Genomic DNA, 57,671 nt, shown 5'->3' with positions numbered 1-57,671 from the left:
TCAAAAGCCAGCGTACCGTATTTATCATAGGCCGAATCACCGCGGCGGAAGGAATTGTTTCCGTTGGGTGAAGCGTAAATTTCGCTGGGCAATGAATTGTCGTAGCCGCCCAGGGTCATATCGAGCTTTTCGGTGAAGGTATGATTCAGCATGTAGTGAATACCGATATCCAATCGGTTGGACCACTCGTACAAGACCCGAATGCCCGTAGGAATGACCAGATCACGGGTATACTTCGAGCCACTGCCCGTCCAGCCGCCCGCGGTGGTCGAGCTAAAGGGTCCATTTGAGAAACGGACCAGTTCTTTCGCGGCATACGTTTTGCGTTCGCCCAGCGAGTTTTCGTATTCAAAATTCCGGATGGAATAAACCTTGGTCCGGTAGTACATATACCCGACGCCCGCAATAAAATCTACCTTCAGGCGGCGTAATTTCTTTGTACCAAAAACCAGAGACTTCAGGTTAATGTCGGCGTTCAGTCCGGCCTGCATAATGTCCGAAAAGAAGTAGCTCGGTCCGTAAGAAAGACCCGCTGAAGGATTAATCGGATCGATGTAGACAAATCGGTCCTTGCTACCACTCAGTTGTCCGAAGCCAAAATTGGCCGAAACGCCGAGTAAATGCGTCAGTTGTTTGTTAACCGAAAGCCCACCGAAAAAGGGCGTTTTTTCTCCCGGACCCGTTGAGAAAAAATTACCCGTTTGTAAGTCTCCGTAGAACTTGCTAATGCCCCCGTGAGCAGTTACTGACCAGGTGTGCATTTTGTTGAATCCCTCGTACGAGCGACGCAACCGCTTGCTTTCGGCTTCAGCGAATACTTTTTGCTGGTTTTGTTCTTCCAGCGTCATGGGAGTTTGATATTTTTTATCAGGTGTTTGGGCCCAGAGCGACCCTAAACTTATACTAACGAGAAGGATAGAGAGAAGGCTTCGTTTCATAGGTACAGTACGTAGAAAGCAATTCCGGTTGATAGAATGCTTTAGCTCAGAAGTTTTCAGCGTAGTAGTTAAACAGTTCTGGTTTTTCCGTGAAGAAAACCAAAAAAGGTATACGAAGGCGACCTTTCGCGGTAAATTAAAACTGAAAACAGCCGATAGAAATAAAAAACAAGCCGATAAGCCGGGTTCTGTCATCTTCACTGGCGAACCAGTAAAAAGTCTTATCATTTATCTAGAACGGCAGTCGCCTGCCGTCTCTAACGACCTACCCACCAGCACCGGACGAGCAGCCCTTCGGTCCTTGCGGACACCGCTGGTTTATTTGGTCTTTCAGCCCGTGAGGTTTACCCTGCCTCAGAAGTCACCCCCTGAGCGGTAGGCTCTTACCCTACCTTTTCACCCTTACTTTCCCCGAAGGAAAGCGGTATTTTTTCTGTGGTACTGGCTGTCAGCCAACCGTCGCCAGTTGACTGCCTACCCGTTAGGTAGCACGGTGCTCTACGCTGCCCGGACTTTCCTCTTCCTGCTTACACCGGAAGCGATAAGATGGCTTGCTTGCCGCAAAGGTACGGGGAGTTTTGAGTTTTCAGTTTTGAGTTTTCAGTTTTCAGCTTCCGACAGCACCCGGTTTCAACAGTAGGACGCCCTACATGAGGGCCTGCCTGCGTGGTTATTAGTTGATGGTTGTCAGTTCAGATATAGGGAATCAAATCTTTAAAAAACAAATGTTTTACCGTCCCGATCATTCCCTAAGCGTATGATATGGTAACAACTCAAAACTGAAAACTCAAAACGGAAAACTCTCTACAGTCCATCCACGTGCAAATTCACTTTCCCTTTGGCAAAGACTACGGCGTAGATTGAACCGGGCGTCAGGTACACCTGATCGGGGGTAATCGAATCAATTTTCCCGGATAAGGTTACACCCTTCGTAATTTGCCGATTGGTCAATAGAGCCTGTAACTGCTTTTTCGCTTCGTCAATGGGCTCACCAACCGGGAAGGTCAGGGCCGATTGCAGCGACTTGCGTAGCTTACTCTGCAAAACCCAGTTGGCGGTTTTCACCAGAAAACTCCGCGTGTCCAGATCGTAATCGAGGTCTTTCAAGGTAACCGACTTGGTGACGGGATCGTAATACGGTACGCCTTTGAAGTAAATATATCCGTCAAGACTGCCTTTCAGTCCGGCCCGTATTGCCAGCGTGTTCGCATCGCCGTATAGTTTGATGGACGTCACTTCCACGGCATATTTACCGTAATTGAATTTCTGTCCCACTACCGTATCCGCTACCATTCGTTCGGCTTCGGCATGCGAGAGTTCGCTCACCAAGCCAATTTTAAATTCATTCGAGGGGGCCGCACCAAGCTTTAAATCCGGTACCTGATTGACTGCGTTTACGACAGGCTTATCCCCAAAAGCTGTTTCCGTATAGGTCTGAAAACCAATGGTTGACTGAATCGTTTTTCCCACCGTACGGAACGGAGCCATCTGAATAGCTACCGGCGTTATTTTCAACCAGGTACGGTACTGTTCCGACACCTGATACGGTTGCAACGCCGCATTCCAAGCCTGAACGACGTATTTTTTGATTTCAACGTTTTTAGCCACGGCATCGTCCACCCCTTTTTCCAGCGTGGATTTCTTCGAGTCCAGAGCTTTTCCGACGATTCCCGCAACAGGAATGGAAACAGGCCCTAGTTTGAGTACCGGCTTCGTTACCCAGTCGTAGCCTTCGAGTTTGGTCGTGGTATGAGCTTCCCAGTTGGGGGCAATCGAGAATCGGGTAGAAAGCCGCACGTCCAGGGCAAAATCCAGTTCCCGTTCCGTCGAGAGTCCAAGCAGACTGTAGCGAGCCCGAATCCAGATTTTCAGGGGAACCTTCAGATTCAGCGAACTTTCATTATTAACGCTGGCTCCCGGCGTAACCACAATGGTACCACGTTTCCAGACCCGAACCATCATATCGTCCTGATCTTCATAACTCATATCTTCATAGATCAAGTCCGTGAGATTGGCGTTGATCTGACGTTCGACTTCTGAAAGAGAGATTTCAACCGGAAGGTTGATGGTTGATAGGTACCGACGACTTTCCACTTGTTTTTTCGTGTAGAGATACGATTCCTTAGGGGCTGAGGGATTGCTGGATATGGAACCTTTCGGCCGACAGCCCTCCAATGAAATCAAGAATACAAAACCAACTGCCGCCCAAAAACTACGGGAAAAGGGAATACGGCACAAATAATCAGGCATTTCAGTTTTAAGTTTACAATTTTCTGTTTTCAGTAATAGATTCCGTCGGAGTATAGGAGTCAAATGTTATAGTGAAACTTTATGCCTTGCTGGGATTGTGGTGAAAATTACCCCAGTTGAGACGTATGTAAGGGGAATCGTAACTGAAAACGGTAAACCCAAAACTTACTTAATTTTCACCCGCGTTGCTCCGTAGCCAAATTTTTCCTTCTGAGCGTCCGCGAAGAAAGCCACGTGCGGATGCCTGCCCAGTTTGCGGTGGATTTCCGTACGCAGCGTACCGTTACCAACACCGTGAATGAAAATGATTTCATCCAGTCCGTGGGCAATGGCGTTTTCCAGAGCCGTATTGAATGTCTTGAGTTGAAGTTCCAGCATCTCACTGGTATCCATCGCCAGAAAATGCCGCGTGAGCTTCTCAATGTGCAGATCCACCGTAGTTTCGGGCTTCTCTATGATCGGCTTAGGCTCCTCCACTTTTCGCTCCGTCAGGCTTTCCTTGATTTTTTCCGGTTGAATCGCTTCATCGTCTACCTGAAACAGATGCCCGACCTGATCGAGTACGGGAATGCGTTGTTTGGTTTTGAAAAACGAATTGGCCCGGAAGCGAATTTTCTTTTCCAGCGGTGGACGTACATTCCGGAAGGCCAGTCGGGAGAACAAAGCCTGAACCGTGAATACGCCCCAGTTTTCAAAGTCTTTGACTTGCCAGTCACTCGTTTTTTGACTGCTACGGGCTTTTAATAAGCCCGATCCTAAACTTTTAAAATGCGGCTCTGACCCATTAATGAGTGAAAAGGGTACGTCCCAGTCAGTATTATTAATGATGTACATCGACAGTTCCCGATCGTTAACCGGAACAAAAGCCAGATACAAACCCTGATTGGCAAACACCTCGGAAGAGGAGGGAGCTTTGGGCGTTTCGCTGGCGGGTACAGCCCGAAAACGATTTTTCTCCTCGGGTGAAATCAGCGAAACTTCCCGCCGTTGTACTGGAATACGAAACCCAGCCTCAATTTCTACTTCTACTAAATCACCGGGTAAAAATTTGGTGATAATGCCCTCTTCACGGCCGTGTACCAGCCGAACGCGGTCTCCAATATTCATACAAACTAGTTCAGATATACGAGCAAAGGTAGAGTAAAGCGGACAAGGCTGCCTCATCCATTTTAAAAAGCTCGCTCTATTAAAACCTATCATGAGGTAATAAAATTCACGGAATCGAGTAGTTTTACCCGGGAAAGCATGGATAGTAGTTCAAAAAAGGCTTATTTTGAATGTCCAATCCAGTTTATTCATGCGAACGCTTTTCCTACTGACGCTTACCGGACTGTTAGTATTGAGCCGGGAAGGGGAGGCTCAAACGCATGAATCCGCTATCACGAAAGCTCGTACTGAGTTGGCGGCTCTTCCCCAGAGTCCATCAGGTACCAATTATTCTCCCCAAGCACTCGAGCTGTACGATAAGCTGACCAATCTGTACGTCGCCTATGCCGATAGTTACGATGGCCGGGATCGCACCCTGGATTCCGCCCGCTACTTCGTTAACCAGTATCTGGAAACGGCCCAAGCTTTACGAATCGAACTAGCGGAAGCAGATGCCTTGACGCTGAAGGGAAAGGTGGCTCACCTCAGGATGCAATACCGGGAATCGTACGTAGCGAATTATCAGGCGTATCATATTTATTCCCAGTATCCCGTGGAGCGGTGCCGCTATCTGTATGAATGCCTGAAACGCATGGGACGGATTCAGTATAACACGCTGGAAGATTATGAAAAAGCGATGGGCTATTTTATGATCGGGGAAAAAATTGCTAAAACCCGGGAGGATCGGTCATTTATGCTTCGACAGATTGGCCTATGCTACCTGAAGTTAAAAAACTATCTACCCGCTCGACAATTCCTCTATAAATCACTCGCTTTAGCCCAGAAATCTACCTATGAAAGGGCAATGACCTTGAATTTTCTGGGTGAAAGCTACATCAAGTCTGGCGATACAACACGAGGTGAAGCGATGATTCAGCGGGCGATTCGACTGGATAGCAGTACCGTAACCCGTTCAGCCGGGCACTTATTGTTAGCGAAGCTGAACCTGGATCGTAAGGAGACGCAGCAAATCATTATGAATGCTCATTTGGCCCTTCGATACGCTTCTTTAGAAAACAATAATCTATCGGATCGGGCGGAAGCCTGTCAATATCTTTACGAAGCGTATAAGCAGCGAGGCGATTACGCAAAAGCGTTAACGTATTACGAACGGTACAAAGCAACGGCCGATAGTCTGCCCAAAAGCAAGGGTATGCAGGATTACTACCAGATTATGGTAGAACTGGAACGAGAAAAGCTGGCCGAAAAAGAGGAGGAGGCCAATTTTCAACGAAAGTACAAACTCTGGATTACGGTAATAGCCGGATTACTATTACTCATTGGGGCCGGATTGGTCTGGCTCAATCAGTCGGTACGACGGAAGCAGCGAAAAATTGAGGCACAGAACAGAGAAATTGAACAGTTAAACGAAACCCTGGAAATCCGGGTACAGGAGCGTACGGCCGAATTACAGAAAGCCAACCGGGAGTTAGTCCAGAAAAACCGGGAGATTTCGGAAGCCCTACTGATTGGGCAGACGATGGAACGTAAACGCGTAGCGGCGGAATTACACGATAACCTGGGTGGGTTATTGGCAGCGGCCCGCATGACCATCCAGGCCCTGAATCCAGAACATTTGAGTTCGCAGGAAAAGGTCATTTACGACGATGTATTGGCCATGATGAAGCACGCGTACGAAGAAATCCGGTTCATCTCCCATAACATGCTACCCGTCGAACTCGAAAAGTACGGCCTGGAGGCAGGGTTAAAACGACTGGTACAGATTATGACTAACAGTCGTAGTCAAACCCAGTTTACGCTGCAAGTAAGTGGCTTGGAGGAACGGCTTTCGCAGGACATTGAATTCAATGTGTATAACATCTGTCTGGAACTCTGTAATAACATTCTGAAACACGCCAAAGCTCTGTTAGCTGAGATCGTTGTGGAGAAAAAGGAGGATACTTTACAGGTTACCGTGACCGACGATGGTGCTGGTTTTGAGGTAGATCAGTTGCCGGAGGGGATGGGCCTGCGGAACATCCGCGAACGGGCCGAATCCATTGGTGGAACCCTCGAAATTCATTCCGCTCCTCAAAAAGGAACCCACGTTGTTCTGGCAGTAACCGTGTGAGCGTCACGAAAATAACTTGACTTTACCGGAGCGATCCTCGCAACTTACCACCGTATTATCGCTATTTGCGGTTATTTTTGTCGCTTGTACTCCAAACATTTTTGTTCGTATGCCTTTATTACAAGGAAAAGTCGCCCTGGTTACGGGGGCTTCCCGGGGGATTGGCCGGGCCATTGCCACCCGCTTTGCTCAGGAAGGGGCTTCGGTTGCCTTTACGTATCTGTCGAGTGTTGAAAAAGGTCAGGCTCTGGAAGCAGAATTAGCCGCTTTGGGCGTTAAAGCCAAAGGGTACCGTTCGGATGCCTCCGACTATAAAGCCGCCGAAGAGCTGATTACACAAGTCATTGCTGATTTTGGTACGCTGGACGTGCTGGTCAACAATGCTGGTATCACCCGGGACGGCCTGCTAATGCGGATGACGGAAGAAGCCTGGGACGAAGTAATTCGGGTAAACCTGAAGTCGGTATTCAACCTGACCAAAGCGGCCACTCGCCCCATGATGAAGGCGAAGAGTGGTTCGATCATTAACCTGACGTCTATTGTAGGCGTGCGGGGCAATGCGGGTCAGGCTAACTATGCTGCCTCCAAAGCGGGTATTATTGGTTTTACGAAATCCGTAGCCTTGGAATTGGCGAGCCGCAATGTACGTTCCAACGCCATTGCACCGGGTTTCATCATTACTGAAATGACGGGCGAAGTAAGCGAAAAGGCCGTAGAAGAATGGATGAATTCAATTCCCATGAAACGCGGTGGTCAGCCCGAAGAGATAGCCGATGCCTGTATATTCCTGGCTTCGGATATGTCTAAATACATCACGGGTCAGGTACTCCAGGTAAATGGGGGACTGCTGACCTAAAATGGATAGTAGTTTTCAGTTTTCAATTTGCAGTTTTCAGGAGTTCATCGGGACAATTTCAGCATAGAAACAGTCGCGTTGGTAGTACTGAAAACTGCAAACTGAAAATTGCAAACTGAAAAACTCTAAACTCAACAGCTTGAACTTCGTTTTTCAGTCTTCGCCGTGGTGGATTCTGCTTTGCCTCTTGGTGGGTGGATTCTATGCTTTTCTTCTCTACCAGCCCAAAGCGAATTGGAGCAAAGTGGCCAACGGGTCGCTGGCGGTCCTTCGGTTCATCGTAGTTTCCGGACTGTGCTTACTGCTACTCAATCTGTTACTACGCCAAACGGAAGTACGCGTCGAAAAGAAAACGGTGGTACTGGCTCTGGATAACTCGGCTTCGGTAGGGAAACAGGGGCAGGGACTGATCAGCGGGCTGAAAAGCTTTCAGGAAGCTCTGGAAAACAAAGGATACGCCGTTGAAGTACAAACGTTACGAGCTACGCCCGTATCCAGTCTGGATTCCGTCCGCTTCACTCAGAAATCAACCGATTTATCCGGTCTGCTGACGAACGTTAAAACCAGTCTGGAAGGACGGAACGTTACGGATGTTGTACTGCTGTCGGATGGCATTGTCAATCAGGGCGTATCGCCAACATTTCAATCCTTTACCTTTCCCATTCATTCGCTGGCCGTAGGCGATACCACGCCGAAACGGGATGTGAATCTGAAAACCATCACGGCCAACCAGATTGCCTACCTAGGCAATCAGTTTCCCATTCAGGCCGATATTCTGGCGGATGGCTACGCGGGCCGAACGGCTACGGTAGTGCTGCGACGGGGTGGTCAAACGCTGGCCCAGCAAACGGTACAATTTCCCAAAGAACGGGCTCTCGCTACCGTCAACTTCACTACGCAGGCTCTGGCCAAAGGTTTGCAACATCTGGTCGTCGAAGTCGTACCCTTACCCGGGGAACATACCACCCAAAACAACCGGAAAGATGTGTACGTGGAAGTGATTGATGGTCGGCAGCGGATTTTGCTCGTCGCATCGGCCCCTCACCCGGATATCAAGGCCATTCGTAGTATCATTGAAAAGAATGACAACTTCGAGTTTGACTTTCAGATCGTAAATCCCAGTACGCCGCCCCAGCCTTCCGACAAAAAATACGACCTCCTCATCTTCCACCAGCAGCCCGATGCTTTCAGTTCTTCCGGAGCGTACCTTAAACGATTAATGGATCAGGGTACCCCCGTGTTCTGGATCGTGGCGAGTCAGACGGGTACCAATCCACTGAATAATGCCCAGCAAGTGGCTCAAATTCAGGCTCAGGCGGGTCAACTGGATAAAGTTACGGCTTTCTATAACCGGAATTTCACCCGGCTGAATCTGAATGCCGAACAGATGGAATTGTTACGCAAACTGCCGCCGCTGTCCGTGCCTTTTGGGGAGGTACGGCCCCTGGCCAATTCGGAAGTCGTGCTGTTTCAGAAGAAAAATACGATTGAAACCAGTAAGCCCCTGCTCATTCTCAATTCGGGTCCTAAACGCGGGGCCATGTTGCTGGGCGAAGGCTTGTGGGAATGGCGACTGGAAGAGTACCGGCTGACGGAAAAGCAGGAGGTGGTCGATGAACTGGTGACGAAACTGATTCAGTTTCTTTCTTCCAAAGATGACAAACGCAAACTGCGGGTATACCCCACCCAGAATCAGTTCCAACTGGAAGATCGGGTGGCGTTCGAAACCGAGATCTACAATGAACTGTACGAACGGATTTACGGGCCCGAGGTTACGCTGACGATTACGGATGAAAAAGGGCAGGCTCGCAAATACACGTATACCTCATCGGCTAGTCGTTTTGAGATCAGCAATTTGCCCGTTGGCGTGTATCGCTATGCGGCTACGGCGAAAGTGTTGGGCAAGGATGAGACGGCCAGTGGTGAATTCGTTATTCGGGATGAACAACTGGAACTGGCCAATACGACCGCTGACTTCAATTTGTTACGCCAGCTGAGCCAGCAATCCAACGGGAAGTTCTATACCGCCAGCCAGCTACAGACGCTTGAACAAAACCTGCTGAGCCGTGATTTGCCCGATAAGCTAACCAGTACGGAAGATTTACGGGAGCCCATCAATCTTCGCTGGATTTTCTTTATTCTGCTAACGTTACTCGCTCTAGAGTGGGGTTTCCGCAAATACCTGGGAAGCTATTAAAGGTGTTCACCCCAACAACTTTCTTAATTCTGTTACGCGGCGTAAGCGGGCATCTGCTTTCTTTGTGCTCCTTTGGCACCTTATGCGTAAACTGATTTTTCTTCTCGTCTTTCTCCATTCAACGGTTTTCGGCCAGATTCGGCAGGACCGGCTGAATGGCTTGTTGATTGGCCAGGGAGCCGTTTTCGCTGGAACGATTTATGGTCTGAGTAAAGCCTGGTACAAAAAACCGCTCAAGAATTTTCATACTTTCAACGACAATAAAGAATGGTTGCAGCTGGATAAAGCCGGGCACGCCTACACGGCCTATCAAATCGCTCGTATGGGTATGGCCGCGTACCAGTGGGCTGGAATGAATAACCAACAGTCCGCTTTGTACGGAGCTACCAGCGGCGTAACCTTCATGTTACCCATTGAAATTCTGGACGGGTTTTCGCCCGAATACGGCTTTTCAATTGGCGACGTGGTAGCAAATCTGACTGGTCCGGCGATTCTGGTAACGCAGCAACTGGCCTGGGGCGAAGTGCGGGTTACACCCAAATGGAGTTTTCACCCCACCCGGCTCGCTCGCGAAAGACCGGAGCTGTTGGGACGTAGCTGGAGCGAAAGCTGGCTGAAGGATTATAACGGGCAAACGTACTGGTTATCGATGAATCCGGCTTCTTTTCAGGCTTCTAACGAGCGTACCGTTCGCTGGCCCAAACTACTCAATATCGCCGTTGGATATGGCATTGACAACATGATTGCTGCGGATTACGAAAAAAGTATCGCTTTAGGCAGAAGACCCGTTCGACAGTTTTTTATCTCGCCTGACCTGGATCTGACGCGTATTCCTACGCATTCCGATTTACTGAAAAGTCTGTTATTTCTGGCGAATTGCCTGAAAATTCCGGCTCCGGCGATTGAATTCCGGGTGTCGAAAGTGCCTCCTAAGTTCAAAGTCAAGGTACACCCCGTGTATTTCTAAGTCTGCCGTAACCTGGCGATTAATTAAAAAAGCGAGTCTGGTTTTCACCTGAACTCGCTTTTGTTGTATACGTGGGTGGTTGCTACTTAAACGGCCTGAAATTGTTGTTCGTAGGCGGAACGGAGCATCTTTAACGCCCGTCCCATCTGAGCTTCCACCGTTTTGATGGAAAGATTTAATTTTTCCGCGATTTCCCGGTACATCAGTCCTTCTTCCCGGCTCATCCGGAAAATCAGTCGGCAGCGTTTGGGGAGAGCTGAAATATGGCTTTCAATAAAATGACTGACAATTTGGTAATCGTATTGGTCGGCGATGCGATCTTCCGAGAGGGGAAGGGAATTCGCAACCTCGGGCGTAATCTCGTGCAGGTGTAATTCGTGGCGGTAATGTTTCAGATAATCAAAGGCCAGGTTACGTACGGAACGGAACAGGTATGACTCAAACGAAGTGTGAATCTGCAACCGGGAACGGTGTTGCCAGAAGTGCATGAACACGTCCAGTACCACTTCTTCAGCCAGTTCCGAGGAATTTAAAATCTTCGTTGCGTATACCAGTAATCGCTTGTGGTAGCGATGGTACAGATCAGAAAATGCCGTAGCGTCAGCGTTTTGGATAAAACGTTCGAACAACTGTGACGTAGAGACCTTCGATTTGGCGGGGCTCGTACGGAGGGTGGAGCGGCGAGACGTACTGTTCATAGATCTGTTTTTAGTGATTATCGCATACGATTATTCCTGGAAATCTGAATTTTACCGATTCAAATTCTGCTGAAACGATGAGGGGATATTAGAACGTATAGAACCGCATCGCCAAGAATAGGCAAAAATATTTTTACGCAACCGTTCCCGAAACCGTTCCCGGAACTATCTTTACTTCACTTTTTTTTAGGTAAAATTCAATTTTTGCGTTCGTCGGAGTGGTTAGAGGACTTTTAGCATGGCTAGGAAACTTTGTACTATTCCGCGAAACAATCTGCTAGCTTTGTGAACACGCCTATTATTACCTTGAAAGAAATTGCCCGTCGATTAGGTCTTTCCAAATCGACCGTATCGCGGGCCTTACGGGACAGCAGTGAAATTGGTGCCGAAACCAAACAGCGGGTACTGGAGCTGGCTCGCGAACTGAGCTATACGCCCAACCCGATTGCGTTGAGTCTGCAACGGAGCCGGAGCCAGACCATCGGTATCATCGTACCCGAAATTGCGAACTCATTTTTTGGCTCGGTAATTAGCGGGATTGAAGAAGTGGCGTATCGGCAGGGGTATCACATTACGATTTACCAAAGCCACGACTCTTCGGATCGGGAAGTAACCGATGTGCGTAATATTCTGGTGCGAAGAGCGGATGGACTGGTGGTTTCCACGGCCAGTCAGATTCGGAATCTGGACCATTTCCGAACGCTTCAGGAGCAGGGCATTCCCGTCGTCTTTTTCGACCGGAAAGTGGAAAATTTTCAGACCCACCAGGTGATTGTGGATGATTTCGATGGAGCGTTTCGGGCGACCGAGCATTTGATTGAACAGGGTTGCCGTAAACTGGCCTGCCTGACCGGACCCCAGCATTTGCCCATCGTGCAACAGCGTACGGGTGGTTTTAAAGCCGCTTTGCAAAAGCATAATTTACCGATACGGGCTGAATGGCTCGTCGAAGGTCCGTTCCGGCAAAACAGCGGTAATCAGCTGACAAAAGAACTGTTCGCCGACCTGAGCGATCATCCCGACGGTATTCTGGCCGCCAGTACCAGCATTGCCCTAGGGGCTCATTTGGCGATTCGGGAAGTAGGTATGAAAATGCCCGAAGAAGTCGCTTTGATTGGTTTTTCGGATCCGCCCATTGCCCCCTTGCTTGATCCGCCCTTGAGTTCAATCGCTCAGCCCGGTTTTGAAATGGGTCAGCAGTCGGCAGAATTACTCATTGACATGATTGAAAAGAAAGGAAAACCCATCCGGTACCAAACCCGTATCCTGCAGACCGATCTGGTGGTCCGGCGATCTTCGCAACGGACGCCGGAAGTATAAACGAAAGGAGCAGCCTAATGAAGGCTGCTCCTTTCGTTTGAATGATACTCTAATAATCCGTTATAGAACCATCAATTTTTGAAAAGCGTACTCAGCCAGTTCTTTAGCCGATCGCTCCATTGATCCGGGGTTGTTTTATTGGTAAGGCCAAACCCGTGTCCGCCTTTCGGGTAGACGTGCAGTTCGACAGGAACGTCGTTTTTCTGACATGCCTGGAAGAAAACAATGGAATTATTGACGGATACACCTTTGTCGTCCGCCGCATGAACCAGAAAGGTGGGCGGCGTCTGGCGGGTTACCTGCTTTTCATTTGAATACGCATCTACCCGTTCAGCACTGGCGTTTTTCCCCAGCAACGCGTCATGCGAGCCCTGGTGGGTCAGCTCCGGCGTCATACTGATGACGGGGTAGATCAGCATCAGGAAATCTGGTCGTACGGATACATTCGAACTCGCATCCAGAGGTTTTTCAAAGTGCGTACCCGCCGTGGCGGCTACGTGACCACCCGCCGAGAAGCCCATGATCCCAATGCGATCGGGCTGTATTCCAAACTCTTTCGCCCGTGACCGGACAATCCGAATGGCTTGCTGGGCGTCCATCAGCGGTCCGGTCTCTTTCTGCACCAACAGGTTCTCGGTAGAGGGTAGCCGGTATTTCAGTACAAAAGCGGTTACGCCGGCTTCGTTGAGCACTTTCGCTACGTCGGAGCCCTCGTGACTAGCGGCTAAAATATGGTAGCCGCCTCCCGGACAAATGATAACCGCCGTACCATTAGGTTTAGCCGCTTTGTACACGGTGATACTAGGTTTAGTTACGTTTCTAATTCGTAAAACGCCATCGTTTTTGCCTGGTTCCACGATCTCGTCGCTGGTGGGAGCGTTGGGAGCCTGATTTGGAATAGGGCTACCCGTATACAAGGGAATCACCTGCTGAGCCTGAGCCTGAAAAGAAAGCATGAGAGCGACGAACCAAAGTTTTTTCATGAGTAATGGTAGGTTTAGAAAAGGGGAGCAAGGTCTGAAACTTTCTCCAATTAAATATGGGATGACTAGCGGGCCGCTGCTCGTTTCTGCATGCGTTGACCAACTGTAATAAGGACGACGGCCAGAATGATAATCCCTGCGGCTACAACGACTTTAAAGGTGAGCTGCTCGCCCACAAATACATAACCCAGCAACAGGGCTACCAGCGGATTGACGTAGTTATACGTGGCCAGCAAGGTAGGAGAGGTCCGTTGTGACAGCCAGCTGAATACCGTAAATCCGCCCAGCGAACCTACACTCAGTAAGTACAGGAACGACTGCCAGGTACTATGATTGAAACCGGCCACATTCACCTTTGAAAATTCACCTACTGCGGAGCTGACCAGCAGCGTGGCGATACCACCGCCCAGCATTTGCATCGCCGATAAGTAGGCGGCGGAATAGGGGAGCTGAGCCCGCTGCGAAATCACCATTCCCAGACTCCAGCAGAAGGTGGCCAGTAATAATGCCAGAATACCCCAGGTAAAATTTGCCGACGTTCCTTCGAGCGAAAAAGCATCAAAATCCAGTAACAACCCAACGCCTACCACACCGGTCAGAACACCTCCAATGACCATCGGGCTCGGGATCTGGCGTAGCCATAGCAGTTGAAGTAAAACGAGCCAGATGGGTACCGCCGCCACAATCAAAGCGGCATATCCCGTGGGCACCCAGGCCACGGCAATACTCACACCCCCATTGCCGACGCCGAGTAGCAAAATACCCACAATACTTGAGGTAAGCCAGGCTCGGCTACTGGGCCATACTCGCGGCTCCGTGGCTTTAGCCCAGACTAGCATGAGCAGTCCGGCGGTAAAGTTCCGTACGCCCGAAGCCATGAGGGGCGGGACGGTTTCAATGAGGTAGTGAATAGCCAGATACGTACTCCCCCAGGCTAAATAGAGGTAAATAAGTCCGGACCAGATTTGTAACGAAGACGTACGATTCATAGGGGAAGTGAAAAAAGCGAAGCAAAGCTACAAAATGAGAAGGCTTGCTTTCATTGGAAAGACGCAGGAAGCTTTACATTACCCTCGGGAACTGCGAATCCAGAATCTGTGAACACTTTTTATTCAACGGTTACCAACACATTTTGCCAGAAATGCTGTTGTCAGCGTGATAGGAAGGCGGTTTTTCGTTGACTTTCGAAGAATGGAGTTCGTGACAACCTTTCTACAAAGGCAGCTTGCTGGTTCTGATACTCTGGGCAACTAGAGAAGTAGCGATTACGAAACGTTCTTCAAGTCTTGAGGCATTCAGGTTTGACAAGGCTTGATAGCCCAAGCAAGGGAAAAACGGACGCCTATATTAAAACGGCCTTAAAATCAATGCCTGTAGCTTAACTTTCAGATCAAGAATGATCTAACGGACTAAGAATACTTCCATTTTTGCCGAAAGTAAAGTCTAACATGGGACACAGAAATTCAACGGAATTCTGATTTTACGTGAGTGAACACTGGGAAGGGAGCGATATTAGGGCGATAAAAGGTCCTTTTAGTCTGCTTTATGAAGAAGTGTTGGTGTATTGTATGGTTAGGTATGAGTTTGTCCTCGCAAGCTCAGACTTTTAAAGAAGGCAAGCTGTGGCTGAACGAAGACGGCAGCAATTATTTTAAAGTGACCCTGAATGCCCAAATCTGGTTGCGAAATACGGAGCTAAATCCCGGTAGTACAGTGAATGGGTTTGCTCAGACGAATGTAACCGATATCGGGATTCGCCGGGCTCGTTTGCAGGCGTTCGGGCAAATTGCCGATCGCGTATTTATTTATACGCAAATTGGAATGAACAACTTTAGTGCTTTGTCGGATCGGAAAGCAGGGTTTTTCATCCACGACATCAACGGGGATTATGAAGTCGTTCGAAAGAAATTGTTCGTTGGGGGCGGACTCACGGCTTGGAATGGACTGTCCCGATTTTCGGCTCCGGCCGTCGGGTCCATTCTGGGAATTGATGCTCCCCTGTTCGAGCAGAATACCAATGACGTAACGGATCAGTTTCTACGGAAACTCAGTCTGTACGCCAAAGGCAAATGGGGCAAGCTGGATTATCGATTGGTGATGAGTAACCCCATGTCGATCACCAAAGCAGCGGGCTATACGCCTGGTTTGTCGGTTAATTCGTCATTTTCGCCGCGATCCGCCCGCATGCAGTGGCACGGGTACGTACAGTGGCAGTTCCTGGATCAGGAGTCGAATGTGACGGGTTATAATACCGGAACGTACTTGGGAAGCAAACGGGTTCTGAACGTAGGAGCCGGATTTCAGTACCAGCCCGCCGCTCAGTGGCATTTAGTGGGTACGGATACCGTTTCGACGGCCATGCGAAATTTTGCCGTGGATTTATTTTACGATGTACCGCTGAATTCGGCCAAAGGTACCGCCCTGAGTGCGTACGCCGTGTACATGCATACGGATTACGGACCGGGGTACCTGCGAAATCAGGCAACCATGAATCCGGCCTCGGGTACTACGCGTACAGATATCGTGAATGGAAGTGGCAACGGCTATCCTTCCTTCGGGACGGGCCACTTGTTGTACGGGCAGGTAGGCTATAAGTGTAGGGAAAATCTGTTGGGTAAAACTACCCTAATGCCCTACGCGAGTCTGCAATACGCCCGTTACGAGCGGCTAAATGCGGCGGTACTATTCTGGGATGCCGGTATCAACTGGTTGTTGAAAGGACAAACCTCGAAACTCACCCTGGCCTATCAGAACCGCCCCGTTTTCCAGAATATACCTGGAACGAATACCGCGGATCGCATCGGTACCAAAGGAGCGGTACTGCTCCAGTATCAGGTGTTCTGGAATTAAGCGTTGCCGTGGCGTTTGACCGAGGGGAAAGCGAAACCAAAGGTTCGAATTTTTATCAGAGTAGTTTATAGTGGGAAGGTTAAAACCTCCGCTCTTTGAGCGGAGGTTTTTTGTTAGGGTACGATGCCGGAGGGTACTAAGCAGGTAGAGGAAACAGCAAACGTACACGGTCGCCTCGCCGATTGCGTTTAGCATTATGATTTTGAATAGAATCCTGAGTCAGGCCTTCCGTAGGGCTAGGCTAGTGCCGTACCCGACGGGCCAGTAACCAGATCGTAAAACCCAGAACGATAACGATACTCAGAGCGATGCGGAGGGTAGCGGCTTCCGCAACAAATCCAATCAGCGGAGGCCCCATTAAAAAGCCCGTGTACCCTACGGTGGATACGGCAGCCAGAGCAATGCCCGCCGACATGGTTGCGGAACGTCCTGCCTCCGAATACACCAGTGGTACAACGACGGCTACGCCAAAACCAATGATTAGAAAACCAATGATGACGGCCCAGGGAAAGGGAGCCGATACGGCCAGTGCCATGCCTACGGCAATGCCCAGGCCACTGATCTGAAGCATTTTTCGAATGCCGAGACGTACGGTAAGCCAGTCACCCATGAAACGTCCGGCAGCCATGGTGATGGTGAAAGCTGTATACCCTAAAGACGCCACGTTACCGCCCCGTTGCCGGTAATAGATGGACGACCAGTCGGCCATGGCTCCTTCGGTAAGCATACAGCAGAAAGCAATGAGACCGAGCAGTAACAGGGCTCGGTCGGGCCACACGAAAAGGGGTGTTTTCTCAGTCGAAGTCTGTTGTTTATGATCCTGACTAAGCAAAGCCCGGGCGGATACCAAGGCCATAATGACGGATAGAACCAGAACCGCCAGAAAGTGATACAAAGGCGTTATTCGCAAGGAAACCGCAATACCTCCCAGAGCAGATCCCGCGAAGGCTCCAATACTGAACAAGCCGTGACAGGAAGACATAATCGGTTTGCCCAGGCCTCGTTCCACGTTTACCACCTGCGTGTTAACGGCGATATTGGAAACGTCTCCGGCGGCTCCGTACAGAAATAAAGCCGCCGCTAGTTGCCAGCCACTTGTCATTAATCCCAGCAGAGGTAAGGCCGCTACGTAGGCGACCAAAGCCCAGAACGTTACTTTTCGGCTGCCTAGCTTGGTGACCAGCCAACCCGCCGGGGCCAGTGCCACCAATGATCCCAGGGGCATTCCCAGCAGGATCGAACCCAGTTCGCCCGCACTTAACTGCAGATTTTCCTGAATGTCTGGAATACGTGAAGCCCAGCTCGCGAAGCTCAGTCCCATCAAAAAGAAAAATGTACTGACCGATACCCGGGCCGCCGTATAGTTGAGGCGAGCCGGTGGGGGAACTTCAGGAGAAAACATAAAGTAAGCGTTCGTTTTGGGGTATCCGGACTTGCCTGGGGTTATGGATTCAGTAACGGCTCCGGCAACAGCAGGCGTTCAACGTCTCGCCAGGTTTGTACGCGTTGATACCCTTCCAGGGTTTGGTTGTGCGGAGCATCAAATAAAATCGGCGTACCACGAAAGGTACTCAAATTTTTCTCATGGTCGTCGATGAGGTAATCGCCATCAATCATCCATTTGTGCCCACAGAGAACAATATACCGCCAGTCGATGAATGCAAAGTGTTCAGCCAGCCACTCGACTTTTTCTTTCAGAGAATTAGGAAACTCAATCGCTGCTGAAACAATGAATACTTCATACTGTTCGGTGAGCTTTCTTACTACTTCCTGAGCGTCGGGCATCACGGTCATACCCCGAAAAAATCCGGGTTCGTGTACCCAACTTTTTACCGTATCTGCGTGAATATCCACGGCAGCCGCCCAGTTAGGGCCTTTCAATAAATCTTTGGTAACGGATCGGCCCAGCCGATTTACGCAATATTCCACAAAACGACCGGAAGCATCCGCCAGGACATCGTCCATGTCAATCAAAATACGTTTCATTCGTTTTTTAGCGAACCGTTTCCAGGTCCGTGGCTTTTAAAATGGTTAATAACTGTGTAATACCCGCCGTATCCCAGGCATCAATTTTCCAGTCGGCCAGCGATAAATCCTGATTGCCCGAGTTGGGATTGACGTACCCGACGCAGGGTATACCAGCAGCCTTGGCGGCCCGGCATCCATTCGTTGAATCTTCAATGACCAGACAGTCCTCGGGTGCTACGCCAAAATACGCACTTTGTTTGAGGAAAATTTCAGGATCGGGTTTCGCCCGGGCGACGTCTTCGCCGTTGTACACGTTCTCGAAATAGCTTTTCAAACCCGAACGCTCCAGGCACAGATTCACCATGCGTCGCTGGTTGGAGGAGGAAACGCACAGTCTGAATCCCTGCTCCTGTAACGTGGCCAGCAATTCAGGAATACCCTGAATGACGGGAAAGGGCTCAAGAGCCGCAAATTTCTCCATCAGCAGGTCGTATTCCTGCTCCACGTATACTTCCGGGGCATTGGGTAATTGTTCGGGATACAGGGCTTTGTAGCGGCTGTAAATCTCGCGGGAAGCGACGCCCGTCAGGCCATCCACTTCTTCCTGGGTCAAGGGAATACCCAGATGGTTTTCAAAAAAATAGGGATGGAAATGATGGTAGATCGGCTCGCTGTCCACGAGTACGCCATCCATATCAAAAATGACCAGTTTCATAGGCTTATTGCTAGTGATGTTGCAAAATTCGGTAAAAAACCGAAATAAGCCGCATGATTAAGATTATCTTTGCGTTATAAAACGAAAAAAAACGAAATGCTTCGCGAAGAACGCCTCCAATACATTCTTCAGAAACTGACGCAGCACCAGCGGGTAAGTTCGGTAGAATTAAGCCAGGAATTAAACGTTTCGGATGACACCGTTCGTCGGGACCTCAATGAACTGGCGAAAGAGGGCTTACTCAAGAAAGTACACGGCGGAGCCATTCCCAGCGTACCCCGGGCACCGGCTCCGCTCAAGATGACCGAACGCATTGCTTACGCCCAGCACGAGAAGGAAGAAATTGCCCGGAAAGCTACTGCTTTGTTTAAGGATGGACAGACAATCATTCTGGACAATGGTTCCACCAACATGGTCATTGCTCAAAGGCTCCCAACGGACCTGAATGCCCAGATTTTTACCAACAGTCTAGCCATTGCCCAGATTCTTAGCGAGCATCCTTCCGTGGAAGTACACTTGATGGGGGGATGGGTTTACAAGCGGGCTCAGGTCACCCTGGGGGCTGGGGTCATGCATACGCTCGAACAACTACGGCCGGACTTTTGCATCGTGGGCGTTTGTTCCATTCATCACGAGCTGGGCGTGACAACGCCGTATTGGGAAGAAGCCTTGCTGAAACAGAAAATGGTGGAGGTATCCCAAAAAGTCATTGCGACGGCCTGGCGGGATAAATTCGATACGGCCGATACGTGCCGGGTGTGTCCCTACGAAGCCCTGGACCTGCTCATTACCTCTTCGGCCATGACAACGGAGCAACTTGAACCGTATCATCACAAAGGCGTGGAAATCTGGTAACCGAAGGAAATGCAGATAAAAACCTGAAAAATATTTAAAAAAGGTAGTTTTTCTCCCGAAAGAAGCTGGTTTGTGAAGAAAAATCGTTTATCTTGCTCTTAGCAGCTTTATCCAACGATTTTCAAATAGTCTGACCATGAGAGAATTGAGCGACTTTCTTCCAGGAAAAAACAATGCTCAAATGAAGGTGACCCGAGGCAGTTTGTTGTTAGCTGAACCGTTTCTGGGTGATGAAAATTTTGAGCGGAGTGTAGTACTGATTTGTGAACACAATGAGCAAGGGACTTTTGGGCTGGTTTTGACTCAAACGACGGAGTTGCTGCTGGACGATGTAATTGAAGACGATATCTATCCTGACGTACCGCTTTTTGTGGGTGGACCCGTTGAGAAAAATACGCTGCATTACATTCACCGCCGCCCGGATTTGATCGAAGGTTCAACGGAATTGCAGGACGGTCTGTACTGGAGTGGTGACTTTGAACAGATCAAGAAACTGCTCAATCTGGGGTCGTTACCCGCCGGAGATATTCGCTTTTTTATTGGGTACTCGGGTTGGGGAGAAGGTCAGCTGAGCGATGAGCTGAACCGGACTCCTGGATTGTATCGAATACGCTATCCCATCAATTATTTGACGCACCAACCGATCAGCTCTGGCGACTTACCTTACGGGATATGGGAGGAGCGTATCGGGTTTTATCGCATTATCCAACGGACCCCCGTTTGAATTAGTCGCAATGGATTCATTCATAAAAAAGGCCGGATGTTTAGTCCGGCCTTTTCATATTTAGGCTTGGGAAGACTAACGTCTTCCGCTGAATTTATTACTTCCTTTGTCGTACTGGCCTACCGGGAAACTATAGCCTACGGTAAGAGAGAACCACTGATTACTCATGTCCTTACGATCAGGAATATTTTTGTATACCTGATTAAAGCCTAAGTTGTAACGAAGATCCACATTGATCCATTGCTGCTTAGCCAGACCAATGTTAACTCCTACGCCACCGGTAGCTCCCACATCAATTTTCTGGAAGTTATCATTAATCAGACCGTTGTTACCAACCATGAAGCTAACCGCGGGGCCTAAAAACAGTTTGGGACGGATGGCACCCGGCCCCATATCATTGCCGAAATAATACGTAGCCAGCACAGGTACGTGGATATAGTCCAAATTCAGCTTAAAAGCCCCATTCGTATTATTATTAAAGCTCTCATAGTCTGTGCCCAGACGCGTGTACAAAACGTTGGCCGTCAAACCAAAGTGTTCCTTGATACTATAGTTGACAAACACACCCGCCGACGGGCCAAATTTGTAGTTGGTCTGTACACCTTGGGGTGTATTCGTTAGGGTAGAATATGATCCACCGATCATAGGTCCCAGAGAAATATTTTCTCGTTGAGCAGAAACACTGCCCGCCCAGCAGAGACACAGGGCCAGCACAAACGCACGCATAGGATTGAAGGATTTAAAATAGGACTTTACTGGGATCTGATACATAGGTGAACAAACGAATGGTTAAACAGCTTATTTGATCAATACGAACGAAAGTTTTGTGCCAGCGGACTTGCTGTACTGAAAAATTGACCGTTCTTTTTGAACATATAGATCAGCTAGTAAGGTATTGAGTCCGAACGGCATAAAAAAACAACGCACCGGTTTTGATGCGTTGTTTCTCGAAATGGAGTCTGCTTAATGCTGGTCCTGTTCCTTATGAGGGCGGTTATTCAACCGTTCGATAAGCATCTGGGTGAACCGCTGATCCGCTTTGTACAATTCTGATAACTGTTTCACATTCAGAACTTTCAGGTATTTCGTCTGGTACTCGCGTTCGAGGTCTACTTCCTGTTGCCGCAGGTCCAGTACTTCTTTCAGATTCTTCCGAATGGTTTCGTCGCTGGCGTTCAAGTTATTGGTTTCTCCGTTGAGGCGACGCAGTCGGTGACGGATCTCCCGCTTTTTATCTTCACATTCATTAAAGAGCGGCCAGAAATCTTTAGCCTGATCGGGTGTCAGGTTCAGCCGGTTCGTAATCCAGGTAATTTTGGCGGCCCGGATGCGTTGCTGACCTTCCTTATTGGGCTGACCTTCTTTGGCAGGCTGCTGGGCGTAGGAAACTACCGTCAGCAAGAAAAACAAACTACCAGTGATCCAGAATTTCATACGTTTTCTTAAAAAACAATCGCTCAAACGATTGGGTAGGTGCATGGTACTAAATTAAATCTTCCAGATCTTCCAGCGGAATGTGATCCAGAATATCTTTCTTCGACGCCTTCAGGTTTTGCAGGGGTTGGGTACTGAGGCTGTCGATGAGGGGCCGGTTTTTGGGCGACTCCGACAAATCCTGTACTGAAACATTCGGCTGCTGCTGGAGATACTGGACAATATCTTCGGAAGCTACCTGACTCAGCGTTTCCACGCCGATGGAATCCTGCCGTACGGGCCAGCTGACGTACATCAGTACGGCTATTACCGCCGCCGCTCCCGCCGACAACCAGCTCCGCCGCCAGGACCAATTCAGGGACCATACGCGTTCGGGGGCCCGTTGTTCGTGAATGCGAGCCTGAATACGCTGCGGCAGGTCGTCGAAGTACGGATCAGGAGCAGAGTAGGGATTAATCTTCGGAATGTCTTCCAGTTTTATTTTCTTGTTTTCCATCTCTTTTTCCATCTCTTCGTCCTATAAAATCAACAAACTGTACTATTCAAAAACCTTGAGGATCAGTTTATTGCTTACTCGAAACTTGGAACAGTTCGCCCCGGCAAAGTTTAATTTCCGTTTAAAAATTCTTCAATTTTTCGTACGGCGTGGTGATACGAGGCTTTCAGAGCTCCTTCGGAAGTCCCGGTCACTTCGGACATTTGCTCGTAGGGCATTTCGTCGTAGTATCGTAAGTGAAAAACCAGTCGTTGTTTTTCGGGCAGGCGAAGGATGGCTTTTTGTAATTTATTCTGAATTTCATCCCCGGAAAGCTGGGGATCGGCATCAATCTTCGCCTCCAGTTCGTAGTCTACATTATCGAGCGGCAGGAAGAAACGACGACGTTTTTTATTCAGAAAATTGAACGTCTCATTACTGGCAATGCGGTAAATCCAGGTAAACAGTTGCGAATCCCCGCGAAACTCGGCCAGGTGTTGCCAGACCTTGATGAAGGTTTCCTGCGTGAGATCATCGGCGTCCGAATGATCGATAACCATTTTCCGAATCAGGCTGTATACCTTATGCTGGTACTTACGAATCAGCAGGTTGAACGCGTAATTACGCGTTTCCGGATTCGCAAATTTTTCCAACAGTTCCTGATCAGACATGTACTTTACTTTCAACACTACTTATGAAGGAACAAGTATAGGGAATGGAAAGATTCCAATGCAAGCCCCAATAGACCTAATCGAAGGCTAAATTGTTAAAATCAGTGAAAAAACGACCGAGATAGGGCTTTTTCATGGATCAACAAAAAAGAAGGCTAGTCCGAAATAGTCTTCGAACTAGCCTTTAGGAAACAATGCAAGCTTATTTCGTTTTGCGGGCGATAGCTTTCTTAGCTGCTTCTACGATGTTCGCTGCTTTCAGACCGTACTTGGTCATCAGTTCATCGGGCGTACCGCTTTCGCCAAACGTGTCTTTCACGCCAACGAATTCCTGCGGAGCCAGGTAGTTGGTAATAAGCGTATGAGCAATGCTTTCACCCAGACCTCCATTCACCTGGTGTTCTTCCGCACTTACGCAGCAACCCGTCTTTTGTACCGAGGCCAGGATGGCTTCCGTATCGAGCGGCTTGATGGTGTGAATGTTGATGATTTCGGCTGAAATACCTTCATCTTCCAGCATCTGGCAGGCTTGCAGAGCTTCCCATACCAGGTGACCGGTTGCGAAAATGCTGACATCCGTACCTTCGTTCAGCGTGATGGCTTTTCCAATCTCGAAGGGCATATCTTCGGGAATGAATACCGGAATCACCGGACGACCAAAACGCAGGTATACGGGGCCTTCGTAAGCCGCTGAAGCAATCGTAGCCGCTTTCGTCTGGTTGTAATCGCAGGGATTGATGACCGTCATGTTGGGCAGAGCCTTCATCATGGCGAGGTCTTCAAGGACCTGGTGCGTAGCTCCATCCTCACCCAGCGTCAGACCGGCGTGTGATACAGCGATCTTTACGTTTTTGTTGGAATAGGCGACCGCCTGACGTACCTGATCGAATACGCGGCTGGAACCGAAGTTGGCAAATGTCGTTGCAAAGGGAATTTTGCCCGTAATGGCCAGACCTGCCGATACGCCGATCATGTTGGCTTCAGAAATACCGCACTGGAAAAAACGATCGGGGTTTTCCTGAATGAACGTGTCAATTTTGAGGGATCCTACTAAGTCGGCACACAGCGTTACGACGTCAGGATTGGTACGACCCAGTTCGGTCATGCCCGCTCCAAAACCCGAGCGGGTATCTTTTTTATCGGTATAAGGATATTGTTTCATTGTGTCAGTTTTCAGTTTAGAGTTTACAGTTTTCAGTTAAATACTGACCAGTTTGTAAATCCTTATCTGATTCGATCAGGATACCAGGAATGGCCTATTGAAAACTGCAAACGCTGTACAGGATTAAGAAGTAGCTAGTCAATTTCTGATTGATAATTTCAAAGTTGAGAAAACCCTTGAGTTAATCAACAACTGAAAACAGTCAACCGGAAACTGAAAACGCTCCTAATAATCACCTAAAGTTTCGGGGAGTTGGGCGAGGGCTTTGGCGAGTTGTTCGTCGTTGGGAGCCGTACCGTGCCACTTGTGCGTGTGCATCATGAAATCAACACCCTGACCCATTTCGGTTTTGGTAATGACCACGATGGGCTTACCCTGACCCGTCAGTCCTTTTGCTTCGCTGAGAACCGTATCCAGGGAGTTGTAATCGTTGCCGTCCATGTGCAGAACCGTCCAGCCGAAAGCTTCATATTTAGCTCCGAGGTCGCGGTTGTTCATGACCTTCTCTGTTGGACCGTCGATCTGCTGACCGTTGAAATCCACGAACGCAATCAGGTTGTCCACTTTGTGGTGGGGAGCAAACGTAGCGGCTTCCCAAATCTGGCCTTCCTGCTGCTCACCGTCGCCCATGAGTACGTACACGAGGTGCGAATCACCGTTAAGTTTCTTGCCTAGAGCCGTACCGATGGCTACCGAAAGACCCTGACCCAGCGATCCTGAAGCGATGCGGATACCGGGCAAATGCTCGGCCGTTGCCGGGTGACCCTGCAAACGCGAGTCGAGTTTACGGAAGGTAGCCAGCTCGGCGGGTGGGAAGTAGCCGCGATGAGCCAGAACGGAATACAAAACCGGGGAGATGTGACCGTTGGACAGGAAGAAAAGATCTTCACCGTTTCCGTCCATGTTAAATACCACCTGGCCGTTTTCGTCGGTTTTCAAATCCATGTGTTTGAAATACAGACTCACCAGCAGGTCCGTACAACCTAATGATCCACCGGGGTGACCTGATTTGACGCCGTGTACCATCCGGACGATGTCACGACGAACCTGAGAAGCAATTTCCTGAAGATTCATATGTGTAGATAAGCGAAAACAAAGGGGCCTGCTTAAACGAGTACTTTAGTCCAGTCAAACCCTATAACTAAATGATAAATTACCTGTGTGAAATCGACACAAACTTACGCCGATTGCAAAATCTGACTGGTGTGGTCCTTGGTGTCAACTTTGCGGATGATCTGGGCAATTTTTCCGGATTCATCAATCACGAAAGTCGTCCGTGCCGTACCCATGTAGGTTTTGCCGTACATGTTTTTTTCCACCCAGACGCCGTAGGCTTCCACGATTTTATGGTCGGCATCAGCCAGCAAGGGGAAGGGCAGCTCGTATTTTTTAATGAACTTCTGGTGCGATTTCTCATCGTCTACGCTAACGCCCAGGACGACATAACCCGCCTGTAACAGGCTTTCGTAGTTATCGCGGAGGTTGCAGGCCTGAGCCGTGCAACCCGGCGTATCATCTTTGGGGTAAAAATACAGGACTACCTTCTTTCCGGCGAAATCACTGAGTTTCACGAGTTGACCATTCTGGTCGGCTGCTTCAAAGGCCGGAGCCTGATCGCCAGTTTGAAGAGACATAGATACGTAAGGCTTTAGGAATGGAAAGCAGTAACTTCCATTCCTGCTAAACTAAAAAGGGTATGGCTGGAATCGTACCGGGATCGGAAAATTTCTTCTTTTCTTATCCGAAAACAATTCCTGCTAATGACGGACATCCCCGATTTATGGATGGAGGTTCGGTCGTTCAAAAGTAGCTTTGTTTCCTGAATTGTCCGTCACTTCCAAGCGTAATTCACCCTGAAAAGGACGATTTTCTTCCCTTATTTTCGAAAACAGCAAATCATTTTTGGCGTCGTATTCCAGTATGACGGTTTCCGTACCGACCTGGGTTTGCCAGGTTTTAATCCCGGATAAATTGTCTTTAATGCGAAAACGAAGCTGGCGGGCATTTATACTCACCGGCGTGATGGTTGGAGCCAGCGTATCCGTCGCTAGTCGGTACGTGCCCAGGTACAGCGTTTCGGCGTGGATACGGCCGTCTTTCCACTGTCCGCCCACGAATTCAGGCCGTTCGCCATCCCGGTACAGGGCCGTTTTCTCGTATTCGGAGATGGGGCTTTCGGGCTGGTAATGAATCGTGACTTTACCCTTCAGGGGCACCGTCGGATCGCCAATCAGTAGCTTTTCATTTTTTTCCTGAAGATTCAGAAACAAGGTATCGTAAAGACTTTCCGGCTTCCATTCCAGCTCCAGGCGGTCCCTGCTAAGTCGTCCCGGTTTTTTGGGATAAGCCGTACCCACGAACGAAAACCGGATCAGCTGCGACCCCGTATCCAGGGAATCGGGCAGACCCTGACGTAAATCCCAGAGGTAACAGCCGGGGTACGCCGGACTTAACGTTTGTAGTTTTCCAGGCAGATAAACCTGTAACGAATCGGCCAGAGCCCCTTTCACCACCAGCCAGTTTTCTTCCACCGTCCAGCGTACGGAAGGATCAGTGGAGCGGCCTTCTTTCGGATCGCCCTTCACCACAAAATGCAGTTGCGATTTGTTCTGAAAATGGTCCCAGGTAGTAATCGTCACCTGATGAACGGCTCCGGGGTTGACGCGTAAACGTCCGTCGCGGGGCGAATAAATCGGTACGCGGTCGTTGCCATCCGCTTTGTAGCAACGCTGGAAAAAGCGACCCGTTTCGAAATACGTGGCGTAATCGGTGTGAATGTTAATGTCGTCAGTATAGGCTTCGGGTACCTGAGCCAGGTGGTGAAAATGCAGCTCGCGGCCATCCACGTGCACTTCCACGCAACTTAGTCCATTCTTGGAAGCCGAACCATTACTCTGATCGTACGCCAGTAATTCCAGCCCCATTTCACCCATCATTCGCAGCGTATCCCGCAACCGATACAGATGTACGGAAGGTTTCGGCGATTCTTCCTTAATAAAGCCATACTCCATACGACCAAAACGGCCTTCAACCCGGGCATTCGCATCCAGGGTACGGACGGCCAGAGCTTCGAGTACGGGGGGAATGTTATCGTGTACTTCTGCAAAGGAATAATTCAGCGGATCAACGTTGATCCCCTGGGCATTCCGGATTTCAAAGTGCAGGTGTGGCCCCATGGACCCCCCCGAATTACCCGAAAGTCCCAGTTCTTCACCGCGTTGCAACGGAAGGGTACTGGGAGCGGGCGTGAGCACTACTTCGGGTGAATGGCGGGCTACCTGCTGTTGATACACGTACTGAGCAATCCGCGGATTGAACTGTTGCAGGTGAGCGTACACGCTGGTTTCGCCGGATGGATGCGTAACAAAAACCGCATTGCCGTATCCTGTACGACTAACGATAATCTTGGAAACGTACCCCCGGTCAATGCTCTGTACCGAAAGTCCTTCGCGTTGCTGGGTTTTGATGTCGATACCTGCGTGAAAATGCTGCGGCCGAAGCTCGGCAAAGGTACCGGCCAGTTGAGCGGTTTGTCCGGGTAAAATAGGAAAAAGGTACGGTTGCTGGGCGGCGGCGGAAAAGGCTAGTACCCAGGCCAACGAAAGAATACGAGCTAGCAAGACGAATACGTAAGAAAATGGATCAGCCAACCCGGGGTTGTTTCAGGTTGGCTGTAGAATTATTTGACTTCGAAATTCAGTAATTCCTGACCTTCCAGTGTACCCATCAGCCGGTCACCGATGTGTACGGGACCCACACCCGCGGGCGTTCCGGTAAAGATCAAATCACCAATTTTTAAGGTAAAGAATTTCGATAAATAGGCAATAATTTCCCCAAAGGACCACAACATCATCGTCGTGTCACCCACCTGACGGGTTTCGCCGTTGATGGTAAGATTGAAATTGAGCCTGGGAAATTCCGGAAACTGACTTTTCGGCACAAACTTGGAAATAGGGGCCGAACTGTCGAAACCTTTGGCAATATCCCAGGGAAGTCCTTTGGCTTTTAGCTTGGACTGCACATCACGAGCGGTGAAATCAATACCCAGAGCAATTTCTTCGTAATAATTATCCGCAAACTGTACCGGAATATTTTTGCCTAGCTTATTGATTTTCAATACGATTTCCAGTTCATGATGAACATCCTGCGTAAAGTCGGGCAGGTAGAAAGCGTTATTTTCTCTTAAAATGGCAGAATCGGGCTTGCTGAATATAACAGGCTCGGCGGGCCGCTCGTTTTGTAGTTCGGCGATATGCTCGGCATAATTTCGCCCAATGCAAAAAATCCGCATAAATGATGAATGTTCGAAGACAATACTGATCAAAAAGCAATCAAGTGGGTTTTATTCCTCATTTTTGGAGGCTGAACCGACCTATCTGCAAAGCTAAGCGATCCCGAAGCACTTTGCGGGTTCGGTACAGGATTTTCTAACAAGTACTTTACAATTCATTAGTGCATTTCCTCATTTAGCATTTCCACAATCATGAAAAGAACCTTTGCCCTGGGTATTGTACTGGCTACAACGATATGGGCGTGTAGTCGAGTACCTATCTCAAACCGGAATCAATTATTACTCGTATCCGATGCAGAAATGAATCAGCAGGCTCTGGTGAGCTACAAGCAGTTTCTGGATACTAACAAAGTTATTTCCAACGGCAACGCCAATACGCAAATGGTGAAGCGGGTAGGCGAGCGAATTGCCGCAGCGGCTACCAAGTATTTTAATGAGATCAAGCACCCCGAGTACCTGGATGGCTATAACTGGGAATTTAACCTGGTACAGGATAATCAGGTAAACGCCTGGTGTATGCCCGGTGGTAAAGTGGTTGTGTATACAGGTTTGATTCCCGTTGCTCAGACGGAAGCGGGATTAGCTACGGTGATGGGTCACGAGATTTCGCACGCCATTGCGAAGCACGGGTCCGAACGCGTCAGTCAGCAGTACGTAGCTCAGGGCTTGCTCACGGGTGGACAGGTGGCGTTGGGTGTAGCCAATGCTAACAAGCCCGCCCAGGCCCGTAATGTCTGGAGTACGGTCTTTAACGTAGCGGCTCCCATTGGGGCTAACCTGGCTATTCTGCGGTACAGTCGTCAGCACGAAAGTGAAGCGGATCATTTAGGTCTGATCTTTATGGCGATGGCGGGTTATGATCCGAAAGAGGCGGTTACCTTCTGGGGACGTATGGCCGAAGCCAGCAAGAATGCTCAGAAGCCTCCCGTACTGCTTTCTTCGCACCCCTCAGATCAACAACGGATCAACGATCTGAAGAAGCTGTTGCCGGAAGCCGAGAAATACTACGCCCGCCGATAGGGTTAGTTTGCAGTTTTCGGTTTACCGTTTTCAGTTGTTGTAATAAAGCGATTTTGGTAAAATTGAAACTACGAACGTTGCAAAAAAGGAAAGGCTACTCCAAAGAGTGGCCTTTCCTTTTTTAGTTTGAAGCTACTGAAAATTGTAAACAGAAGATTGAAAACTATTGAAAGAAAGAAGGCCACTCCATCGAGCGGCCTTCTCTCTGTTTGACAATCTACGTTTCTAGTCGCTGAAAACTAAAAACTCCCTAGAATGCAGTGGCTAGTACATCTTTCAGACGATCAGCTGCGTCTTTCAATTGTACCGCTGAGTGTACTTCCAGACCTGATTCATCGATGATTTTCGCTCCTTCTTCGGCATTCGTTCCTTGCAGACGAACGACGATGGGGACGGGGATATTACCGATGGCTTTGTACGCTTCTACGATACCCGTAGCTACGCGGTCGCAACGAACGATACCACCGAAGATGTTGATCAGGATCGCTTTTACGTTCGGATCTTTCAGGATGATGCGGAAACCTGCTTCTACCGTCTGGGCGTTAGCTCCACCCCCTACGTCGAGGAAGTTGGCAGGCTCACCACCTGACAGTTTGATCAAATCCATCGTAGCCATGGCCAGACCTGCACCGTTCACCATACAGCCAATGTTGCCGTCTAGTTTCACATAGTTCAGGTTGTAATGACCCGCTTCTACTTCCAGAGGATCTTCTTCGCGAACGTCCCGCATTTCGGCCAGATCCGTGTGGCGATACAGAGCGTTGTCGTCAAGGTTCACTTTCGCATCAACGGCCAGAATTTTGTTATCGGACGTTTTCAATACGGGGTTGATCTCGAATTGAGAAGCATCCGTATCGATGTATGCTTTATAAAGAGAGCCAATGAATTTCACCATCTCTTTGAAAGCATCGCCTTCAAGACCTAAAGCGAAAGCGATTTTCCGAGCCTGGAAGCCCTGAAGACCCACTTTAGGATCGATCCATTCCTTGATGATTTTCTCGGGTGAGTGTTCGGCTACTTCTTCGATGTCCATACCACCTTCCGTAGACGCCATGATGACGTTACAGGCTTTGGCACGATCCAACAGGATAGCCAGATAGAATTCTTTGGGCTCCGTAGCTCCGGGATAGTACACGTCTTCGGAAATCAGAACCTTATGTACTTTCTTACCTTCGGGACCGGTTTGGTGCGTGACTAATTGCATGCCCAGAATCTGTCCTGATTTCTCACGGACTTCTTCGTAGTTTTTAGCCAGTTTTACGCCACCGCCTTTACCACGGCCTCCGGCATGAATCTGAGCCTTCACCACAAACCATTTCGTACCCGTTTTGATGTTGAGTTCGCGGGCTACTTCTACCGCTTTGTCGGGTGTGTCAGCGACGATGCCCTCCTGAATACGGACTCCGTATCGTTTGAGGATCTCTTTCGCCTGGTATTCGTGTATGTTCATTAGGAAGTTGAGTGAGGTTTCACTTTACGGCCCGAAAATTAGGGAGAAATCAATAAAGTCTTTGAGTTATGTTTGACAAAGTTTAGGAACTTTGCTCAACAAAATATAGCTACGACCGATGGAGTAGAAGGGGGTAGAAGTGATAAGGCCTTGATAAACAGATCGTAATAAGGGTCTTATTCGCTCTGGAAAGGGATAAGAATTTCGGCCCATCGGAATAGTAATACGGAAAGAGAAGGACGGCAAAAAGCCCCGGACCCTCCGTTTAACAAAAGTTTAGGATTCAACATTCATGCTCGAAGCTCGTCAACTCGTTAAATCATACGGAGCCCTGCCCGTACTCAAAGGAATCGATTTACAAATCCAGCCTGGCGAAATCGTATCAATCGTGGGAGCCTCGGGAGCGGGCAAAAGTACCCTGCTGCATCTGTTGGGAACGCTTGACCGACCCGACTCCGGTCAGATATTTCTGGACGGACAGGAAATCAGTAGTTTAAAAGACAAAGCACTGGCCGAGTTTCGAAACCGACGCATTGGCTTTATCTTCCAGTTTCATAACCTGCTACCCGAATTTACAGCTCTGGAAAATGTTTGCATTCCGGCCTGGATTGGCGGTAAAACGCAGCAAACGGAAGAGCGAGCCCAGATGCTACTGGGGAAACTGGGTCTTTCGCATCGGGAAAAACACTATCCCAGTCAGCTTTCCGGGGGTGAGCAACAGCGGGTGGCCGTGGCTAGAGCCCTGATTAATTCGCCCGCCGTAATTTTCGCCGATGAGCCCTCCGGCAACCTGGATTCCCGCAACGCCCGGGAACTGCACGAGTTGTTTTTTCAGTTGCGGGATGAGCTCAATCAGACTTTCGTACTGGTCACGCACAATGAAGAACTCGCCCAAATGGCCGATCGCAAGCTGGAAATGCTGGACGGTCGGATTGTCTCGGAGTAAGTTCAAGGAAAGGTTTGATGGGTGTTCGTAGAAACAAAGCAATTAGAAACGAGCACCAGTAGTTCTGTCCTCCCTAGTGCCCAACCCCGAAGGGGTGCAATACGCATAGCCCCGCATGTAATGCGGGGACTCGAACAGCTCGAAAAGTTCGTAGCGGATGCTACGGATAACCCGTCCCGCTGGCGTTACCGCACTTCGATATGGAAACGGTAAGATGAGGACCCAACATTTCAATGACAAGTATCGGCTAGAAACGTGCAGTTCTATACCTAACCCCGGAGGGGTTCAATTTGATTAGCCCCGCATGCAATGCGGGGCACCTGCACCTACCTCATTAGTTCTTAAACGTCAACCCAATCGCCCAGTGAAAATCCGTACGTCTCTTCCCCGGTAGTACCACACTTTCATAGGTATGATCCGCCGTCAGCGAAAGAGCGAGCCGTTTGCCTAATGCATAAGCCAGCGTACTCAGCGAACTCCAGCGAAGGTTGGCCATGTTCAAAGCGGGCTGTACGAAGACGGTACTATTGAAGGCGAGTTTATCTTTGGTAAGACCAACCCGAATACGGGTAGAGTTACGAATCACTCGAACATCTTCAGCGTTTAGAAAGTCGGTGTATTCGAAAATAATTGCATTCGTCATGGAGATTTTTACCAGCGTATTAGGCACTTTTCTTCCGCCCAGAACTCGCCAGCCAAAACCCGCTCCTCCGTACCAGCGATTAGAAATCTGTCGAAGGTTACTTTCCTCATGTACCCCAAATCCCATCAGATACACATCGTGCTGATTGTACCATAAGGTAGCGTTTAGATCCACAAATAGCTCCCGTTCCTGCAATTCCTTGTTAATGGTACCATAGGTATACCGCGGGGACGTATATAAACCCAGAATAGATTTGGGATTAAAGTAATCAAACGACGTGACCAGCGTATACAAACTCCGCTGCACATTGCCGCTTCGGTAATCACCGCCCAGGGTAATAGCGTAGGTAAAGTGTTTGAGCGTATCGGCGGGTGGGCGAGTTACCTGAATTAGGCTCGGAAAATTTTCAACGCCCGGCGGTAGGGTGTCGGTTTGAACTTCTTCCCGTAATCGTAACGAATCAGAAACCATGAACGCATGAGCCAGCGGGGCAACAGCAAAAGTCAACAGAAAAACGGCGGCGTACTTGAGTCCTGACATAAAGAGCATAGGCGGTAAGGAATACGTGAAAAGATTTGCAAAACTTGCACAAATTTCGTGCGAGCGACCTGAAAAAAACAAAACCGGACGTTTTCGTCCGGCTGTTTTAATGATAGAAAGTTTGATTTTCAGGGCAGTGTATTGCGTTAGTTATGTTTACTCTCAAAACGCTACCTTCGTGTAAACGCTGTATGTTATGGATGGCTGACTGATCTGGAGCTTACCCATTCGCCTGTTCAGAAGAAGCCCCCGATGCAATAAACGAAGCCTGATTCACCCTTACTAAGCCCTACAACAGGTACAGATAAGGAAGCAAATCTTACCAGCAACTTACAACCAACAACTATTCTACAAAACCCGAAACACCGGATACCGCATATGCTCCGGCTCATAGTACGGTGAAAGCTTGTGCACAAACTCCAGTTGAGCCCGACCATTCTTAGCAAAAGCGGGATCCTGAGCCCGCTTTTCCTCCAGCTTTTGCCGGGCTTCCGGGTGACTTTTCAAAAATTCAGCCGCCAGATCTTCGAATACGTAATCCGAAAATCCTTCCTTTTGCTGTAAGATGGAATCGAAGAAATTCCAGGCAAAAAAACCTTCCGGACTCGTTGGTTCCAGCGTCTCCACCAGATAGCGGTTCTTGTCCTGATTGCATGCCACGTAATAATCGCCTTTGCGGAAATGGATCGACTGCGTATGCGTGCTCACCTTCACGTCCGAATGCGGGTAATGCCCTTCGTAGGGGCGGGGTGACGTCTGGTACGATTCAATCCGGTACGCTTCTACGCTCAGCGTGGTGTCCTGGTCGAGCCGCTTCATCGTTACGTGGTTCGCTTTCAGCCGTTCGATCACGGGCCACCAGGCCTGCGGAATGAGATACGCTTTTGGTTTCTTCACGCTCAGCGTCGGCACGAAGTAGTCATAATACGGAACGCTCATCTGAAACGGCTTGCTGCGGTCGTAGTACAATCGCGGTTGCCCGGATACGTCACTAGGTTTGTATCCGTGTTCATAACCCAGAAATTCAATGGGCCGGGAGCGACTTTCGTCTTTCTTCCAGGCCAGTGGAAACTCCTGCTGCGTTCGAACGGCCTCCCGGTCGGCCTTTCGCAAACGCATAATTTCCTGAGTGTTCGTTACCGTAAATTCCAGATAGATTTTTAATAATGCATAGGTCGATTTCACGCGTTGCTCGTACGACTTCAGCATGTGCGTTTCGGGCATGAAGCCGAGCGTCTGGAACATCGCCGCAAAACCCGTGGAGTATCGGGGATAGTCAATGAAACCGCTGAAGCCTTCCTTCGTCACATTCGGCCCAAAGTTGGTCACGTAGGGGGTCATCGGATAGCCTTTGGCTTTCATCTGCTCGTACAGATAGGGCTCCATTTTCGTGTGCAGGAACGGCCCCAATCCACCGCCCAGTTTGCTGTGCTGCGTAGCGATGAGCGTCATCACGTGCTGGTAATCGGCTCCGTTGCTCACGTGTGTATCCACAAAAACGTCAGGATCAACGAGATGAAAAATTTCAGCAAAAGCCATCGCATTGCGGCTGTCGGCTTTTACAAAATCGCGGTTGAGGTCATAATTCTGTCCATTCGCCCGGAAACCGTAGGAATTTGGGCCATTTTGATTCGCCCGACTGGTCGAATTACGGTTCAGGGCTCCGTCAATGTTGTAAAAAGGAATCACGCAGAGCACGACATTGTCGGGCAGTTTGAGTCCGTCTTTGCCCGTGAGCAGGTTTCGCAAAAGCATTTGACAGGCATCTACGCCGTCGGGTTCGCCGGGATGAATGGCGTTATCAATGAGAAAAATGGCCTTCCCTTTCTTTCGCTGCTGGGCGAGATCAAAGTTTCTATCCTTCGAAATCACCAGTAAATGCAGCGGCTCGCCCGCGTCGGTCACGCCCATCGTACGCATCTGTACCTGCGGAAATTGCTGATCCAGTTGCCGGAAATAGGCCATTCCCTGCTCGTAGGTAGGGGTTTCGGCTCCCTTGGTTCGTTCAAAAATCGTTTCCAGATCTTGTGCAAAAGCGGCTTGCATACGTAGTGCGATGGTCAGCAGGAGGAAAAAACGTTTCATGTAATCAAAGAAAAGGAAACCCCAAAGTTCTGCCAAATGCCCTCGTCCAGATTACGACCAAAGCATTCATTTTCAAGACTTGGGGAGACTTACGGGCAAAAAACTGCTTCGTATCATTTTTTTAAGTAGAAAACCATAACGTATAATCAACCCTATTTACACCGCTGTATGAAGAAATGGCTTATTTTTCTAGCTTGCCTAAGTACCCAGCTCTCTTTCGCCCAGACCGAAGCACCTACCGCCCCACCAGCACCCATTCCGACGGATTTTGTCGAAGAAATCTGGTACAAGCGGGCCCTGATCTATAACCTCGACGTAAAAGTCTTCAAAGATTCCGACGGGGATGGCATGGGCGATTTCAAAGGTTTGATTCAGCAACTGGATTACCTGAAAGACCTCGGCATAACGGTAATCTGGCTATCGCCCTTTCATCCGTCTCCCTTGGAGGACGATGGATATGATGTAGCGGATTTTTATAAGATCGATCCCCGCGTCGGAACCGAAGCTGATTTCAAGCAATTGATCGAGGAATGTAACAAGCGGGAGATGCGGGTGATTATTGATCTGGTGATTAACCATACGTCCAATCAACACCCCTGGTATCAAGCGGCCCGGAAGGACAAAAATTCACCGTATCGCTCCTGGTATGTCTGGAGTAAGGAGCGGCCAAAGGATGCCGACGAGGGCATGGTATTTCCCGGCGTACAAAAGGAAACCTGGACCTACGATTCACTGGCTCAGGAGTACTATTTCCACCGTTTTTACGATTTTCAACCCGATCTGAATGCTCAGAATCCGGACGTCGAAGTAGAGATTCGCAAAATTGTCAAACACTGGCTGGACTTCGGCATTTCCGGATTCCGATTGGATGCGGTGCCTTTTTACATGGAAATCCCTCAGAGCGGCATGAAAAATCCCATGTTGCAATTTGATCTGCTCTATGGTTTGCGGCAATTCATCCAATGGCACAAAGCCGATGCTGCAGTACTGGGAGAGGCTAACGTCGATCCGAAGGAGACGGACAAATTTCTCGGTAAATACGGCGAAGGGATTCAAATGATGTTCAACTTCTACGGAAATCAGTACCTATTCTCGGCCCTGGCTTCCGAAAATATCGAAACGTTCAAAAAAGCCCTGATCGAAACCCGCGATCACTCACCCGCCAATCAATGGGCCTGGTTTCTACGGAATCACGATGAAATTGACCTGGGCCGACTGAGCAACGAAGCTCGGGAAGAAGTGTATTCAAAATTCGGCCCGAAAGAAAACATGCGTTTGTACGACCGGGGTATCCGTCGCCGGCTGGCTCCGATGCTGGGTAACCGGAAGCAGATTGATCTGGCTTACAGTTTATTGTTTGCCTTGCCGGGTACGCCAAGTTTACGCTACGGGGAAGAGATTGGTATGGGGGATGACCTGAGCCTGAAAGAACGCAACTCGGTACGCACGCCCATGCAGTGGAATACGCAGAAAAACGCGGGCTTCTCTACGGCAGCCAAAACCTTTCATCCCGTCATTAGTCAGGGGGACTATGCGTATCAGAAAGTGAACGTAGCGACCCAGGAGAAAGACCAGAAATCACTGCTGAATACCATCAAGAAGTTCATCAAAATTCGTAGCGAATGTCCGGAGATTGGCTGGGGCGAATGGACCATTCTGCCCGCTACAACGTCTACGGTATTGGTGATGCAGTACAAGTGGAAAGATAAATCAATCGTGGTGGCCCATAATTTCAGTAAGGAAAAACAGAACATTCAACTGCGAATGGCCGAATGGAAAGGCAAGTCTTTGCGGGACTTACTCAATGAAAAAACGGTTAAACCCGTTGCCGAGGGTTCGTATTCGCTGGCTATGGATGGCTACGGTTTCCAGTGGTTCCGATTGAATTAAGGCCATTCAAGGATATAGAAAAGGCTTCTCAAGTAGAGAAGCCTTTTCTATATCCTTGAAGTTAGGAACCTACAGGTTTATAAAGTCTGTAACCATCATCCGGCAGTTTCCAATTTCGGTGATTAGTTTAAGCAATAAAAGCAGGTAAGAATCTGCCTAATTATTAGGTACAAGTTTGGAAACTTGCATCAGTCAGTGAGACTTAATCGCCCGTAATAGCAGAGGGTAACGTTCGTTCCCGAAAGCCATAAAAAAAGCCCCTCCGAGTTATCGAAGAGGCTTTTAGAGAATGATCTATGAATTACATCATGCCACCCATTCCGCCAGGACCGGCAGCAGGAGCAGGATTATCTTCAGGCTTGTCAGCTACTACGCATTCAGTAGTCAGCAACAGACCCGCTACCGAAGCAGCGTTTTCCAGAGCCAGACGCGTTACTTTCGTCGGGTCAATGATACCAGCTGCGATCATGTTTTCGTAACGGTCTTCGCGAGCGTTGTATCCATAGTCACCCGTACCTTGTTTCACGGCATTGATTACTACAGAAGCTTCGCCACCAGCGTTAGCTACGATCGTACGCAGGGGAGCTTCGATGGCCTGACGAATGATGTTCACACCCGTCGTCTGGTCGTCGTTGTCACCTTTGAAGCCTTCGAGAGCGGCAACGGCACGGATCAGGGCTACGCCACCACCGGCTACGATACCTTCTTCAACGGCCGCACGAGTCGCGTGCAGAGCATCGTCAACGCGGTCTTTCTTCTCCTTCATTTCAACTTCGGTAGCCGCACCGATGTAGAGAATCGCTACACCACCTGACAATTTCGCCAGACGTTCCTGCAATTTCTCACGGTCGTAATCCGAAGTCGTATTTTCGATCTGCGTTTTGATTTGGTTTACGCGGCCCGTAATGTCCTCTTTCGCACCTACGCCGTTTACAATCGTCGTATTGTCTTTGTCAATCAGGACTTTCTCAGCTTGACCCAGGTATTCAATCGAAGCATTTTCGAGTTTGAAACCACGCTCTTCGCTGATTACCGTACCACCCGTCAGGATCGCGATGTCTTCCAGCATAGCTTTCCGACGATCACCGAAACCAGGAGCTTTTACGGCAGCCACTTTCAAGGCACCACGGATTTTGTTTACCACCAGCGTAGCCAGAGCTTCACCGTCTACGTCTTCCGCAATGATGATCAAGGGACGACCGGTTTGAGCTACTTGCTCCAGCACGGGCAGCAGTTCTTTCATCGAAGAAACTTTCTTCTCAGAAATCAGCAGGAAGGGACGATCCAGATCGGCTTCCATTTTGTCCGGGTTGGTCACGAAGTAAGGAGACAGGTAACCGCGGTCAAACTGCATACCTTCTACCGTTTTTACTTCGGTTTCAGTACCGCGAGCTTCTTCAACCGTGATCACACCTTCTTTGCCTACTTTATCCATGGCGTCGGCGATCATCGTACCGATTTCGTGGTCATTGTTAGCAGAGATGGTAGCCACCTGAGCGATTTCTTTGGAAGTGCTGATGGCACGTGATTGTGACTTCAGGTTTTCAACGATCTTACCTACGGCCTTATCGATACCGCGTTTCAGATCCATCGGATTTGCACCTGCTGCTACGTTTTTCACACCGATCGAGTAGATCGCCTGTGTCAGAACCGTAGCCGTCGTGGTACCATCACCTGCCTGATCAGCCGTTTTGGAAGCTACTTCTTTCACGAGTTGAGCACCCATGTTTTCCAGAGCATCTTTCAACTCGATTTCTTTAGCTACCGTTACACCATCTTTGGTGATGGCCGGAGAGCCAAATTTTTTATCGATGATCACGTTACGACCTTTAGGGCCGAGGGTTACTTTAACCGCATCTGCCAAAGCGTCAACGCCACGCTTCAGGCGATCACGAGCTTCGGTGTCAAAAAAGAGTTCTTTTGCCATAGCTAAAAGACTTTATAATGTGTTGAAGTGTGAATCAAGGTTCACGTTGGGATGTAAAAGGAAATTAAGCAACAACCGCTGCTTCAGTAAGTACCGCCAGGATGTCTGATTCCCGCATGATGAGGTAATCTTTTCCGTCGGAAGAGATCTCCGTACCTGAGTATTTACCGTATAGTACGGTATCGCCTTCTTTAACCGTCAGGGGTTCATCTTTTTTGCCTGGGCCAACAGCCACTACTACTCCGCGTTGAGGTTTTTCTTTGGCGGTATCGGGAATGATAATTCCGAACGCAGTCTTTTCTTCTGCGGGAGCCGGTTCTACCAGAACGCGGTCTGCCAAAGGTTTGACGTTTACTGACATGTTAGTGATGAGATAGATTTGTTAACGTTTTCGATTAACCATCTGGTTAGGTAGCCTGACTACGATTCCTGTGCCAGCCCAATTTGTCTGTCAATTTTACCGAACTTGCTGACAATTGCTGCAAAAAGCCTGGCAAACCAAATGAATGACTTTTACTTTAGGAAATTACTGTTAAAATATTTGGCGATTTATTGGAAAAGAATAGATTCGGGGATTAAAATATAAACCAGGAGGGTATGAAAAAGTTGCAAAAAACCTGGATTACCGACGGATTACTGGATTTTGAGTACAAAAAATACCAGTTATTGGCCTACCTGAAACATGTCAATGAACATTTTCAGGAAAAAAAACTCTTCCCTGAACTGTCAGATTTACAGCTTCATTACCAGGAAAGTCTGGCGTTACAGCAACAGCAAAGCCAGTGGTCAGACCGTATTCGCCGCAAATTAGTCGGCATTGACCGCGAAAAATGGCAACTCAAGTACACCAGTGAATTCGAAGCCTTACAACCGCTGGAGGAAGTAGATGAAATTTTAAGCTACGCCATACCCCGGCTCGAACATACGCTGAGTACTGGGAAAACGCTCTTTCAGCACGTCACCCAGGCCCTGTCTATCGCTCCGATTGGCATTATGCCACTTTTCCGAAAAGAAGGCTATTTGTTTATGTATGAGAACATCAACCGTGAGCTACGGATTTATCAGTACAAAGTGCAGTTGTTCGAAAGTACAGCCCCGCCGAGCCGACGGGTCGAAACTCACCTGATCGATTCGCGTAACAAGAGTTACACCACGACGTTCGAAAGTATCAAGATGGAACTGGTTCGAAAGAATAAGGATCTGCCCAATCCGGCCTCGTATCTGGTAGAAAGTACCCTGGGCTATCCCATGGACGAAACGTTGCTTCCCATAGCCCGGCAAAAAGTGGCTCAGGCCGTAGAAGATTGATTCGATCAAATCCAGGTCCGGCTTAGGTCATACGCTGTAAAAATGAAAAACCCTCCGAGCGAAAGTTCGGAGGGTTTTTCTATACCTGAATTTCTTATTTCTGAGGCTGTGCCGGTTGAGCGGGAGCCGGTTGTGCAGGAGTCGTAGGAGCGGGCGTTGCCGGACGCGGAGCAGGAACCGTTACCGCTGGAGCTGCCGTACCTAAACCATCATCCATTCCATCACCGGCAGTCTGACCCGTCAGGAAGAATACAGAAACCAGAGCAAATACGGCAATGGCTCCGCCAAAACCCCAGGTGAGTTGTTCGAGCAGATCACCCGTTTTTTTCACGCCAAAGAGTTGTTGGGAACCGGCTCCGGTAAACTGTGAAAGTCCACCGCCTTTAGGGTTTTGAATCAATACCACCAGGACTAATAAGGCAGCCACAATGATGGAGAGGATAATTAACGTAGTAAACATTGGGTTCTTTTATAAAAAGGAGAAATGGTGTGCACGTTTAAAACAAGGAAAGTCGACTTCTCAGTTCCTCGATTTTGATTGCAAAGTACGCCTTTTTTTCTGGAAACTTCAACTGTAGCTTTTCGTAGATTTCAATGGCCTTCTCCGTTTTTCCCTGCCGGGCCAGTACTTTGGCATACGCTTCCGTTAAAGGCGTGCTGCTGGAGACTTGTTGTTTATAAGCCAGATCCACGGGTTCTTCGTCGCTTGGACCGGGTTTAGCCCGGAATGGACCGATCCGGGGTTCGGCTTGAATGAAGCGATCAATGATAGCTAACTGATCGTACGCGGGCGTTTCAAACTTCTCTTTTTCAGCTTTTTCTTCCGATTTTTTGAGCAGTACTTCCGAATAATCCAGGCCTCGTAGGGCGTGTACCGGATTGATGGTTTCGAAAACCGGAACGGGCTGCGTTGTGATTTCCTCTACTTCCCGGGGATGGCGACGCGTAAACGGTAGGCGTTGTTCTTCGGTGGGAGTAGTTGCTGCCGGAAATTCTCCTCCAATGAATTTACGCAGGGCGTTGCGGCTCAGCGAATAGGCAGCCGCTTTGCGTAAAGCCGCTGGGGCATCCGTATGATCGGCCTGATCGGTATAACCTTTTGCCAGCAGTACGTGCCCGGTTTGACAAAAAGGGTAATGTTCTACCAATTCTTTGAGATAAGCCACATCATCCGATGAAAGATCGGTTGGATTGGTAACAAGATAAGAAAAAATATCGCGTTGCATAAGGTGCCCAGTGGAGGAGGTCCGTCTAGCCAAAATGGCCAGGGGAAACTTTAAAATGTAGATTCTAAGATACAGAATTTCCTGCTCCGGAATCAATAGTTCCTGCTTTTCACTGGTAAGAGATGTCTAAAGTAATCGTTGAATAAAACCGCAGCAGGTTCTTACAAATGAATCCCTTGAGTAGGGAAGGGTTCGTAGAAATTTTCTTGGGTTTTTTAGAAAAATATTACCAGTCGCCCGCTGTTTTGTTAAAAATGTCCAGAATGATCTGCTCCAGAATGGGCGGAATGAGCTGTCCTTCGACCTGATTCAGGGTTTGGGTTTGCGGGAAATCCCGGAAAAATGAGAAGGGTTGTTCAAAACTCGCCGATTCATCTTTGGTATTCACAAACCGAACCGTAACGGTGATGGTTAGTCGGTTCAAACCCGCCTTATCCTGAGCCGTAGGAGCCTGCGGCGTCACGTCGTAACCCGTAATGGCTCCTTCGATTAACAAGTCACCATCGCCGCCCGGTTTAAGTTGTAGACGGGTATTTCGCTGGAAATACTCTTTAAGCTGTTCGGTAAAGGTGTTGGGCAGGGTAGCCGGTCCACCCGCCGCATTCATGACGAAGTTGTTAATCGTAATGGTCTTTAGATCCGCTGACAATTTCCCGCCCGGCGAAAAGGAATAGGGACCGCAACCGTTCAACAGAACGCCCGGTAGCAGAATCAGGAGCAGTAATAAGGTGCGGCGTAGGGTTTTGTTGCCGGGGAAAGGACTACTCTTCGTCAATCTCATACTGTTTGATTTTCCGGTACAGCGTCCGTTCGGAGATGCCGAGGGCCTGAGCCGCATTTTTACGTTTATTGCCGTTCTTACGCAGGGCTTTGATAATCATCTCTTTCTCTTTCTTTTCGAGCGAAAGCGATTCATCTTCCGACTCGTCCGTCACATCCACAAAGCTGGAATCGTTGGACGGATCCAGCGAAAAGACATTGGGTGTTGCGGGCGGCGTAGCCGTAGTCGAAACGGGCAGATACCGGGTCGGCGTATGATTTTCACTAAAATTAACGGGTTCGTCGGTCACGCCCTGAAACAGATTGGCGTGTTGCCGCAGAATTTCACCGTCGCCCGCACCATTCTGAGCCATTTCCACGAACAGCTTTTTCAGTTCCGTTACGTCGCGTTTGAGATCGAAGAGTACTTTGTAGAGTAACTCCCGTTCGTTGAAATCCTGGCTCTGGCCGTCCCGGAATACGTCCGGTAGGGACGAACGCTGGGCATCCGGAATGTACTTGAGTAACGAACGACCATTGATGGTACGTTCTTCTTCCAAGATAGAAACCTGTTCAGCCAGATTTTTCAGCTGACGAATATTTCCCGGAAAACGGTAACTCAGCAGTACCTCCCGGGCATCTTCAGTGAGCTGTACGGGGCGGATGCGTTGGCGTTCGCTGAAATCCGCCGTAAATTTCCGAAAGAGCATGAGTACGTCATCGCCCCGGTCCCGCAGAGGTGGTACGAAAATGGGCACCGTATTCAGACGGTAGTACAAATCTTCCCGGAAGCGGCCTTTCTCCACCGCCTGCATCAGATTAACGTTGGTGGCGGCTACGACCCGAACATCGGTCTTCATGATTTTGGAAGAACCGACGCGTATAAATTCCTTGTTTTCGAGTACCCGTAAGAGCCGGGCCTGCGTACCCAACGGCATTTCAGCGATTTCATCGAGAAAAATGGTACCGCCGTCCGTCACTTCAAAATATCCCTTCCGAGCATCGACGGCTCCGGTAAAGGCTCCTTTCTCGTGCCCGAACAACTCGGAATCAATGGTTCCCTCGGGAATGGCTCCGCAGTTGATGGCAATAAACTGCCCGTGCTTACGGGTCGATAATTGATGGATAATCTTGGAAAACGACTCTTTCCCGCTTCCGCTTTCTCCGGTAATGAGTACCGTCAGATCGGTAGGAGCGACCTGGGCTGCGATCTGGATGGCGTAATTCAGTGCTGATGAATTACCAATGATGCCAAACCGCGATTTTATGGATTGTATTTCCTGAGGTGACATGTGTGTAATGGATAGAGCTTAGAGAATGGACAAATGGGAAAAAAGAGTATTGCCTAACGAATGCCAGGCCATACTCTTTTTCGGGGATCTATGCTCTAAAGAACGGGTTCGCCCAGCAAGGTTGCCGCCGTACAATCCGTAACCAATACATTCACGTACTGACCTTTGGTGAAGTTATGTTTGGGGAACACAACGACCTTATTCTGGTCGTTACGGCCCTGCAGATGCTCGGCAGAACGTTTGGACGTTCCTTCCACGAGTACCTTGTGTACTTTACCAATGGCCTGCTGATTACGTTCGAGGCTGTGCTGTTGTTGTAAGGCAATGATTTCGTTGAGGCGACGCTTTTTCACGTCCTCCGGAATGTCATCGACGAACTTCTTAGCCGCTGGCGTACCCGGACGCTCGGAGTAGGCAAACATGTACCCGTAGTCGTACTTGACGTAGTCCATGAGCGTAAGCGTATCGCGGTGTTCTTCCTCCGTTTCCGTACAGAACCCAGCGATCATATCCTGCGAAATGCCGCAGTCATTGCCCAGAATCCGACGAATGGCGTCTACCCGGTTCACGTACCACTCCCGGTCGTAGGTCCGGTTCATGATTTTCAGTACGCGGGAATTGCCGCTTTGGGCCGGCAGGTGAATGTAGTTGCAGACGTTGTCGTACTTCTTCATGGTGTAGAGTACTTCGTCCGTAATATCCTTGGGGTGGGAGGTGCTGAAGCGTACCCGCAACTCCGGACTCACCAGGGCCACTCTTTCCAGCAATCCGGCAAAGTTTACCTGCTCGGTACCGTCTTCCGAAGCCCATTTGTAGCTATCCACGTTCTGGCCCAGCAGCGTCACTTCCCGGTAACCCTGTGCAAACAAATCCTGAGCTTCCTGTACGACGGAATACGCATCCCGCGAACGTTCGCGACCGCGTGTGAAGGGTACTACGCAGAAGCTGCACATGTTGTCGCAACCCCGCATAATGCTGATAAAGGCCGTTACGCCGTTGGAGTTCAGGCGTACCGGAGCAATATCGGCGTAGGTTTCTTCCTTGGAAAGAAAAACGTTTACGGCTTTCTGGCCCGTTTCTACTTCGTCGAGCAAGCGGGGCAGGTCACGGTACGCATCGGGGCCTACCACCATGTCAACCACTTTTTCTTCTTCCAGTAACTTCGCTTTGAGGCGTTCGGCCATGCAGCCCAGTACGCCAATCATGGTGTCGGGTTTGCGGCGTTTCAGGCTGGTGAAGGTGCTTAAACGATTCCGTACTTTCTGCTCGGCGTTGTCGCGAATGGCACAGGTGTTGAGTAGTACCAGATCGGCCTCGTCAATGCTGGAAGTGGTGGCAAAGCCTTTTTCCCGCATGATGGAAGCTACGATTTCGCTGTCGGAGAAGTTCATCTGACAGCCGTAGCTTTCGATGTATAATTTCTTTTTACCAAGAGCATTTTGTTCATCCTCGAGTAAACGGGGAAGGTCAATGCCTTGCTTATCTTCAGGAGTCAGGATTTCTAAGGTCTTCATGGGTGCTCGGAGCGTTGAGCCTCAGGCTTTCCGCTTACATATCTAAATGTTCGTTGAATTCAGAAGTACAAAGGTATAAAAAAGCTGACAGATTGTCAGTAAAGAATGGGTTTTGAAAAGCTGGATTTTGTGTTGAAAGGGAGTGACAGGAGTTGAGAGGCTCTCTGATTTGCTAGTCCCATACTTGATGGGTAAATCAGGAAAATGAATGAAAGTTCCCAATTTTGATAACCTTTCGTTCGTACGCTGATAGTTATACTGAAACCTTTACTGATCAATCATTGCCCATGCCTACCCCAACAACCCTCGACCTGGTTACTGATTTTTGTTTGCAAAAACTCGATTTTTCGAATCCTAAACTAGACCCTGAATATTATTACGCTCATCTTCCGCTTTGTGTGGTAGACAGTGTGTTTTCCATGGGCGTGAAGTACGAATCCGTCCGAAACGTCGTCCGGCGAATGGAGCCTCTGGTCGGTCATACCCTTTTTCGGGACCATGGTTCTTTACCTATTGATCCGGCACAACAGATTTCAGTAGCGGCTTTTCTGGAAAAAGTTGAGCATGAATCGCCCGAAAAACTGGCTCTGGAAGTCTACCGGAATAAACAGCGAACCTCTACACTAAACGGAATTCTGAAAGCGGAAGCCGTCAGTCGATTTTTACGGGTACTAGCCGATTTTGATGTGCAGTACTTTCAGGATGTACCTCGCCTCATCACGGATACGAATTTCGAACAAAAGATCAAGCGTATTCCCGGACAGGCCAGTGGTATTTGCTTGAGCTACTTCTTCATGCTGGCGGGAAACGATCAGCTTATCAAGCCCGATCGGATGGTGAGGGATTTCCTGAAAGCGATTACTGGAAGTACGGTAACCCTTGAAGAAGCACAAGTGCTCTTGGCGGAAGTATCGAGCCAACTCGTTTTGAAAGGATACGAAATGAATCCCAGGTTACTGGACAATTTAATCTGGAACTACCAGCGTAAACTACCCAAAAGGCTCTCTGGTACCAGGATGAACAGTGTACTTTAGTAGGTTGTTTCTAGTTTATACGCAGAAATTTTGAAGTACTTTTACTGTACTCTGTCTCCACCTCACCATCGTATACGCTATCTATGCTCCACCTGCTCTGGAATCTTCTCAACCTGGCTATACTGCTTTATTTTCTCTATTTGTGTTTGAAAGCTACGCAGTTACTCCGGCAAAATCTGGGCTGGTGGGCGGCGGCTATTTTTGTCGTTGGCATCTTTTCGTCCGCTGGGAAGTCTGTTACACAACAGGCGGATGAAGTTCAGAAACACGGGTTAGTATCCCGAAATAGGGTAGCAGAGCAGGCTATACGTCGAATTCAGGTCAAGTTGCAAAAAGAACTACTGTCCAGCTACAATCTGTATCTACTGTACGGACCGGCTAAAGATTCCAGTAATGTCGTCGTCATAGATGCTTATTCAACCATGAATGGCCTTATGGGTGGTGTGGTCTGGAAACCAAAGTTTATAGCCGTGAATCCCGCTGGAAACACATTAAAATATAATGTGACGGGAATACTGGAATGGCGGCTTTTAGGGATGACGTTGTACAGCGAGTTTAAACAGCATCAGGGAAACGTTCCGCTAAATGAAAGCCTTAAAACGGATACCCAATTCCAAACCGTAGTTCCGGACGATACCGATTGTCCAGTGTTGAATTGAACATATCGCCTACTACCCATTGACCCAAACCACCATCGGCACGCGGGCGGGCGGGTTCGTAAAGCTTGATACCCCAGTCGGCTCGTAAGATGAAGAACGACTTATCGAAACGCAGGCCAAAACCCGCATTGAGAGCCGTCTGACTGAGAAAGCTACCCGGCTTAAATTGCGACTCGGTCTGATTCGTTCGCAGTAACCATACGTTTCCGGCATCCACGAATAAGGCTCCATTGAAATCGCCAAAAAGCTTAAACAGGGGGAACCGCCATTCGGCATTGAGTTCGAGTTGAACATCACCAGGGCGTTCGAATTTGTAACTCGGAACGACCACTCCTGACTTGAGTGTATCAAAACTGGCCGCCTGGGCTCCTAGCCCTAACTTACGCGGATTCCAGCCCCGCATCGAGTTGGCTCCCCCGGCAAAAAAGGCCTTTTCGTAGGGCAAAATTCCCCCATTCTTGGAGTACTCCCAACCAATGCCTCCAAACGCCCGGAAGACGAGCATGGACCGCCCCCGGCGGCGTAAGGGAACATAAACCCGGTAATCAACACTGGTTTTCAGGAATTTATAATAGCGGAGATCCTCGTTGTCGGTCAGCTGATCCTGCCTGCTACGCGAGAGTAAGTTCAGGGTTGTACCACCCGATTCAGCGAAAATGCGTAAGTACTTCGTCCGACGGAAGGTGTTTAAGTTCAGGTTGTTATCGTTATACACGTACGAGCCGCTGATGCTGGAAACAAACGACCGATTGAAGGTAAAAATCAGGTTATTACCGGCGAGTTGCTGCTGCTGCAAAAATTGCTGAAAAGCGTCGGATTGACGACTGGTATTGATCAGGTTAATGTCCAGCGGACTGAAGTAAAACGTTTCCTTGGACGAAATTTGCCAGGAATAATTCATCGCCAGTTTAAAGCCCGTACGCCGAAAATCTTTCCGGTCGCTGAACGAATAACCAATCCCGACCTGGGTACGCGGGGCACTGTTGCTGTAGCGAACTTTCATTGCCGCCGGAATCAGTAATTGCGGAAAAATCAGTGAAGTATTCAGACCCGCTTCAAAGTTTTGATCCTTGAAGGCCAGATTCTGCGAGCTTTGGGTAAAACCGGGCTGACCATCGTAACCCGCCTTTCCGGCAATTTCCAGCGTTTCCAGTCCCTGAAAGAAATTCCGGATGCGTAAGGCTCCATTCAAAAAAGGACCGGGCAAACCCTGGTACACGTTCATGCCCACCTCCGACGTAAGCTCATACCGTTGCAGCGGCTGGGCGTATACCAGTGCATTCAACCGGTGATTACTGGCCGTATCGTAGGTTATGTTCGGGAATTTGAATTGATCAAGCGTCCCCAGCATCCGTAGCGTCTCGTTGTGAAACGTCTGGTTATAGGTAGCTCCGGGACGTACCTTCAGCTTGGCATCGAGTAGTCGGGTCGAATATTTCTTCCCCACGAAAATGTACCGAATGCCATTGTAAACGGTCGAGTCCAGGTGCGAGGAAGGTTCGGAAGGATCGCGACCATCAACCACAAACGTGACCGAATTAATCTGGTAGTAGGGGTAGCGAAACGGCACCGAATCGATCACCATCGTGACATTCATATGGTGCTTCAGGGGCTCGGCCAGTGAAGTGTCGTAGGTGCCGGTAAACGAAATATTCTCCTTCGAGAAGCCGTAGTACCCCCGGTCTCGCAACAAGGCTTCCACCCGTTCGCGTTCGGCACTGAAATTACGCTCGTCGACCCGGTTTCCTTTTCGCAGAAAGCGAATGCCCCGGGCATTTTGGAGAATGCTGTCAATGCGGGGATCAACGGTGACCAGCCGGATGGAATCCAGTACGTAAGGTTTCCCCTGCTGTACTTCGTAGAGCACTTTTACCCGACGAAATTTGACCGTATCAAGCTTGTACCGCACGGAATCATCAAACATACCCCGGTTGGTACGCAGAAAGGCCTGGAGGTTCTGGGCGTTCTGACGGGCGTCTTCTTCGGTGATGATGGCGGGCGGTTCGCCCACAACCCGCATCCACCAGTGGCCCTGTTCAATCGCCAGGCGATTATGGTCAATCTTGCGGTCGAGCCGCTCAATCCGACGCAGATTTTTGCGGGATTGTGTCGAATCCGGAGCATTCCGAATCTGTTCGATACGGGCCTGATATTCCCGGATTTCCCGTTCGAAACGGGGCTTTTTGTACTTTAGAAAATCGGGGCGGGCAATCTGATACACCCACAGAAAAGGCGTAATGGGCTGCGTAATCAGAACCCGGTTCGATTCCTGGGGTAAAAGGGCTTCGAGCTCTTCGTTCGGAATTTCCTTGTTACCTTTGATGGTCTGTTTGGCTAAAAGATACTCGCCTCGCCGTAGTTCGGTATTACGGGTGCAGGCAGCTAGAAAACCAAGAAAAGCCATTCCTATCACCAGCAGATGACTGTATTTCTTCCTCGTTGGGAATGGCATAAGTATACGGGACAATGATCTCACAAAAGTGGCAAAAACAAATACGCCTGCTTCAGCAGAAAAAGCACCGGCAGGAATCGGGAGCATTTCTGGTAGAAGGCGGCAAGAGTGTCCGCGAGTTACTGACCGCTGATTTTAGACTTCAGGCTCTGTTTGTAACGGATACATTTTACAAAGAAAACCAAAAGCTACTCGACGAGCAACCCTTCCGGCCTGAATTGGTGACGGAAGATGAACTCGAAAAGGTTGGAACCCTGCAATCCAACAATGCCGCCCTGGCCATTGCAGAAACGAAAGAAAACCTTCCGCTGCGGGTACGGGGCCAGGAATTTGCTCTGGTACTCGATGATATACGCGATCCGGGTAACCTCGGAACCATCATTCGGATTGCCGATTGGTACGGAATAAAAAAGATTATCTGCTCGACTTCCTGCGTGGATGTGTACAATCCGAAGGTGATTGCAGCCAGTATGGGTTCCTTTACGCGTGTACAAACGTATTATGTCCCGCTGCAGGAATTTTTCGAACAGGAGAAAACCCAGACGGTTTACGGTACCTTCCTCGACGGGGAATCCATTCACGGCTTAAGCTTTAGTGAATCGGGATACATCGTGATTGGCAACGAAGCCAACGGCATTCGTCCGGAAAACGAAGGCTTCATTCAGAAACGCATCACCATTCCCCGGTTCGGCGAAGCCGAATCACTGAACGCAGGCATTGCTACGGCGATTGTGCTGGATAATTTGCGACGGTGAAGTCGTTCATGTATGTTGCCTTGAATAGACCGAGTTTGGTGCCACAAGTAACCTGGTTAATGGCTTATTTCTATTTCGTGCTGGAGAAAGTTTGTTCTTATCAAGCTTCGTTATTCACCTAGACTGAGATTGTTCCCGCAGGCAAAGCCGACTAGTAGCCCCTGAGCCTCTCCACGCCTAACGACAGCCTACACTAGGCCACCGCATCGCGGCTGTCGTAGGCCGTTCCGTTGCTCAGGGGCGGGAGAGGTTTTCATCTTCTGATTAAAGTTGATAGTTGTTAAAAGTTGCAGATTTCTGCATGGACAACATAAATACAGGCCCCGTCCTATCACATTCCATGTCGGAATTCCATTCTGGGACTCAAGCCGCCTACTTCCTCGGCAATGTGGTGGCCTTGAGCCAGATGAAAAGAGCGGTGGGTGTGCCGGCATGGGATGCCCGGCATGGAATGCATACGGACTAAAAGACCAGCCGTCTCAGCAAGACGAATAACGAACCTGTGATTGAATAAAACAAACAACATTTTACCTAACTTAAACAACAAATCCTATGAGTGCAGTTGACAGTAATGGCAACGAATTAAAAGATGGCGATTCAGTAGTCGTGATTAAAAGTCTGAAAGTAAAGGGTACCTCCATGACGCTGAAACAGGGAACCGCTATCAAAAATATTCGCCTGACCGATGATGAGGAAGAAGTGGAATGTAAAGTGGAGAAAACCAAACTGGTCCTGAAGACCTGCTTTTTGAAGAAATCTTAACGAAAGCACCTCATACAAGAGCCCGCCCGGCATTTCTACCGGGCGCTCTTGTATAAAGCAGTAACCTTACAACGATACCGGTAATTCCGTTGCGGCGTCGTCCGCAATCTGGCGGGCATTTTCCGTACCCAGCCAGCGATCAATCAGATAATGGACGAGGTACAAAATGGGGATAGTCAGCAGGGAAATGATGAATTTGTACAAGTAATTATTCAAGGCTACCGAAAGAGCCTGTCCCGCCGACCAGTTACCAAAAATATAAAAGGCTACAAACACCACCACAAAGCTGTCAATGAGTTGCGATACTATCGTGGAACCCGTCGCCCGAATCCAGATGTACTTGTGACCGGTATGCTTGCGGAGGTACTGAAAAACGGTAACGTCTAGAAACTGAGCTAACAAAAAGGCCGTAATCGAACCAATAATGATGCCTAAGCCCTGACGGAAAATGACTTTGTAGGCGTAGTCGATGTTGAAATTGGTGGTACCCCTGTTAACGTCAAGCCAGAACTGGGCCGGAGGTAAGGTCGTAGCCGCGTAGATGATGAAGAAGGAATAGACAATGAGTCCCGCCGTCAGAAACGACAACCAGCGAACCCCTTTTCGGCCGAAATACTCATTGATCATATCGCCAATGATGAACACCAGTGGCCAGTTAAGAGCCCCCGCTGCCTGGTTGAACGACCACTTGTCGCCCCAGGGGGTCGGGATGTTAGCGGAGGGTAAGCCCAGTACGCCTTCCACGGAAAAAATTTTACCGCCAATGATCTCGGCTACCAGGGCATTCGCAATAAAAAAGCCAGACAATACAAAAAACAGAATCTGCCGTTTGGAGGCAAATAAAGGTTGATCATTCATACGGAAAGATACGATTTTGAGTGAGGGAGCGGCACCCAAACATATGTATTCAAATGGGGAATAGACGAAAAAGTCAGATGCTTTGCGAAACATCTGACTTTCGGTTTTATTGCGGCAGAACCACCAGGGGTTCTTCAACGGTTTTCTTTTCAGTACCCTGCTCCAGGAACGTTTCAATCCGGTCAATCGCCACGTTGAGCTGCTCGACGGGTGGGAGGGTTACGATGCGGAAGTGGTCGTCTTTGGCGTAGTTGAAGCCGGTACCGGGAACGAGAAGTACCCGCTGCTCCACCAACAGTTCGTACACGAACTGTTCATCGTTTGCGAAGCGGAATTTTTTCAGATCCAGTTTCGGAAACAGGTACAACGCTCCTTTGGGCTTCACGCAGGTAATACCCGGAATGGCCGTAATCCGGTCGTAGGTAAGTTGCATTTGTTTGTACAGCCGTCCGGTAGGAATCACCAGGTCGTTAATACTCTGATAACCGCCCAAAGCCGTTTGAATAGCAAATTGAGCCGGAACGTTGCCGCACAGCCGCAGACTGGCCAGGAGATTCAATCCTTCAATGTATGACTTGGCCCGGTGTTTGGCTCCACTCAGAATCAGCCAGCCGCCGCGAAATCCGGCTGCCCGGTAGTTTTTAGAAAGCCCGCCGAACGTCAAACAAAGCGTATCCGTGGCCAGGGTACCCATGGGGTAGTGAATGGCTCCGTCGTACAGAATCTTATCGTAAATCTCGTCCGAAAACAGCATCAACTGGTGCTCTTCGGCAATCCGGGCAATGCGGGCCAGTACGTCCTTGGAATATACCGCTCCCGTTGGATTGTTGGGATTGATCAGGACAATGGCCTTGGTACGACGCGTGATTTTGCGTTCAATGTCCTGAATATCGGGATTCCAGTCCGAAGCTTCGTCGCAGATGTAGTGAACGGGCTTACCACCCGCCAAAGCTACCGAGGTCGTCCAGAGCGGATAATCGGGCGAGGGAATCAGTACTTCATCCTCATCGTCGAGCAGGGCCTGCATGGTCAGTAGAATCAGCTCACTCACGCCATTGCCAATGTACACGTCGTCGATGGTAACCCCCGGGATACCAATGCTCTGCGTGTAGTGCATGACCGCCTTGCGGGCTGCGAACAAACCCCGGGAATCAGAATAGCCCTGAGCATCCCGAATATTTACGATCATGTCGTGGATGATTTCGTCGGGAGCATCAAAGCCAAACGGAGCCGGATTGCCAATATTTAACTTGATGATTTTGTAGCCCTGAGCTTCAAGTTCCAGAGCTTTTTCGTAAACGGGACCACGAATTTCGTACCGTAAACTGTCCAGTCGCGTCGATTTGTAAAAGGCCATAGGCGTCGGTCACCCCTAATTTTTTCTAAGCAAAAAACTACCCCTTCGAGAAACTAAAAAATTTTAAAATATGTCATGGTATCCTCGGTTGGGGTTTGCAATTTCGCGTTATTTGGGAAAAGATGGAGTGATTTCAGCAGATTATTCTGTTTTCGAACAAAAATCAGATTCTTTTCGCGGGGGAATCACCCCTTTTTTCAACCGATTCAATTATTAATCAAACCGGAGAGCTTGGGTCTCAACGGATTACCTCTACCATTTTCATGACACTTACATCCAACAAGGTACGCGTTCTGGTCGTAGGCTGTGGCAATATGGGAGCCTCCCACGCCCTGGCTTACCAAAATCTGGACGGATTCGAAATCTGCGGGATTGTTTCACCCGGAAAAAGCAAGGAAGTGCTTAATGAGAAATTGGGCGGCGGTTATACGCTGTTTAATGATTACGAAACGGCTTTGACCGAAACCCAGCCCGACGCCGTTTGTATTTCTACGTATCCCGATACACACGAGCCGTACGCGATCATGGCCCTGGAACAAGGAGCCCATGTGTTTATCGAAAAACCCCTGGCGGATACCGTTGAAGGTGCCAAACGCGTTGTAGCGGCGGCCGAAAAAGCGGGTAAGAAAGTGGTGGTAGGGTATATTCTGCGGCACCATCCGAGCTGGGAGAAATTCGTGGAAATCGCTCAGGACATGGGAAAGCCACTGGTGATGCGGATGAACCTCAACCAGCAGAGCCACGGTACCATGTGGACGGTACACCGGAATCTGATGAAGAGCCTAAGTCCGATTGTGGACTGCGGCGTACACTATATCGACGTCATGTGTCAGATGACGCGGTCGAAGCCCGTGCAGGTAAACGCCATCGGGGCTCGACTCACGGACGAAATCCCGGATTCAAATTACAATTACGGTCAACTGCAAATCCGTTTTGAGGACGGTTCAGTAGGCTGGTACGAAGCGGGCTGGGGACCAATGATGAGCGAAACGGCCTTCTTTGTGAAAGATGTGATCGGACCGAAAGGCTGCGTATCCATCGTAGCTAAAGATGCCGGAGCGTCGGGTAAATCCGATAATGTTGATTCGCATACGAAGACGGAATCTTTACGGGTACACCGGGCTAAACTCAATCAGGACGACCAGTTTGTACAGGCCGATGAATGGATTAACCTGACCGACGAACCCGATCACAATGAGTTGTGTCAGCGGGAACAGCAGTTTTTCCTGAAAGCCATTCAGGAAGATACGGACCTGACGGATCACTTACAGGATGCCGTAAATAGTCTGCAAATTGCTTTTGCCTGCGACGAGTCCGTACGGACGGGACAGCCGGTAATGCTCTAAGTTTATAGATAACAACGGATAGATGATAGAGATTTTGACTGCCAGCTTTCGAGCTGGCAGTTTTTGTTTTATACGGATTTGGCCGTTCGAAACTCCGCAGGCCGTCGGTTGACCAGTTGCAGAAAGGTATTACTAAACGTCGATAAGCTGGTGTACCCCACGTCATAAGCGATTTCAGTAATGGATTTATCCGTTTGTAGCAACTCCTCAATAGCTCGTACAATCCGGTACATCTTGACGTATTGTAAGAATGAAAGTTCCATTTCCTGCTGAAAAAGCCGCGATAGGGTACGGGCACTCAGCCCGAATTCGTGGGCAACTTCCGGTAAGTGTAAAGGTCTGGATACGTGCTGTTGCAAATACGTGATGATGGGTAGCAAACGCTCGTTTTGCGTCGTGGGAATGGCAATGGGCAACGGATGCTGACCAATTTCGGGCAACAGGTACTTGAGCGTATGCAAAAATTCATAAGCGTAGACGCCGGGTCGAACCATACCCTGCCAGCATTCGGAAAAGAGAATCATTTCCAGCAATAAATCCGTAACGGGGTAAATACCCATTTTACTAAAAAACGGATGCGTCAGGTCGTTTTCCGAAGGCAGGTACAGATTGGTTACCCGTAACGTTGACGACGTGTGCAGTACATAGTGCTCCAGCTCGGGCGGAATCCAGATGAAATGGCGGGCGGGAAGAAAATAGGCTTTGTCGCGGGTATACAGATAGGAGATACCACCTTCAATATACGTAAATTGTCCTTTTTGGTGAAAGTGGTACGGAAACGTCTCTTCCTGCTTTTTATGAATAATGAATATTGAATCTTGAAATTGATCAATAGTCTGCAAATACTCCCTTGTATATGAATTCATAAAAGTAACGTATGGCTGAAATTGACAAATAATTGGCAATTTATATAAAATGGCTCAATTTGTATTATTCTAATTTTGTGTTTGTAAACGAGTAACGCAAAATGAAACGATGCATACGGGCTATACTGCTCGGAATCAACCTGATCGGAGTAACGCAGGCCCAAACCATTCCACCAGAAAACCATCAGACGCTTACGCTTACGGAAGCCTGGCAAAAGGCCGAACAGTTTAACAAAACGCTTCAGGAACAAAACCTTCGCATTCAGATCAGTCACGAAAAAGTGCAGGATACGAAAAGCGAACGGTTGCCCGAAATCGGAGCCAGTACGCAGTACGCCCGCATCACGAATCTCCCAATTTACGAACGGGGTATCCTGAATACGCCAACGCAGTACCCCGTGTTACACAACATGTTTCAGCTGAAGACCGAAGCCTACTTCAATCTGTACGAAGGAAAGAAACTGCAAACGAAAATCAAAAGCGAGGAGACCGAGCACGAACGGGTTGAGATTCAGAAAGAAGAAAACGTATCGCAGGTAAAGCTACGCGTAGCGGCGGTGTACCTGGATTTGCAACGAAGTTTGATATTCAAAGATTTAACGCTGAAAAATATAGAAGAAGCCGAAAAACGGCTGACGGAAATCCGTGAACTGCACAAAAACGGCGTTGTCATCCGGAGTGACCTCTTACGGGCCGAGCTTCAGTTATCCCGCCAGAAGATGGCCTTACGGGAAATCGAAAATTCCATCGCTATCACCAGTCAGAAATTGAATCTGATGATCGGGCTGCCCGAGACCACAACAATCCAGCCCGTAGCTCTGGTAGAGGGAGATTCGCTCAGTCGGAGCTATGATTCGTACCTGGATGATGCCTTCGCCCATGCCCACCTGCTGCGGATTTCAGCGAAAGAACAGGAACTAAACGGCCTCAGACTGAAAGAACTACAGGCGGATAATAAACCGAAAGTAGGGCTTTTCGCCGAGTATCAGTACGGCTACCCGCAGATTACGTTTTTCCCCTACACCGGAGCTTTATACGGTTTTGGCATGGGTGGTCTCAAGGCCTCTTACTCGCTTTCGTCGCTCTACCATAATAAACATAAAATTCAGGCTGCGGCTATTGACGTGCAACGTCAGGAAGTGATTACTTCCGATCGGCAAGATCAGGTCAAACAGGCCGTGAAGGAAGCGTACGTGCGATACGGTGAATCGCTGCAACGGATTCAGGTGGCCGAACTAAGTATCAGGCAGGCTGCCGAAAACTACCGGATTGTGAAGAATACCTATTTCAATCAACTGGCCTTACTGACAGATCTGATCGATGCCGATACGCAGCTCTTACAAAGTCAGTACGATCTGGCGGCGGCCCGATTGATGGCTCGACTTCAATACTATCAACTCTTACATACGACTGGAAATTTATAAGCCATGAACCCCTCATCCAAACAAACGCGAACCGATCGACTCATCACCCGGGTAACGGCCTGGGTGGCTTTAGTGATTCTGCTGGGATTAGCCGTCTGGGGCGGACAATCGCTCTGGGATATGTACCATTTTGAAGCAACCAACGATGCCCAGATCGACGAATACATCAACCCCGTGACGAGCCGCGTGACGGGTTACGTACGGGAAGTCTACTACAAAGACGATCAGGAAGTGAAAAAAGGCGATACGCTGGTGGTCATCGATGACGACGAATACCAGATTCAGAAAGCCGAGGCCGAAGCCGCCCTGATGACGGCAAAGGCTCAGATTGGCGTGCTGCACAGTAACACGATTACGTCTGATAAAAACGCGGTGGTCAATCAGTTACAGATTGGAGCGGCCAAGGCCAAGCTCGTCAAACAACAGCAGGATTACGATCGGTACGAGAAATTGCTCGCCACGGAATCCGTCACCCGGCAGCAATTTGAGAACGTGAAGATGGCCCTTGACGTAGCGAAATCGGAGTACGAGGCTTTACAGAAATCATACGAAACATCCTTGTCCAAAACCGATGACATTACGGCTCAGAAGGCCGTCGCTCTGGCGGAAATTAAACGCCGTCAGGCCGTGCTGGATGAGATCAAACTGAAGATTTCCTACGCCGTCATTCGGGCTCCGTACGACGGAAAAATGGGCAAGAAAAGCATTCAAAAGGGCCAGTTAATTCAGGCGGGGCAAACGCTTGCTTTCATGGTGGATTCCGAAGAAGGAAAGTGGGTCGTTGCAAACTACAAGGAAACCCAGTTACAGCACATGCACATCGGTCAGCCCGTGAACATCGAAACGGATGCCTTTCCCGGACAAGTTTTTCACGGTGAAATTGTCTCGCTGTCGGCCGCCACGGGTTCCCGCTTTTCGTTACTGCCGCCCGATAATGCCACGGGAAACTTCGTGAAAATCATTCAACGCGTGCCGATCCGGATCAAA

General features: G+C 49.1%; 50 protein-coding genes, 1 other RNA gene and 1 pseudogene (2 of these 52 only partly in view). 19 read left to right on the top strand and 33 right to left on the bottom strand.

What is annotated here, in order from left to right:
• The 4 genes from BWI97_RS14780 to BWI97_RS14765 form a co-directional block, all read right to left on the bottom strand.
• Positions 1–848, bottom strand: partial view of an OmpA family protein gene (locus BWI97_RS14780; RefSeq protein ID WP_094813528.1) — the 5' portion only. Its footprint begins 718 nt before the window's first position; only the first 848 of its 1,566 coding nucleotides appear in the window; the start codon lies at positions 846–848; the stop codon falls past the left edge of the window.
• A gap of 251 nt (positions 849–1,099) precedes the next feature.
• An RNA gene (gene rnpB, locus BWI97_RS14775) (RNase P RNA component class A) lies at positions 1,100–1,496 on the bottom strand.
• A gap of 246 nt (positions 1,497–1,742) precedes the next feature.
• Positions 1,743–3,032, bottom strand: a complete 1,290-nt coding sequence (locus tag BWI97_RS14770; RefSeq protein ID WP_158242768.1) for a DUF4403 family protein — start codon at positions 3,030–3,032, stop codon at positions 1,743–1,745.
• A 321-nt stretch (positions 3,033–3,353) separates the two neighbouring features.
• Entirely contained in the window at positions 3,354–4,295 is a 942-nt protein-coding gene (locus BWI97_RS14765) for a Smr/MutS family protein (protein WP_102201534.1), read from the bottom strand.
• Positions 4,296–4,485: 190 nt separating this feature from the next.
• Between BWI97_RS14765 and BWI97_RS14760 the strand changes: the two genes are divergently transcribed.
• The 4 genes from BWI97_RS14760 (at position 4,486) to BWI97_RS14745 (ending at position 10,425) form a co-directional block, all read left to right on the top strand.
• On the top strand, positions 4,486–6,405 hold the full coding sequence (locus BWI97_RS14760; RefSeq protein ID WP_102201533.1) for a sensor histidine kinase: 1,920 nt from the start codon (positions 4,486–4,488) through the stop codon (positions 6,403–6,405).
• 109 nt (positions 6,406–6,514) lie between these two features.
• Positions 6,515–7,261: a 3-oxoacyl-[acyl-carrier-protein] reductase gene (gene fabG, locus BWI97_RS14755; protein WP_102201532.1), complete on the top strand. Its 747-nt coding sequence runs from the start codon at positions 6,515–6,517 to the stop codon at positions 7,259–7,261.
• A gap of 139 nt (positions 7,262–7,400) precedes the next feature.
• Positions 7,401–9,458, top strand: a complete 2,058-nt coding sequence (locus BWI97_RS14750) for a carboxypeptidase-like regulatory domain-containing protein (RefSeq protein ID WP_102201531.1) — start codon at positions 7,401–7,403, stop codon at positions 9,456–9,458.
• Between the two features lie 82 nt (positions 9,459–9,540).
• Positions 9,541–10,425, top strand: coding sequence for a DUF2279 domain-containing protein (locus BWI97_RS14745; RefSeq protein WP_102201530.1), 885 nt, complete (start codon positions 9,541–9,543; stop codon positions 10,423–10,425).
• 86 nt (positions 10,426–10,511) lie between these two features.
• Here the strand turns inward: BWI97_RS14745 and BWI97_RS14740 are convergent, their stop codons facing one another.
• A complete protein-coding gene (locus BWI97_RS14740; protein WP_102201529.1) occupies positions 10,512–11,123 on the bottom strand; it encodes an RNA polymerase sigma-70 factor in 612 nt (203 codons plus the stop codon).
• Between the two features lie 285 nt (positions 11,124–11,408).
• Here BWI97_RS14740 and BWI97_RS14735 point away from each other — a divergent pair, with 285 nt between their 5' ends.
• Complete coding sequence (locus tag BWI97_RS14735) at positions 11,409–12,443, top strand: LacI family DNA-binding transcriptional regulator (RefSeq protein WP_233207860.1); 1,035 nt, start codon at positions 11,409–11,411, stop codon at positions 12,441–12,443.
• Between the two features lie 71 nt (positions 12,444–12,514).
• Here the strand turns inward: BWI97_RS14735 and BWI97_RS14730 are convergent, their stop codons facing one another.
• Together BWI97_RS14730 and BWI97_RS14725 are read right to left on the bottom strand one after the other, a co-directional pair.
• Positions 12,515–13,426 carry an alpha/beta hydrolase gene (locus BWI97_RS14730; RefSeq protein WP_102201528.1) on the bottom strand — a complete coding sequence of 304 codons (912 nt, stop codon included), beginning with the start codon at positions 13,424–13,426 and terminating at the stop codon, positions 12,515–12,517.
• A 65-nt stretch (positions 13,427–13,491) separates the two neighbouring features.
• Positions 13,492–14,415, bottom strand: coding sequence for an EamA family transporter (locus BWI97_RS14725; RefSeq protein WP_102201527.1), 924 nt, complete (start codon positions 14,413–14,415; stop codon positions 13,492–13,494).
• A 589-nt stretch (positions 14,416–15,004) separates the two neighbouring features.
• On the opposite strand from BWI97_RS14725, the gene BWI97_RS14720 reads away from it, so the two are divergent.
• On the top strand, positions 15,005–16,276 hold the full coding sequence (locus tag BWI97_RS14720) for a hypothetical protein (RefSeq protein ID WP_199182013.1): 1,272 nt from the start codon (positions 15,005–15,007) through the stop codon (positions 16,274–16,276).
• Positions 16,277–16,517: 241 nt separating this feature from the next.
• Here the strand turns inward: BWI97_RS14720 and BWI97_RS14715 are convergent, their stop codons facing one another.
• The 3 genes from BWI97_RS14715 to BWI97_RS14705 are packed head-to-tail and all read right to left on the bottom strand — an operon-like array spanning position 16,518 to position 18,959.
• Positions 16,518–17,678 carry an MFS transporter gene (locus tag BWI97_RS14715; RefSeq protein ID WP_102201525.1) on the bottom strand — a complete coding sequence of 387 codons (1,161 nt, stop codon included), beginning with the start codon at positions 17,676–17,678 and terminating at the stop codon, positions 16,518–16,520.
• A gap of 41 nt (positions 17,679–17,719) precedes the next feature.
• Positions 17,720–18,262 carry a 5'(3')-deoxyribonucleotidase gene (locus BWI97_RS14710; RefSeq protein WP_102201524.1) on the bottom strand — a complete coding sequence of 181 codons (543 nt, stop codon included), beginning with the start codon at positions 18,260–18,262 and terminating at the stop codon, positions 17,720–17,722.
• 7 nt (positions 18,263–18,269) lie between these two features.
• A complete protein-coding gene (locus BWI97_RS14705; protein WP_102201523.1) occupies positions 18,270–18,959 on the bottom strand; it encodes an HAD family phosphatase in 690 nt (229 codons plus the stop codon).
• A 96-nt stretch (positions 18,960–19,055) separates the two neighbouring features.
• On the opposite strand from BWI97_RS14705, the gene BWI97_RS14700 reads away from it, so the two are divergent.
• The gene (locus BWI97_RS14700) at positions 19,056–19,814 is read left to right on the top strand and encodes a DeoR/GlpR family DNA-binding transcription regulator (protein WP_141217506.1); all 759 of its coding nucleotides are present in this window, start codon (positions 19,056–19,058) and stop codon (positions 19,812–19,814) included.
• A gap of 181 nt (positions 19,815–19,995) precedes the next feature.
• Positions 19,996–20,543 (top strand): annotated as a pseudogene (locus tag BWI97_RS14695) (YqgE/AlgH family protein).
• 70 nt (positions 20,544–20,613) lie between these two features.
• Here the strand turns inward: BWI97_RS14695 and BWI97_RS14690 are convergent.
• From BWI97_RS14690 to BWI97_RS14650, 9 genes are all read right to left on the bottom strand, one after another.
• Positions 20,614–21,264, bottom strand: a complete 651-nt coding sequence (locus tag BWI97_RS14690) for a porin family protein (protein WP_158242767.1) — start codon at positions 21,262–21,264, stop codon at positions 20,614–20,616.
• A gap of 237 nt (positions 21,265–21,501) precedes the next feature.
• Positions 21,502–21,972 (bottom strand): hypothetical protein, encoded by a 471-nt coding sequence (locus BWI97_RS14685; RefSeq protein WP_094813491.1) that lies wholly within the window; start codon positions 21,970–21,972, stop codon positions 21,502–21,504.
• Positions 21,973–22,021: 49 nt separating this feature from the next.
• Positions 22,022–22,468: a hypothetical protein gene (locus BWI97_RS14680; RefSeq protein WP_141217505.1), complete on the bottom strand. Its 447-nt coding sequence runs from the start codon at positions 22,466–22,468 to the stop codon at positions 22,022–22,024.
• Between the two features lie 110 nt (positions 22,469–22,578).
• Entirely contained in the window at positions 22,579–23,118 is a 540-nt protein-coding gene (locus BWI97_RS14675) for an RNA polymerase sigma factor (protein ID WP_094813487.1), read from the bottom strand.
• Between the two features lie 202 nt (positions 23,119–23,320).
• Positions 23,321–24,280, bottom strand: a complete 960-nt coding sequence (locus BWI97_RS14670) for a transketolase family protein (RefSeq protein ID WP_094813485.1) — start codon at positions 24,278–24,280, stop codon at positions 23,321–23,323.
• 225 nt (positions 24,281–24,505) lie between these two features.
• Positions 24,506–25,354, bottom strand: coding sequence for a transketolase (locus tag BWI97_RS14665; protein WP_094813483.1), 849 nt, complete (start codon positions 25,352–25,354; stop codon positions 24,506–24,508).
• Between the two features lie 104 nt (positions 25,355–25,458).
• Positions 25,459–25,914, bottom strand: a complete 456-nt coding sequence (bcp, locus tag BWI97_RS14660; RefSeq protein ID WP_094813481.1) for a thioredoxin-dependent thiol peroxidase — start codon at positions 25,912–25,914, stop codon at positions 25,459–25,461.
• Positions 25,915–26,058: 144 nt separating this feature from the next.
• The gene (locus BWI97_RS14655) at positions 26,059–27,930 is read right to left on the bottom strand and encodes a M23 family metallopeptidase (protein WP_102201521.1); all 1,872 of its coding nucleotides are present in this window, start codon (positions 27,928–27,930) and stop codon (positions 26,059–26,061) included.
• A gap of 29 nt (positions 27,931–27,959) precedes the next feature.
• Positions 27,960–28,571: a fumarylacetoacetate hydrolase family protein gene (locus BWI97_RS14650; protein ID WP_102201520.1), complete on the bottom strand. Its 612-nt coding sequence runs from the start codon at positions 28,569–28,571 to the stop codon at positions 27,960–27,962.
• A 192-nt stretch (positions 28,572–28,763) separates the two neighbouring features.
• Here BWI97_RS14650 and BWI97_RS14645 point away from each other — a divergent pair, with 192 nt between their 5' ends.
• Entirely contained in the window at positions 28,764–29,591 is an 828-nt protein-coding gene (locus tag BWI97_RS14645) for a M48 family metallopeptidase (protein ID WP_102201519.1), read from the top strand.
• 250 nt (positions 29,592–29,841) lie between these two features.
• Here the strand turns inward: BWI97_RS14645 and sucC are convergent, their stop codons facing one another.
• Positions 29,842–31,041 carry an ADP-forming succinate--CoA ligase subunit beta gene (gene sucC / locus BWI97_RS14640; protein WP_094813474.1) on the bottom strand — a complete coding sequence of 400 codons (1,200 nt, stop codon included), beginning with the start codon at positions 31,039–31,041 and terminating at the stop codon, positions 29,842–29,844.
• 292 nt (positions 31,042–31,333) lie between these two features.
• Between sucC and BWI97_RS14635 the strand changes: the two genes are divergently transcribed.
• Positions 31,334–31,987, top strand: coding sequence for an ABC transporter ATP-binding protein (locus BWI97_RS14635; protein ID WP_094813472.1), 654 nt, complete (start codon positions 31,334–31,336; stop codon positions 31,985–31,987).
• Positions 31,988–32,321: 334 nt separating this feature from the next.
• On the opposite strand, the gene BWI97_RS14630 is transcribed toward BWI97_RS14635, so the two are convergent.
• On the bottom strand, positions 32,322–33,170 hold the full coding sequence (locus BWI97_RS14630; protein ID WP_176454255.1) for a DUF481 domain-containing protein: 849 nt from the start codon (positions 33,168–33,170) through the stop codon (positions 32,322–32,324).
• Between the two features lie 348 nt (positions 33,171–33,518).
• Positions 33,519–35,255, bottom strand: a complete 1,737-nt coding sequence (locus tag BWI97_RS14625; protein ID WP_102201578.1) for a M14 family zinc carboxypeptidase — start codon at positions 35,253–35,255, stop codon at positions 33,519–33,521.
• Positions 35,256–35,423: 168 nt separating this feature from the next.
• On the opposite strand from BWI97_RS14625, the gene BWI97_RS14620 reads away from it, so the two are divergent.
• On the top strand, positions 35,424–37,145 hold the full coding sequence (locus BWI97_RS14620; RefSeq protein ID WP_094813468.1) for an alpha-amylase family protein: 1,722 nt from the start codon (positions 35,424–35,426) through the stop codon (positions 37,143–37,145).
• 301 nt (positions 37,146–37,446) lie between these two features.
• On the opposite strand, the gene groL is transcribed toward BWI97_RS14620, so the two are convergent.
• Entirely contained in the window at positions 37,447–39,072 is a 1,626-nt protein-coding gene (groL, locus tag BWI97_RS14615; protein ID WP_094813466.1) for a chaperonin GroEL, read from the bottom strand.
• A gap of 64 nt (positions 39,073–39,136) precedes the next feature.
• Positions 39,137–39,433 carry a co-chaperone GroES gene (gene groES / locus BWI97_RS14610; RefSeq protein WP_094813464.1) on the bottom strand — a complete coding sequence of 99 codons (297 nt, stop codon included), beginning with the start codon at positions 39,431–39,433 and terminating at the stop codon, positions 39,137–39,139.
• Between the two features lie 236 nt (positions 39,434–39,669).
• On the opposite strand from groES, the gene BWI97_RS14605 reads away from it, so the two are divergent.
• On the top strand, positions 39,670–40,380 hold the full coding sequence (locus tag BWI97_RS14605) for a hypothetical protein (RefSeq protein ID WP_102201517.1): 711 nt from the start codon (positions 39,670–39,672) through the stop codon (positions 40,378–40,380).
• A gap of 94 nt (positions 40,381–40,474) precedes the next feature.
• Here the strand turns inward: BWI97_RS14605 and secG are convergent, their stop codons facing one another.
• From secG to miaB, 5 genes are all read right to left on the bottom strand, one after another.
• Positions 40,475–40,840: a preprotein translocase subunit SecG gene (gene secG / locus BWI97_RS14600; RefSeq protein ID WP_102201516.1), complete on the bottom strand. Its 366-nt coding sequence runs from the start codon at positions 40,838–40,840 to the stop codon at positions 40,475–40,477.
• Between the two features lie 37 nt (positions 40,841–40,877).
• On the bottom strand, positions 40,878–41,606 hold the full coding sequence (locus BWI97_RS14595; protein WP_141217502.1) for a hypothetical protein: 729 nt from the start codon (positions 41,604–41,606) through the stop codon (positions 40,878–40,880).
• Between the two features lie 226 nt (positions 41,607–41,832).
• A complete protein-coding gene (gene lptE / locus BWI97_RS14590; RefSeq protein WP_102201515.1) occupies positions 41,833–42,387 on the bottom strand; it encodes an LptE family protein in 555 nt (184 codons plus the stop codon).
• Positions 42,368–43,657, bottom strand: coding sequence for a sigma-54-dependent Fis family transcriptional regulator (locus BWI97_RS14585; RefSeq protein WP_102201514.1), 1,290 nt, complete (start codon positions 43,655–43,657; stop codon positions 42,368–42,370). Before BWI97_RS14585 ends, lptE begins: the two co-directional genes overlap by 20 nt.
• A gap of 95 nt (positions 43,658–43,752) precedes the next feature.
• Entirely contained in the window at positions 43,753–45,171 is a 1,419-nt protein-coding gene (gene miaB, locus BWI97_RS14580; RefSeq protein WP_102201513.1) for a tRNA (N6-isopentenyl adenosine(37)-C2)-methylthiotransferase MiaB, read from the bottom strand.
• Between the two features lie 287 nt (positions 45,172–45,458).
• Here miaB and BWI97_RS14575 point away from each other — a divergent pair, with 287 nt between their 5' ends.
• Both BWI97_RS14575 and BWI97_RS27420 read left to right on the top strand, forming a co-directional pair.
• On the top strand, positions 45,459–46,205 hold the full coding sequence (locus BWI97_RS14575; RefSeq protein ID WP_199182012.1) for a hypothetical protein: 747 nt from the start codon (positions 45,459–45,461) through the stop codon (positions 46,203–46,205).
• An 83-nt stretch (positions 46,206–46,288) separates the two neighbouring features.
• The gene (locus BWI97_RS27420; RefSeq protein WP_146010948.1) at positions 46,289–46,864 is read left to right on the top strand and encodes a hypothetical protein; all 576 of its coding nucleotides are present in this window, start codon (positions 46,289–46,291) and stop codon (positions 46,862–46,864) included.
• Here BWI97_RS27420 and BWI97_RS14570 read toward each other — a convergent pair.
• Positions 46,800–49,268: a BamA/TamA family outer membrane protein gene (locus BWI97_RS14570; protein WP_158242766.1), complete on the bottom strand. Its 2,469-nt coding sequence runs from the start codon at positions 49,266–49,268 to the stop codon at positions 46,800–46,802. The two genes, BWI97_RS27420 and BWI97_RS14570, sit on opposite strands and share 65 nt — an antisense overlap.
• A 62-nt stretch (positions 49,269–49,330) precedes the next feature.
• Here BWI97_RS14570 and BWI97_RS14565 point away from each other — a divergent pair, with 62 nt between their 5' ends.
• Complete coding sequence (locus BWI97_RS14565; protein ID WP_102201577.1) at positions 49,331–50,071, top strand: RNA methyltransferase; 741 nt, start codon at positions 49,331–49,333, stop codon at positions 50,069–50,071.
• 552 nt (positions 50,072–50,623) lie between these two features.
• On the top strand, positions 50,624–50,833 hold the full coding sequence (locus BWI97_RS14560; RefSeq protein ID WP_094816915.1) for a PhnA domain-containing protein: 210 nt from the start codon (positions 50,624–50,626) through the stop codon (positions 50,831–50,833).
• Positions 50,834–50,899: 66 nt separating this feature from the next.
• Here BWI97_RS14560 and BWI97_RS14555 read toward each other — a convergent pair whose 3' ends face one another.
• Both BWI97_RS14555 and BWI97_RS14550 read right to left on the bottom strand, forming a co-directional pair.
• Positions 50,900–51,691 (bottom strand): queuosine precursor transporter, encoded by a 792-nt coding sequence (locus tag BWI97_RS14555; RefSeq protein ID WP_102201576.1) that lies wholly within the window; start codon positions 51,689–51,691, stop codon positions 50,900–50,902.
• A gap of 106 nt (positions 51,692–51,797) precedes the next feature.
• On the bottom strand, positions 51,798–53,048 hold the full coding sequence (locus BWI97_RS14550; RefSeq protein WP_094816916.1) for a pyridoxal phosphate-dependent aminotransferase: 1,251 nt from the start codon (positions 53,046–53,048) through the stop codon (positions 51,798–51,800).
• 263 nt (positions 53,049–53,311) lie between these two features.
• Between BWI97_RS14550 and BWI97_RS14545 the strand changes: the two genes are divergently transcribed.
• Positions 53,312–54,394, top strand: a complete 1,083-nt coding sequence (locus BWI97_RS14545) for a Gfo/Idh/MocA family protein (protein WP_102201511.1) — start codon at positions 53,312–53,314, stop codon at positions 54,392–54,394.
• A gap of 68 nt (positions 54,395–54,462) precedes the next feature.
• On the opposite strand, the gene BWI97_RS14540 is transcribed toward BWI97_RS14545, so the two are convergent.
• Positions 54,463–55,260: an AraC family transcriptional regulator gene (locus BWI97_RS14540; RefSeq protein ID WP_102201510.1), complete on the bottom strand. Its 798-nt coding sequence runs from the start codon at positions 55,258–55,260 to the stop codon at positions 54,463–54,465.
• A 101-nt stretch (positions 55,261–55,361) separates the two neighbouring features.
• On the opposite strand from BWI97_RS14540, the gene BWI97_RS14535 reads away from it, so the two are divergent.
• Positions 55,362–56,684: a TolC family protein gene (locus tag BWI97_RS14535; RefSeq protein WP_102201509.1), complete on the top strand. Its 1,323-nt coding sequence runs from the start codon at positions 55,362–55,364 to the stop codon at positions 56,682–56,684.
• A 3-nt stretch (positions 56,685–56,687) separates the two neighbouring features.
• Positions 56,688–57,671, top strand: partial view of an HlyD family secretion protein gene (locus BWI97_RS14530; protein WP_102201508.1) — the 5' portion only. Its footprint extends 78 nt past the window's final position; only the first 984 of its 1,062 coding nucleotides appear in the window; it begins with the start codon at positions 56,688–56,690; its stop codon lies off the right edge, out of view.

It is taken from the genome of Siphonobacter sp. BAB-5405 (assembly GCF_002872335.1).
In the GTDB taxonomy this organism is placed as follows: domain Bacteria; phylum Bacteroidota; class Bacteroidia; order Cytophagales; family Spirosomataceae; genus Siphonobacter.
The sequence above is the reverse complement of the archived record's forward strand: the minus strand, read 5'-3'. Positions and strand labels throughout refer to the sequence as shown.

Bases quoted from the DNA above. Each gene is read 5' to 3' on its own strand.
- BWI97_RS14765 (WP_102201534.1), bottom strand. From the start codon at position 4,295: ATGAATATTGGAGACCGCGTTCGGCTGGTACACGGCCGTGAAGAGGGC.
- BWI97_RS14760 (WP_102201533.1), top strand. From the start codon at position 4,486: ATGCGAACGCTTTTCCTACTGACGCTTACCGGACTGTTAGTATTGAGC.
- fabG (WP_102201532.1), top strand. From the start codon at position 6,515: ATGCCTTTATTACAAGGAAAAGTCGCCCTGGTTACGGGGGCTTCCCGG.
- BWI97_RS14745 (WP_102201530.1), top strand. From the start codon at position 9,541: ATGCGTAAACTGATTTTTCTTCTCGTCTTTCTCCATTCAACGGTTTTC.
- BWI97_RS14740 (WP_102201529.1), bottom strand. From the start codon at position 11,123: ATGAACAGTACGTCTCGCCGCTCCACCCTCCGTACGAGCCCCGCCAAA.
- BWI97_RS14730 (WP_102201528.1), bottom strand. From the start codon at position 13,426: ATGAAAAAACTTTGGTTCGTCGCTCTCATGCTTTCTTTTCAGGCTCAG.
- BWI97_RS14725 (WP_102201527.1), bottom strand. From the start codon at position 14,415: ATGAATCGTACGTCTTCGTTACAAATCTGGTCCGGACTTATTTACCTC.
- BWI97_RS14720 (WP_199182013.1), top strand. From the start codon at position 15,005: ATGAGTTTGTCCTCGCAAGCTCAGACTTTTAAAGAAGGCAAGCTGTGG.
- BWI97_RS14715 (WP_102201525.1), bottom strand. From the start codon at position 17,678: ATGTTTTCTCCTGAAGTTCCCCCACCGGCTCGCCTCAACTATACGGCG.
- BWI97_RS14710 (WP_102201524.1), bottom strand. From the start codon at position 18,262: ATGAAACGTATTTTGATTGACATGGACGATGTCCTGGCGGATGCTTCC.
- BWI97_RS14705 (WP_102201523.1), bottom strand. From the start codon at position 18,959: ATGAAACTGGTCATTTTTGATATGGATGGCGTACTCGTGGACAGCGAG.
- BWI97_RS14700 (WP_141217506.1), top strand. From the start codon at position 19,056: ATGCTTCGCGAAGAACGCCTCCAATACATTCTTCAGAAACTGACGCAG.
- BWI97_RS14690 (WP_158242767.1), bottom strand. From the start codon at position 21,264: ATGCGTGCGTTTGTGCTGGCCCTGTGTCTCTGCTGGGCGGGCAGTGTT.
- BWI97_RS14685 (WP_094813491.1), bottom strand. From the start codon at position 21,972: ATGAAATTCTGGATCACTGGTAGTTTGTTTTTCTTGCTGACGGTAGTT.
- BWI97_RS14680 (WP_141217505.1), bottom strand. From the start codon at position 22,468: ATGGAAAACAAGAAAATAAAACTGGAAGACATTCCGAAGATTAATCCC.
- BWI97_RS14675 (WP_094813487.1), bottom strand. From the start codon at position 23,118: ATGTCTGATCAGGAACTGTTGGAAAAATTTGCGAATCCGGAAACGCGT.
- BWI97_RS14670 (WP_094813485.1), bottom strand. From the start codon at position 24,280: ATGAAACAATATCCTTATACCGATAAAAAAGATACCCGCTCGGGTTTT.
- BWI97_RS14665 (WP_094813483.1), bottom strand. From the start codon at position 25,354: ATGAATCTTCAGGAAATTGCTTCTCAGGTTCGTCGTGACATCGTCCGG.
- bcp (WP_094813481.1), bottom strand. From the start codon at position 25,914: ATGTCTCTTCAAACTGGCGATCAGGCTCCGGCCTTTGAAGCAGCCGAC.
- BWI97_RS14650 (WP_102201520.1), bottom strand. From the start codon at position 28,571: ATGCGGATTTTTTGCATTGGGCGAAATTATGCCGAGCATATCGCCGAA.
- BWI97_RS14645 (WP_102201519.1), top strand. From the start codon at position 28,764: ATGAAAAGAACCTTTGCCCTGGGTATTGTACTGGCTACAACGATATGG.
- sucC (WP_094813474.1), bottom strand. From the start codon at position 31,041: ATGAACATACACGAATACCAGGCGAAAGAGATCCTCAAACGATACGGA.
- BWI97_RS14635 (WP_094813472.1), top strand. From the start codon at position 31,334: ATGCTCGAAGCTCGTCAACTCGTTAAATCATACGGAGCCCTGCCCGTA.
- BWI97_RS14630 (WP_176454255.1), bottom strand. From the start codon at position 33,170: ATGTCAGGACTCAAGTACGCCGCCGTTTTTCTGTTGACTTTTGCTGTT.
- BWI97_RS14625 (WP_102201578.1), bottom strand. From the start codon at position 35,255: ATGAAACGTTTTTTCCTCCTGCTGACCATCGCACTACGTATGCAAGCC.
- BWI97_RS14620 (WP_094813468.1), top strand. From the start codon at position 35,424: ATGAAGAAATGGCTTATTTTTCTAGCTTGCCTAAGTACCCAGCTCTCT.
- groL (WP_094813466.1), bottom strand. From the start codon at position 39,072: ATGGCAAAAGAACTCTTTTTTGACACCGAAGCTCGTGATCGCCTGAAG.
- groES (WP_094813464.1), bottom strand. From the start codon at position 39,433: ATGTCAGTAAACGTCAAACCTTTGGCAGACCGCGTTCTGGTAGAACCG.
- BWI97_RS14605 (WP_102201517.1), top strand. From the start codon at position 39,670: ATGAAAAAGTTGCAAAAAACCTGGATTACCGACGGATTACTGGATTTT.
- secG (WP_102201516.1), bottom strand. From the start codon at position 40,840: ATGTTTACTACGTTAATTATCCTCTCCATCATTGTGGCTGCCTTATTA.
- BWI97_RS14595 (WP_141217502.1), bottom strand. From the start codon at position 41,606: ATGCAACGCGATATTTTTTCTTATCTTGTTACCAATCCAACCGATCTT.
- lptE (WP_102201515.1), bottom strand. From the start codon at position 42,387: ATGAGATTGACGAAGAGTAGTCCTTTCCCCGGCAACAAAACCCTACGC.
- BWI97_RS14585 (WP_102201514.1), bottom strand. From the start codon at position 43,657: ATGTCACCTCAGGAAATACAATCCATAAAATCGCGGTTTGGCATCATT.
- miaB (WP_102201513.1), bottom strand. From the start codon at position 45,171: ATGAAGACCTTAGAAATCCTGACTCCTGAAGATAAGCAAGGCATTGAC.
- BWI97_RS14575 (WP_199182012.1), top strand. From the start codon at position 45,459: ATGCCTACCCCAACAACCCTCGACCTGGTTACTGATTTTTGTTTGCAA.
- BWI97_RS27420 (WP_146010948.1), top strand. From the start codon at position 46,289: ATGCTCCACCTGCTCTGGAATCTTCTCAACCTGGCTATACTGCTTTAT.
- BWI97_RS14570 (WP_158242766.1), bottom strand. From the start codon at position 49,268: ATGGCTTTTCTTGGTTTTCTAGCTGCCTGCACCCGTAATACCGAACTA.
- BWI97_RS14565 (WP_102201577.1), top strand. From the start codon at position 49,331: ATGATCTCACAAAAGTGGCAAAAACAAATACGCCTGCTTCAGCAGAAA.
- BWI97_RS14560 (WP_094816915.1), top strand. From the start codon at position 50,624: ATGAGTGCAGTTGACAGTAATGGCAACGAATTAAAAGATGGCGATTCA.
- BWI97_RS14555 (WP_102201576.1), bottom strand. From the start codon at position 51,691: ATGAATGATCAACCTTTATTTGCCTCCAAACGGCAGATTCTGTTTTTT.
- BWI97_RS14550 (WP_094816916.1), bottom strand. From the start codon at position 53,048: ATGGCCTTTTACAAATCGACGCGACTGGACAGTTTACGGTACGAAATT.
- BWI97_RS14545 (WP_102201511.1), top strand. From the start codon at position 53,312: ATGACACTTACATCCAACAAGGTACGCGTTCTGGTCGTAGGCTGTGGC.
- BWI97_RS14540 (WP_102201510.1), bottom strand. From the start codon at position 55,260: ATGAATTCATATACAAGGGAGTATTTGCAGACTATTGATCAATTTCAA.
- BWI97_RS14535 (WP_102201509.1), top strand. From the start codon at position 55,362: ATGAAACGATGCATACGGGCTATACTGCTCGGAATCAACCTGATCGGA.